The sequence below is a fragment of the Streptomyces sp. NPDC020845 genome, assembly GCF_044334165.1.
GTDB lineage: Bacteria > Actinomycetota > Actinomycetes > Streptomycetales > Streptomycetaceae > Streptomyces.
Genome location: NZ_JBIRSJ010000004.1, coordinates 1 through 57,671, shown reverse-complemented (window position 1 = coordinate 57,671; position 57,671 = coordinate 1). Strand labels below are relative to the sequence as shown.

The window sequence follows — 57,671 nt, the reverse complement described above, 5'->3', positions numbered from 1 at the left end:
ACCAGGAGGACTCTACGGTCGCAGGCCTCCATCAAGGCTCGCTTGACCGCCACTGTCTCCTGGGACTGGTGGTAGCAGTGACCGCGGGTGATGGCGGTCGTGGAGGCGAACAGGACGTCAGCGTGCAGGGTGCTGACCGCGTCGACGGTCCGGATGCCGAGGAAGGCGTCGTAGGCCGGGTAGTACAAGCCGCCCAGTGAGATCAGATCGATTCCGGCGCTGCCGGCCAGAAGCTGGGTGACGGGCACGAAGTTGGTGATGACTGTCAGCGGTGCCCGCTGAGGGAGCAGTCCGACGAGGGCAAGGGCGGACGTGCTGTCGTCGATGACGATGGACTGACCCGGTTTGACGAAGGTCAGCGCGGCACGCGCGAGCATGTTCTTCTGTGCCACCATGGCTTGGGTGCGATGCCGGACGTCACCGTGGAATGCCGTCGATGGCTGTGCGGTTGCCCCGCCACGCACCTTTCTGAGCCATCCCTTGGCCTGTAGGTAGTCCAGGTCGCGACGGATGGTCATCGGGGTGACGCCGAACTCGTCGGCGAGTTGCTCGATGCGGACGAAGCCTTCGTCGACAACGCGTGTCTTGATCCGCTCCCGCCTGTCGCTCGGCCCCCGTCCGCCTTCGTCGGCGGCCGGGTGTTCGTTTGCCTCCATGAGACCCCCTGTTCGATCGATGTGAAGAGAACATCCGCGCGCGCACCGGACTCCACCTGCCGGGTGCCGGACTTCCACCTGGAGAGAAGCTGTGACAGCCAGGCATGCCCTGTGTTCCCCCCTGGGAAGTGAGGTATGCCGCTGTTCAGCCACGCAAGGTAATCGAACACTTCAGGTGATCGAATTCCCAGCAACTCATGTTCGTTTCCGGCCGCCTGTTGACTCTTCCGATGACGGTCACGTTACTTGTGCGCTACGTCTTTGTGCGTTGTGAGATAGCTACCGGTTCGCGGCCCCGGATCAAGGAGTGGAACATGAGGAGAACGGCCAATGGTGCTCTCATCGGCGTCATCGCCCTGAGTGTCCTCACCGCATGCGCCGAGGAACCGACCAAGGCCGTCCAGGGGAAGGGCGCGACGGGCAAGGTCGCGTTCCTGATGCCCGACCTCGCCTCCACCCGCTACGAACAGTACGACGCTCCGCTGTTCAAGAAGCGCATGGCCGAGCTGTGCTCGGGCTGCAAGGTGATCTACCAGAATGCCAACAGCGACGCCTCGCTTCAGCAGCAGCAGGCGAACTCCGCGATGACTCAGGGCGCGAAGGTGATAGTCCTCGACCCGGTCGACTCGACCGCGGCGGCGACGATCGTGCAGACGGCGCAGTCCCAGGGTGTCAAGGTGGTCGCCTACGACCGACCTGTTGTCGCGAAGCCGGCAGACTTCTACGTCTCGTTCGACAACGAGGCGATCGGGGCGTCGATCGGGCAGTCGCTGATCGATCACCTGAAGGCGACGAAGGCCAAGGGCGGCTTGCTCGAGGTCAACGGGTCTCCCACCGACGCCGCCGCCGGGCTGATCAAGAAGGGCATCCACAAGGCCGTCGACGACAGCGGGTTCGATCTGCTCGCCGAGTACGACGCGCCGAAGTGGTCGCCGGAGAAGGCACAGCAGTGGGTGAGCGGCCAGATCGCACAGTACAAGGGCCGGATCGCCGGCGTGGTGGCGGCCAACGACGGCACCGGCGGAGGCACGATCGCCGCGTTCAAGGCGGCGGATGAACAGGTCCCGCCGGTCACGGGCAATGACGCCGAACTGGCGGCGGTGCAGCGCATCATCGCGGGGGACCAATACAACACCATCTCCAAGCCGATCAAGACCGTCGCCGAGGCCGCCGCGAACGTCGCCTACGAGCTGATGCAGGGGAAGAAGCCCAAGGCCGACGCCACGCTGTTCGACACGCCTTCCCAGCTGTTCCAGCCGACCGTCGTGACGCAGGAGAACCTCAAGAAGGTCATCTTCGGCCCCGACGGAGTGCTCAAGACCAAGGACGTCTGCACCAAGCAGTACGCCGCCGACTGCCGCCGACTGGGCATCAAGTAGCGGTCCTCGCCTTGGAGGAGAGCGGGCCATGAGTACGGGCACAGCGGTTCCCCGCGAGAACACGGACACCGCGTTGTCACTGCGGGGCATATGCAAGCACTTCGGCGCGGTCGCCGCGCTCACCGACATCGACCTCGATGTCGCGGCCGGCGAGGTGGTGGCCATCGTCGGGGACAACGGGGCCGGCAAGTCCACGCTCGTGAAAGTCCTTTCCGGAGTCTACGCGGCCGACGCGGGGAAGATCTTCTTTCACGGCGACGAGGTCTCCCTGGGCTCGCCCGCCGAGGCCCACGCCATGGGAATAGCCACGGTCTTCCAGGACCTGGCGCTGTGCGAGAACCTCGACGTCAAGGCGAACCTGTTCCTGGGCCAGGAACTCCGGCCGTGGATGCTGGACGAGGTCGCCATGGAGAAGCGCTCGTGGGAACTGCTGCACGAGCTGTCGGCGAAGATCCCGACACTCGACGTACCGGTGGCCGCTCTCTCGGGCGGCCAGCGGCAGACGGTCGCCATCGCGCGGTCACTGCTCAGCAGCCCCAAGGTCGTCCTGCTCGACGAACCCACGGCGGCCCTGGGCGTCGCGCAAACGGCCGAGGTGCTGAACCTGGTCGAGCGGCTCAAGGACAACGGACTCGGCGTGGTGATGATCAGCCACAACATGGAGGACGTCCGGGCGGTCGCCGACCGTGTCGCCGTCCTCAGGCTTGGCCGCAACAACGGCGTGTTCGACGCCAGGGACGTCTCGTCCGAGGAAATCATCGCCGCGATCACCGGCGCGGCCGACAACGTGGTGTCACGGCGGGCCGCCCGCCACACGCTCGCCCAGCGGGAAGAGAAGGAACAGCCGTGAGACTCAAGGACAATCGGGTGGCGCCGCCCGCCGATCTGCGAGACGAGCGTCTCGCGACCCCACAGGACGTCGCCGACCATGTTCGGGCGGGAGTGCGCCGGGTCCGGGACGGAGACCTGGGTGCGCTGCCCGTCATCGCGGGCATCGTGGTGATCTGGACCATCTTCCAGGTGCTTAACCCCACGTTCCTGTCCAGCACCAACCTGGTGAACCTGTCCTTCGACATGGTTCCGATCGGCGTCATCGCGCTGGGGATCGTGTGCGTCCTGCTGGTCGGCCAGATCGACCTCTCCGTGGGATCGGTCAGCGGCCTGTCGGGGGCGATCACCGCCGTCGTGATGGTCCGGTTCGAGCAGCCGACCTGGCTGGCCGTCCTCGCGGCCCTGGCCGCCAGCTGCCTGATCGGGTGGCTCTACGGCCAGGGGTTCAACCGCGTCGGGGTGCCCAGCTTCGTGGTCACCCTGGCCGGTCTGCTGGCCTTCCTCGGGGTGCAACTGCTGGTGCTGCAGGGCGAGAACGCGATCAACCTCCCCTTCGACTCCACCCTCGTCAAGTTCGCGCAGCTGTGGTTCGTCCCCGACTGGCTGGCCTACGCGCTGGCAGTGGCGGCGGGGGCGGGGTACTCCGCCGCCGGCTGGGTGCGCGCCCGTACGCGGCGCCGCGCGGGACTCTCGGCGCAGTCGCCGCAGTGGCTCATCGCGAAGTCGCTGCTGCTGCTTGCCGCACTGCTGTTCATGGTCTCCTACCTGTGCCGCACCCGTGGCGTCGCCTGGATGTTCGTCCTCTTCGTCGCCCTGGTGCTGGCGCTGCACTATGTGCTCACCCGGACCAAGTACGGGCGGTCCGTCTACGCGGTCGGCGGCAACGCTGAGGCCGCCCGCAGGGCGGGGATCAATGTGCGGGGCGTGTACACGTCGGTGTTCGTCATATGTTCCAGCCTGGCCGCGCTCGGCGGAGTCCTGGCCGCGTCGCGGCTCGCCGCGGCGAACCAGAGCGCCGGCGGCGGAGACGTCAATCTCAACGCCATCGCCGCAGCGGTGATCGGCGGCACGAGCCTGTTCGGCGGCCGCGGCTCGGCCTTCGCCGCCCTGCTCGGCACCCTCGTCATCCAGTCGATCTCCAGCGGTCTCACCCTGCTCAACCTCGACTCGTCCTACCGGTTCGTGATCACCGGCCTGGTCCTGTTCCTGGCCGTAGGCCTGGATGCCGTAGCCCGCCGGTCGCGGCAGGCACACGGCCGGGGGTAGAACGCCGCACCATTCTGACCGACGGCTGCTGCCGCCGCCCGAGTGCCGCCACTCGTACAGGTCCCAACCGGTTCCGGGCAGGCCGCCGTCAGCTGATATCCGCATGGGTCGGTCGTCGTCATAGGCGCAGATGTCGTAGAGGGACCTCGCTTCGACGTGCCCGCCCATGTCGGCCACGTAGCGGATGACAGCGACACGGTCGCCGTAGCACGCCCCGGTCCCCGCGCAGGGCCCGTCGTTTTGGCATCAAAGGACCCGTAGGTGGTCACCGGTCGGTGGATCCAGCCCCAAAGCTTGAACACAAATTACACACATCCTCTCTACATACCGGGCCCCGATGGTCTAGATTGACCGTGCTTCAGCTGTTCGGGCACGAGGCGACCCGTAATGATCTAGACGACCACTAATGATCTGCAGGTCCGGCGCTACGGAATCAATTCCTGGAGCCCGAGGGGGGGCCTTGGGTGCGGGGAGCACCCGAGGTTTCGACGGGTTCCTGCGCACGTTGTTCAAGTAGCTCTGAAACAGCTGGGATGTCATGCGCGGAGGGCGGGGGCCTCCCGCGGGGAGGAACAGCGCGGCGCGGGGGGTGGGGGCCTCCCGTGGGAAGGACCGGCGCGGCGGGGGCGGGGGCCCCGAGGGGAGGGACAGTGCGGGGGGGCGGGGGCCTCCCGGGGGGATGAACAGTGTTAGGCGACCACGTCGAACCACTGGGGACCTGGGGGGTTCTGTGCGGCAAGGGGGATTAGTCAGCCCGTTTTCGTCGGAGCGCGGGCGTCTGGCGAACGGGGCAATCAGCCGGCCCGCGAATGACTGGGAGCAGCGGTACCGCCGTACCGTGATCACCAGCGATACCGTGGCCACCGCCATCGTGGTGGCGGCGATCGGCAACTTCTTCGGCGCCCGGGACGCGGCCAACTGGCACGAGAAGTGGGGGATTCTCGCATTCGGCACCGAGTTGCTGGTGCTGGGGGCGCTTGCGGTGAGCCGGTCGTGGGCCCCGGCCGTGCTCGGCCAGGGCGCCGAGGAATTCCGCCGGCTCGGACGCTCACTGTTCACGGCGACCGTCGTACTGGCGCTCGGCGGGATCGCCCTCACCTCGCGCAACATCAAGCTCTGGATCTTCGTAGCGATCCCCGCGATCGCGCTCATCACCATGACCGCGCGGTATCTCCTGCGCCTCTGGCTGCACAAACAGCGGAAGGAGGGGCGGTGCCTGCGACCGGTGCTCGCTGCCGGGAGCCCGGCCACCGTGCGCGACCTGATCACCCGAACCCGCAAGTTCCCGCACCTCGGCTGGCGGGTGGACGCGGTGTGCACGACGGACGGTCTCGGGCTCGACGGTGGCCAACTGGACGGAGTGCCGGTCGTCGGCCGACTGACGGACGTCGCGGGCCACGTCCGCCGCGACGGCTACCGTGTCGTCGCGGTCACACCGGACCCGCACTGGTCACCGGACCGGTTGCAGCGGCTGGCTTGGAACCTCGAAGGCAGCGACGCCGAAATGGTCGTGGCCCCCGTGCTGATGGAGGTGGCCGGCCCGCGGCTGCACGTCGACGCGGTGCTCGGGATCCCACTGCTGCGGGTCAGCATGCCGGCCTTCACCGGGGGCCGCCGGGCGGTCAAAGGGGTCGTCGACCGGATGGGCGCAGCGATCCTGCTGATCCTGTTCGCGCCGCTGATGGTGTTCGTCGGGCTGCTCGTGCTGGTGGACAGTCGGGGTGGGGCGTTCTACCGCCAGCGCAGGGTCGGCAAGGACGGCCGCGAGTTCACCATTCTCAAGTTCCGCACCATGGTCGCCGGGGCTGACGGGGCACGTGCCGCGCTGGCCGACCGCAACGAGGGCGCCGGCCTGCTGTTCAAGCTCCGCCGGGATCCGCGGGTGACCCGGGTGGGAGCAGTGCTGCGCCGGTACTCGATCGACGAGCTCCCGCAGCTTTTCAACGTGCTCACCGGATCGATGTCGCTCGTCGGTCCGCGGCCTCCGTTACCGGAGGAGTCCGCCGCGTACGACCCGGACATCCGGCGGCGGCTGCTGGTCAAGCCCGGGCTCACCGGCCTGTGGCAGATCAGCGGACGCAGCGACCTGTCGTGGGAGGAGGCGGTCCGGCTGGACCTGCGGTACGTGGAGGACTGGTCGCTCGCCCTGGACACAGTGATCTTGTGGAAGACGCTGCGTGCGGTGCTCTACGGGCAGGGGGCCTACTGATGCGCGGAGGGCTGCGACGGGGCGGTCTCGCCGGTGCACGGACCGCAGGCCAAAAGGGCCTGCCTGGGGGGAGGAACGGGTCATGAGAGTCAGCGTTTTCGGGCTCGGCTACGTGGGCTGCGTGTCGGCCGCGTGCCTGGCCGGCATGGGTCACGAGGTCATCGGGGTGGACGTGAACCAGGTGAAGGTCGACCTGGTCAACGACGGCAAGGCCCCGGTGGTCGAGGAGCGGATCGGCGAGCTCATCGCCGAGGTCGTGCGGACCGGGGCGTTACGCGCCACCGGCGACGTCCGCGAGGCGATCATGGGCAGCGAGGTGTCGCTGGTCTGCGTGGGCACGCCGTCGGAGCCCAACGGCAGCCTGTGCACCACGTACTTGGAACGGGTCACCGAGCAGATCGGCGCCGCGCTGACGGATCGCAGTGGGCGCAATGGGCGGCACACCGTCGTGTTCCGCAGCACCATGCTCCCGGGCACCTGCCTGAACCTGCTGGTGCCGATTCTGGAGAAGTACGTCGGCGGCACGGCCGGGGTGGACATCGGGGTCGCGGTCAACCCGGAGTTCCTACGCGAGGGCACGAGCGTGCGGGACTTCTTCGACCCGCCCAAAACCGTCATCGGCGAGCTCGACCCGGCAAGCGGCGATGCGGTGATGGCGCTGTACGACGGCCTGCCCGGCGAGGTGTTCCGGGTGCCGGTCCCGACGGCCGAGGCGATCAAGTACGCGGACAACGCGTTCCACGGCCTCAAGATCGGCTTCGCGAACGAGCTGGGCGCGGTGTGCCAGGCGCTCGGGGTGGACTCGCACCAGGTGATGGACGTGTTCCTGGCCGACCGCAAGCTGAACATCAGCCCCGCCTACCTGCGGCCCGGTTTCGCCTTCGGTGGCTCCTGCCTGCCCAAGGACCTGCGCAGCCTGGTCCACGCGGCGCAGCGGGCCGACGTCTCGGTGCCCATCCTCGCCCATGTGCTGCCCTCCAACTCCGACCATCTGCAGCGCGCGGTGGAGCTGGTCGAGCGCACCGGCAAGCGCCGGGTGGGCCTGTTCGGGCTGTCCTTCAAACCCGGCACCGACGACCTCCGCGAGAGCCCGCTCGTCGAGCTGGCGGAGAGGCTCTTCGGCAAGGGTTACGACCTGCGGATCCACGACGCCAACGTGAGCCTCTCCCGGCTGATCGGCGCGAACCGCGAGTACATCGAGAACCGGCTGCCGCACCTCGCGCAGCTGCTCGCGGATTCCGTCGACGAGGTGCTCGAGCACGCCGAGGTGTGCCTGGTCGGGACCAGAGATCCGGCCGTGCTGTCGGCCCTGCCGCATGGCGACGGCCCGGTGATCGTCGACCTCATCCGCCTTCCCGACGCCGAGGCGCGCCGGGCCGAACCGGGGTACATGGGCCTTGCTTGGTGACACATCGTTCGGTGACACGGTCAGCGGCGACCGGCCGGCCCGGCGCGCGCTGATCCTGGTGGAGAACCTGTCGGTGCCGTTCGACCGGCGGGTGTGGCAGGAGTGCACGACGCTGCGCGACGCGGGCTGGAAGGTGCACGTCATCTGTCCCCAGGGGAGTAAACGGGACACGGAGCCGGAGGCGGAGATCGACGGGGTGCGGATCCACCGCTACCCGTTGCGCGCGGCCACCGGAGGGCCGGCCGGCTATCTGCGGGAGTACGGCTCGGCGTTGTGGCATACGGCCCGGCTGGCCCGCAAGGTCGGCCCGGTCGACGTGGTCCACGCCTGCAACCCGCCCGATCTGCTGTTCCTGCCGGCACTGTGGCTGAAGCGGCGCGGCGCGCGGTTCGTCTTCGACCAGCACGACCTGGTACCCGAGCTGTACCTCTCCCGGTTCGACCGCGGCGAGGATCTGCTCTACCGCGCCGTGTGCGCGCTGGAACGGCGGACCTACCGGGCCGCGGACGTCGTGCTCGCCACGAACGAGAGCTACCGGGACGTCGCGATGCGCCGTGGCGGCCGGAGGCCGGAGGACGTCTTCGTGGTGCGCAGCGCGCCCGCGATCGACCGGTTCCAACCGGTGCCACCCGAACCGGAGTTGAAGCGCGGCAAGCCTCATCTGCTGTGTTATCTCGGCGTCATGGGCCCTCAGGACGGCGTCGACTACGCCTTGCGGGCCCTCGCGAAGCTGCGCGACGAGCTCGGGCGGACCGACTGGCATGCGGTGTTCGTCGGCGCCGGCGACGCCTTCGACGCGATGGTGGAGCTGTCCCGGCGGCTCGGGCTCTCGGAGCAGGTGCAGTTCACCGGGCGCATTCCGGACGCCGACCTGGTGCGCTACCTGTCCACCGCGGACGTGTGCCTCTCCCCCGACCCGCGCAATCCGCTCAACGACGTGTCGACCATGAACAAGGTCCTGGAGTACATGGCGATGGGCCGGCCGATCGTCTCGTTCGACCTCCGGGAGGCGCGGGTCTCCGCCGGTGACGCCGCCGTCTACGCATCCGCCAACGACGAGGCCGAGTTCGCGGGGCTCATCGCGCTGCTGCTGGACGATCCGGAGAGGCGGGCCCGGATGGGCAAGATCGGCCAGGAGCGGATCGGCGGGCCGCTCTCCTGGCGGAACTCGCAAGTGTCGCTGCTCGCCGCCTACGCCGCTGCCTGCCGTGACCACACTCCGGTGTCGGCGGGCGCCCCGGCCCGGGCAGGGAAGAGGCCGCGCCGTTGAGCGATGACACGATACGCCTGGTCACGATCGGGCGGATTATCCGTCGGCGCTGGCGGCTTCTCACCATCCTCGCCGTAGTGGGTGCGCTCGTCGGCTACGGCACCTCTTTGCTGTTTCCGCCGCGCTACACCACGTCGGCATCGGTACTGCTGCCGGGGGCGTGGCAGGAGCGCGAGCTGCTGACTCAGGTGGAGATCGCGACCAGTTCGGTGGTGGTCGACCGCGCGGCCGCCACGCTCGGCTGGACCGGGGTCAGCGGCAGCGAGCTGCGGGATCGGGTGAGCGCCAAGGCCGCCGACGGGAACATCATCAAGATCTCGGGCACGGCCGACACCCCGGAGCGCGCACAGAAACTCTCCGACCAGGTGGCCCAGCAGTTCGTCACATTCGCCGCGCGGATCGCAGGCGACAACACCGACCCCGAAGCGGCGACGCGGCCCGAGGCACTGCGGCAGATGGTGGTGCGGACCAGCCGCCGCATCACCGAGCTGGCCGATGCGGCCGATCCGGGTCAGACCGTGGAGGGCGTGCAGACCCGCACCGAGCTCGCGAAGCTGCGCACCGCGCTGCAGGAGGCCATCAACAAGCTGGACCAGGCCGACCCGGCGGCTGCCAACAAGGCCAACAAGGCCAACATGGTCGTCATGGGGCCGGCGGCCCGGCCGGCCGGCGAGGCACCGCCGACAAGGACGCAGCTCATCGCCGCCGGGGCGCTGCTGTTCTTCCTGCTCGCGGTCATCGGCCATCTCACCGCCGCACGGATGAGTCGCCGACTGCGCACCGAACCGGAGATCGCCGCGGCGCTGGGCTCGGCGCTGCTGGGTACCGTCGACGTACCTGGTGAACGACGCGCGCACCGGTCGGAAGGCCATGGCCCGCGGGCCCGGATCCGCCGGCTGCTGGGCGTCGACGTCCGGTGGGACATACCGACCCCGCGGACGTCCGGCGACGAGGCCAGCAGACAGATCCGCTACCGGCGGGTGTGCGCCCGCCTCCGGGACCAACTGCCGGCCCACCGGCGGCTGCTCGTTGTCGTCCCGGACGGCGACGAGGTCGCCCGCCGGGCAGCCGGGCAGCTCGTCGCCGAGGCCGAGAGCGGTCCTTCCCCGTCCTCTTCGAGCAGGGGATACCCCATCCCGTCCTCTTCGAGCAGGGGATATCCCATGCTGCGGGTGGTGGGGGTTTCGGTGTCCCAGCCGATGGTGCCGGACCGCGACAACGAGTCCGGTGCCCTGGTCGTGCTCAGCGCGGGCAGCTGGACCGCAGGGGAGCTCGCCGGCATCGCCGAGGCGTGTGCGGACGCCAAGCACGAGGTCGTTGGCATCGTCCTCGCCGGCACGGTCCGGGCCCGTCCGACGCGGACTGCCGCCCGTCCTCGGGATGCCGCCACGCCGGCACTCGCGGCCCGCGACCACGCGACGGAAGGTTCAGGGTGACGACGAGTACGACATCGGAGTCGTCGGCCGCCGCTCCGCTGCTTGACCTGCAGTCGCTGGTGGTTGCGGTGCGCAGGCGGCGCCGCCTCTGGGGCTCCCTGGCGCTGCTGGGGCTGCTCGTCGGCGCGGCGGTGGCGGTCCTGCTGCCGCCGCCGCCGAGCGCGGTGACCAAGGTGCTGGTCGCGCACAAGGAGGACCAGCCGAACGACCCCGGAACGCTGATCCGCACCGACGTCGCGCTGCTGCAAACCACGCGGATCGCCGGTAAGGCCCTGAAGTCCCTCGGGTCCCCGGAAAAACCAGAGGACTTCATGCAGGACTACGGGGGTATCGGTTTGACCAACAACCTGCTGCAGATCAATGTGACAGGTGACAGCGACGCGAAAGCGGTGGCCCGCGCCAAGGCGCTGGCCGATGCGTTCGTCGCGGACCATGTGAAGCGGATACAGGAAGCCGCGAACGCCGAAGCCAAGACCCTGCTCGACCAGCGTGACCGAATGCGGGACGAACTCGCCCAGGTCAACAAGGCGATCGAAGAGGGATCGCCGGAGAGCGGGCCGAAGGCGTCGGCGAACATGGAGTCGCTCTTCGCCCGCCGGGCCGAACTCACCTCGCGCATCACCGATTTCGGCCAGCGCGCCGCGGAGGCCCGCATCGGCACGCCCCAGCTCATCGCCGGCACACAGATCGTGGACGCCCCGCGCGCGGTGCGGCACTCCCTGCCCAAGGCCGCTGCCACCAACGCGGCGATCGGGCTCGTCCTCGGGCTCGCCCTCGGGCTCGCGGTGGCCGCCGTCGGCGCGGTGGTGGCGGACCGCCCCGTGCTGCGCCGGGAGATCGCGGCGAACCTCGGCGCCTCGGTCATCGCGGAGCTCCCCCGCCGGTCGGGCAGGCTGTGGCAGCGCCGACGGATCCGGGCGGCACGGACAAGGCTCACCACGTCCTTGACCCGCACCGTGCGCGGCTCCGCGGAACCGGTGTCGCTGCTGGAACTGGGCTGTGCGCGCAGCACGAGCGTGATCGCCCTGGACCTCGCCCGGGCACTGGCGGCGGAGGGGCCAGTGGTCATCATCGACGGACTGCCCGGCCCGCAGCTCGCCAAGCGCACCACGAAGCCAGGAGATCCAACCGTGGTCAGCGGCGAGCGTGCCGCGGCCGTGTCGCATGAGGAGCGCCGGCTCGGCGTCGGCTCGGTGGCGCCGGGCACCGCGTGGACCGACCTCCAGTACCTCGGCGCCCGGACCGTGCTCGTCGTGCGTGCCGGGCACGGCAGCGCCGCATGGCTGCACACCGTGGCGCGACACCTCGCGGACCAGGGCATTCCGGTGATCGGTGTGGTGCTGATCGACCCCGATCCGCGTGACCGGTCCGACGGCACGCTGTGGGACGGGCCGCACACCGCGCTGCGCGGCCAGAGCGAGCGGCCGGCCCGGCAGAACGGGACGGGCCGGTGGCGGACGGAGCGGCAGCCGATGTGGGCCGCACGGGTCCCGGACAGCGACCAGGAGGCACGGTAGGACATGTGTGGCATCGCAGGCACTTACCGATGGCCGGACGGGAAGGTCGTGACCGACCGGCTCACCGATACCCTCGCCCACCGCGGTCCGGACGGGGCGGGCCGGTACAGCCACGCCGCCGGCGTTGGCGAAGTGCACCTCGGGCACCGCCGGCTGGCCATCATCGACCTGTCCGGGACCGGCGCCCAGCCGATGGTCTCGGGCGGCCTCGTCCTGACGTACAACGGCGAGCTGTACAACGCGCCCGAGCTGCGTGCCGAGCTGGCAGCCGCCGGGGTGCGCTTCCGCGGTACCTCCGACACCGAGGTGCTGCTGGAGGCCTGGCGGCGCTGGGGCACGGACTGTCTGCCCCGGCTGCGCGGCATGTTCGCGTTCGGGATCTTCGACGAGCGAACCGGTGAGCTGGTACTCGCCCGCGACCAGCTCGGCATCAAGCCGCTGTTCCTGCTCCGGCGCGGCGAGGGTCTGGTGTTCGCCTCCGAGCTCAAGGCACTCGCCGCCGTGACCGGCGGGTCGCTGCAGGTGGACCATGCGGCGCTGGTGGCCTCGCTGCTGTACTACTGGGTGCCGGACTCACGGTGCGCGTTCCGCGAAGCGGAGAAGCTGCCGCCGGGGAGCTGGCTTCGGATACGGCCCGACGGCCGGGTGGAGCGCGGCCGGTACTGGCATCTGAAGGACGTCGCCGCCGAGGCCCGGGAGCGGGCCCGGGACGGCGAGCAGCCGGACCTGGCCGCCATCGTCGAGGAGTCGACGCGGCGCCACCTGCTCTCCGACGTACCCGTGGCGACCTTCCTCTCCGGCGGTCTCGACTCCAGCTACCTGACCGCGCTGGCGGCCCGCGACCGACCCGGGATCTCCGCTTACACGATCGGGTTCCGCGCCGAGGACGCCAGGTTCGAGGCGATGCCGGACGACCTGCGCTACGCCCGGCGGGTGGCCGAGCGGTTCGGCGTCGACCTGCATGAGATCGAGATCGCCCCGAACGTGCTCGATCTGCTGCCGCAGATGACGTACCACCTGGACGAGCCGATCGGCGACCCCGCCGCGATCAACACGTTCCTGATCTGCTCGGCCGCCCGGGAGGCCGGGGTCAAGGTGATGCTCTCGGGGATGGGTGCCGACGAGTTGTTCGCCGGTTACCGCAAGCACCTGGCCAACCTGATCGCGCTGCGCTACCAGCGCGTCCCGCGGCCCCTGCGGCGCGGGGTGTTCAGGGCCGTGGACCGGCTGCCGGTGGCCACGGCCCGCCGGGGGTACCGGTCGGTGCGCTTCGCGAAGCGGTTTCTCTCCTTCGCCGAGCTGCCGGAGGAGACCGCGTTCCGGCGCAGCTACACCATGTACGACCAGGACGAGCTGCTCGCCCTTCTCGATCCGGACCTGGCCGGGACGGTCGAGGACGTGCTCACCGAGCACGCGGACATCTACCAGGACAACGACCTCGACGACTTCGTCAACCGCATGTGCCTGGGCGACGCCCGGATGTTCCTGCCGGGCCTGAACCTCACGTACACGGACCGCTCCAGCATGGCCGCCTCGACCGAGGTGCGGGTGCCGTACGTGGACGTCGAGGTGGTCAAGGCGGCGTTCGCCGTGCCAGGCGATCGCAAGATCGTCGGACGGCAGGGCAAGGCCGTCCTCAAGGAGGCGGCCGTCTCGATCCTGCCCCGGGAGATCGTCTACCGGCCCAAGGGCCTGTTCAGCGCCCCGCTGCGGGCCTGGATGAGCCGGGATCTGGCACCGCTGGTGCGCGAGGTGGTGCACGACGGCGTGCTCGTACGGGACGGGTTCCTGCGCCGTGACGCGCTGGCCCGCATGGTCGCCGAGGACGCCACCGGGCAGCGGGACTTCTCCAAGCATCTGTGGCATGTGCTGACCCTCGAGTACTGGTACCGCGACGCGACCTCTGGGTCCGGCCAGAGCACTCGGTTAACGGCTTAGGAATTCAGAGGAGTTCGGGTGAAACAGGTTGTGCAGAACTACAAGAGCGGCGAGCTGGCGGTGCTCGACGTGCCGGTGCCGGGGTGCAAGCCGGGCGGTGTGCTGGTCCGCAGCGCCTACTCGCTGATCTCCACCGGGACCGAGCTCATGAAGGTGTCCGAGGCCGGTATGTCGATGCTGGGCAAGGCCCGCTCCCGGCCGGACCAGGTGGCCAAGGTCATGCAGAGCGTGGCCACCAACGGGGTGCCCGCCACCTACCGCAAGGTGATGGGCAAGCTGGACTCCTACACGCCGCTCGGCTACTCGCTGTGCGGGGTCGTCGAGCAGGTCGGCGCCGGGATCGACGATGTCAAGGTCGGCGACCTCGTGGCCTGCGCGGGCAACGAGCACGCGCTGCACGCCGAGCTGAACTGGGTGCCGAAGAACCTGTACACCCCGGTGCCGGACGGCCTCGCGCCGCGGCACGCGGCCTTCGGCACCGTCGGGTCGATCGCGATGCAGGGCGTCCGCCGCGGCGAGCCGCAGCTCGGCGACACGGCACTGGTCATCGGCCTCGGGCTGATCGGGCAGCTGGTGGTGCAGCTGCTGGCCGCCTCGGGAGTCCGCGTCATCGGGGTCGACCCCGACCCGGTGCGCTGCGAACTCGCCGAGCGCCTGTCCGCCGCGGCCTGCGGCGATCCCGCCTCCGCGGCCGTGGAAGCTGCCGTCGCCGAACTCACCGGCGGTCACGGCGTGGACCAGGTGTACCTGGCCGCCGGCGGCGGCAGCAACCAGCCCGTCGAGCTGGCCGCCCGGCTGTGCCGGGACCGCGGCCGGGTCGTCGACATCGGCAAGTGCAGCCTGGACCTGCCGTGGAACGCGTACTACGAGAAGGAGCTCGACGTCCGGTTCTCCCGCAGTTACGGCCCCGGGCGCTACGACCCGGAGTACGAGCTCGATGGGCGGGACTACCCGATCGGCTATGTGCGCTGGACCGAGCGCCGCAACCTGGCTTGCTTCCTCGATCTCCTCGCCCGCGGCCGCGTCGACGTGGAGCCCTTGGTCTCCCACATCGCCGCCTTCGATGACGCTGTCGAGACGTACCAGCGCCTGAAGGACGGCGATCTGAAGGCCGTGGCTGTGCTGTTCCGGTACCCCGGCCACCCCAGCCGAGCCGCGGAAGCGGAGACCCCGGCGGTGGCCGTGCCCGCGGTGAGGAGACCCAGCGGCGGAGTGTGCACCCCGACCGGGTCCGCCGCGGCGCCGGTGCGGCTGGCGTTCGTCGGCGCGGGAAACTACGCGACGTCGATGCTGCTGCCGCACCTGGCACGGCGCGACGGCGTCGAGTTGTCCACGGTCGTCACCACGACGGCGCTGTCCGCGGCCAACGCGCAGCGGAAGTTCGGCTTCGCCGAGGCGACCACCGATCTCGACGCCGTGCTCGGCGACAAGTCCATCGACGCGGTGTTCGTGGTCACCCGGCACAGCTCGCACGCCGAACTGACCCGCAAGGCGCTGCTTGCCGGCAAGGCGGTGTTCGTGGAGAAGCCCCTGGCCCTCACCGAGGACGAGCTGGCCGGAGTGCTCGCGGCGGTGGAGGAGTCCGGCAACGACCGGCTGCAGGTGGGCTTCAACCGCCGCTTCGCGCCGCTGCTGCGGGAGGCCAGGAAGCGGTTCGGCGCCCGGACCGGCCCGGCGAGCCTGCGCTACCTGGTCAACGCGGGCCGGCTGCAGCATGGCAGCTGGTACCTCCGACAAGGGACCGAGGGCTCGCGGTTCGCCGGCGAGGGCGGGCACTTCATCGACACGGCGAGCTGGCTGCTCGAGGCCGACCCGGTCTCGGTGTACGCGGTCGCCACGTCCGGCAACGAGGGCAGCGGTGACATTCAGGTTGTGCTGCGCTACCCGGACGGGTCCACCGCCACCATCAGCTACGTCACCACCGGCGCGGCCGGTTTCCCCAAGGAGACGCTGGACCTGATCGCGGACGGCAAGGTGCTGCGGCTCGACGACTTCGTCCGTGCCTCGGTGTTTGCAGACAGGGGGGCCGGCCGCAAGCGGTGGGTCAGTTCGCGGCTGCCCAAGGCCCGGGACAAGGGCCAGTCCGCCGAACTGGCCGCGTTCATCAAGGCCGTGCGCACCGGCGGGCCGATGCCGGTGCCGCTGGAGTCGCTGGTCGCCACCACGGCGGCCACCCTCGCCGTGCAGACCGGCCTGGCCGGCGGCGCGCCGGTGACGTTGGCGAGGGCGCGATGACTGTGAGCTCGGGGAGTCCGGGCTGGTACCTGCGGCGGCTGTCCCGGATGGGGCCGCGGGAGGTCGGCGGCCGGGTGGGCGACGCGCTGCGCAGGCGGCGGTGGCGGTCGGCGCGGCCGGACTGCCCGAGCGTGACCGGCGCCCGGTTCACCGCGGTACTGCCCGCGGGGACGATCGCCGCGGTGCCACCGGATGCCGCGAAACGCCTCATCGCCGAGGCGGACCGGCTGATGGCCGGGCACGCCGAGTATTTCGGGGTGGTCCGCGACGACCTGGCCGACCCGGACTGGTGGTACGACCCGAAGACCGGGCGCCGGGCTCCGTGGGGCTACGCCTTCGACGTGCCGTACCGGAACGAGGACGCGGTCGGGGACATCAAGCAGATCTGGGAGCTGTCCCGGCATCAGTACCTCACCCAGCTCGCCGCCGCCTACGCGATCACCGGGGACGAGCGGTACGCCGAGCGCGTGGCCGAGCACCTGCGGTCGTGGTGGGCGGGCAACGCGCCGCTGCGCGGAGTGCACTGGACCAGCGGCATCGAGCTGGGGATCCGGCTGCTGTCCTGGGTGTGGATCCGCCGGCTGCTCGACGGCTGGCCGGGCGCGGCCGGGCTGTTCGAGGGCAACCCGGTGGCGCTGAACCAGATCTGGCACCACCAGCGCTGGCTGGCCGCCTTCCCCAGCCGGGGGTCCTCGGCGAACAACCACGTCATCGCCGAGACCGCCGGGCAGTCCGCCGCGGCCTGCGCGTTCGGGTGGTTCCCCTCCTCGGCGCGTTGGCGAGCCGACGCGCTGCGGTCGCTGGAGCGGCAGCTGCGGAGCAACACCTTCGACTCCGGCCTCAACCGCGAGCTGGCCACCGAGTATCACGGACTGGTGCTGGAGCTCGGTCTGGCCGCGGTGGCCGAGGCGGATGCCGCGGGCGTGCCGGTCCCCGCGTCGATCCGGCTGGTGCTGCTGCGGATGACCGACGCGCTCGCGGCGATCGTGGACAACCGGCTGCGGCCGCCGCGCCAGGGGGACGCGGACGACGGGCACGGTCTGGTCGTGGACGGCGCGGGCACCGACCGCTGGGCCTCGCTGCTGGCCACCGGGGACGCCGTGTTCGGCCGGCTCGCCTGGTGGCCGACGGTGACCGGCACCGATGTGCGTACCCCGCTGCTGGCCGCGCTCATCCGGCCGTACTCGAAAGATGGAACCGCACCGGCCGTGTCACGCCCGCCAAGCCGGCCGGCCCATTTCGCCGACGCAGGCATGACCATCCTGCGCGGTCCGGCGGAGATCTGGTGCCGCTGCGACGGTGGTCCGCACGGGTTCCTGTCCATCGCCGCGCATGCTCACGCGGACGCGCTGTCCGTGGAGGTCCGGCACGACGGGGTCGATGTGCTCGCCGACCCGGGGACGTTCTGCTACCACGGGCAGCCCGAGTGGCGGCAGTACTTCCGGTCGACCCTCGGCCACAACACCCTGCAACTGGACGGCGGTGACCAGTCCGTCTCCGGCGGCCCGTTCCTGTGGACCCGGCATGCCCGCAGCCGCGTCCTGGTCGCGGACACATCCGGCGCCCCCGATGAGGGGACGGCCCGCTGGTGCGCCGAGCACGACGGCTACCAGCGCTCCGTGCACCGCCGCCGGGTGGAGCTGACGGCCGCGGCCAAGGAGCTGAGGGTGGTTGACGAGGTGCGCGGCCCGCGCCGGGCCGTGCGCCTGGCGCTCCACCTCGGCCCGGCGATCACCGCGGACCTGGTGGGGAACCGGGCAGTGCTCACCTGGACCCGGGACGGCGAGGACCGCTCCGCGGCGCTCGACCTGCCCGGGCAGCTGTGCTGGCGCGCGCATCGCGGCGAGAGTGACCCGCCGCTGGGCTGGTACTCCGCCGGCTTCGGGCGCAAGGAACCCACCACAACGCTGATCGGCACCGGCTTCGCCGACGGCACTGCGCTGTTGGGGGAGTTCATCACCGTACTCAGGTTCCGCGGCTAGGGAGGACGCTTGGGGATCAAGTGGCGGCACTGGGCGTTGCCGACGGCACCGCTGGCGCTGGCCCTGCTGGTGGCGACCGGCTGTGAGAGCACGCCGGGCGCTCGGCCAAGGCCGCCCGCTGCGCCGTCCACGTCCGTGGCCCGGGTGTGCGCCAAGCCCGCGGCCGGGCCGGCGAAGGCGCCGGCGGGCGCGGTGACGGTCGACCCCGCGGTGGCCGGTGACCTGGCTGCTAAGACCAAGAGCAGCCCCCCGAACACCACGTTCTGGCTTCGACCGGGCAAACACAGGCTCGACCCGGACCGCTACGCCCAGGTCATCCCCAAGGAGGGGGACAGCTACCTCGGCGCGCCGGGCGCGGTGCTCGACGGCCGGAAGACCAACCAGTACGCGTTCGGCGGCACCGCCCGCAACGTCACCATCCGCTACCTGACCGTGCAGGATTTCGTCGCGCCGCATAACGAGGGCGTGGTCAACCATGACTCGGCCGACGGGTGGGTGATCGAGTACGCGACGATCCAGAACAACTCCGGCGCCGGGCTGATGGCCGGTGCCCGCCAGCGGGTCCGCGCCAGCTGCCTGCGCGGCAACGGTCAGTACGGCATGAACGCGTACAAGGCCATCGGCCGTATCAGCGGTCTGGTGGTCGAGGGCAACGAGATCGTGGGCAACAACAGGGACGACTGGGAGCGGCGGCGGCCGGGCTGCGGCTGCACCGGAGGTGTCAAGTTCTGGGCCGTCAACGGCGCCGACGTACGAGGCAACTGGGTGCACGACAACCGCGGAGCCGGGTTGTGGGCGGACACCAACAACAACGACTTCCGCATCGAGAACAACGTGCTCGAGGCCAACGACGGTGCCGCGCTGATCTACGAGACCAGCTACAACGCGGTCATCCGGAAGAACACGATCCGGCGGAACAACTGGGTCGAGGGCCGCAGGTACGCCGACCGAGGCGACAACTTCCCGTATCCGACCATCTACCTGTCCGAGTCCGGCGGCGAACCACGGATCCGAGCCCGTACGGACAAGATCGAGATCTACCGGAACGTGCTGGAGAACAACTGGTCCGGGATCACCCTGTGGGAAAACGCCGACCGGTTCTGCAACAGCCCGGCCAACACCTCGTCCGGTGACTGCACGTTGCTGGTGAAGAAGACCGACCGCTGCGCACAGCCGGCGATCGCCACCGCACCGCTCTACGCCGACTGCCGGTGGAAGACCCAGCGGGTGGACATCCACGGCAACCGCTTCGTGCTGGACGAATCCGTCGTCGACTGCACGGTGAGGTGCGACCGGATGGCGGTGCTGGCCAACTACGGCACCTATCCGGACTGGTCGCCGTACCAGGGCGAGCGGGTCGCCGAGGCGATCACCCGCAAGCAGCACAACCGCTGGCACGACAACGTCTACCTCGGACCATGGAAATTCGTCGCCCACGACCCGAGCCGGATACTCGACTCCTGGCAGTGGCAGAGCACGCCGTACCAGCAGGACGCGGGCAGCACCTTCCGCGCACGGGACGGTGGTTGAGATGAGCACCGACCACACGTCCCACTCATCGAGGATCGTCGGGACGGTCTGGGGGCTGCTGATCCTCAACACGCTCGGCTCCGCCGGGGCGAAGACCATCATCCCGCTGCCCCGCTCCCTCATCCAGTTGGTCACCATGGGCGCGCTGGTCACCGCGTTCGCGCTGGCGCTCGCACTCAATCTCCGGCTGCGCATCCGAGCCAGCGCCTTCTTGTTCCTGCTCACCCTGCTGCTGGTGCCGAGCGTGATCTCCAGTGCGCACCTGGAGTCCGGGTTCGGCGCGCTGTTCCGGTGCGCCCGGCTGGCGCTCTTCGTCGGCACGCTGTGGCTGCTCAGCCGCTGGTGGGACGGCGGCCTGATGTTCGTACGGCACCACATCCGGATGTACTTCGCGGTGCTCGGGTCGGTGGCCGCCGGCCTGGTCATCTCGCCGGGCGCGGCCATGCCCGACCTCTACGGCGGGCGGCTGGTCGGCGCGTTGTGGCCGCTCACGCCGCCGCAGATCGGACAGTACGCCGCGGTGATCATCGGGCTCACCGTGCTGCTCGTACTGGGCCGCCGGACCGACAGGGCCGGCGCGGCGGTGGTCATCGTGCCGTCACTCGTCCTGCTCGCGTTGACGCATACCCGGACGGCCACGCTCGGCCTGTTCATCGGGCTGGCGTTGGCGATCGGCTCGCTCGTCCTGACCAGCGCCGCCGCCCGCCGGTTCTTCACCCGGGCGGTGCTGTGCGCCGCGGTGGCCGCGGTGGCGCTCGGCTCCGCGCTGCAGGCGTGGTTCCTGCGCGGACAGAGCAAGGAGAACTTCTCCAGCCTCACCGGTCGGGCCAAGGTCTGGGACGCCCTGCTGGCAGCGCCCCGGACGACCGCGGAGCAGGTGTTCGGCGTGGGCCTGGGCGACAAGTCGTTCGGCGGGCTGCCGATCGACAACAGCTGGCTGGCCGTCTACAACGAGCAGGGTCTGATCGGCGTCGCCCTCGTGGCGGCGATCATCATCGTGCTGGGTGGCGTCGCGTTGCTGCGGCCACCGTCGCTGCAGAGGGCCTGCGCGATCTTCCTGATCAGCTACTGCGCGATCGCGTCGTACACCGAGGCCGGGCTGGGCGACGCCTCGCCGTATCTGCTGCATCTGGCCGTGGCCGCCTCGCTGCTGGCGGCACCTGCCGCGGCCACGCCCGTCCCGACGCCCGAAGTTCCTCGACGACGCATCCCGCGATGGGCCCGGAGATCGGAGGTTCCTTGAGCATGCACGGCATTCACGTCCTCGTAGTGCACAACCGCTACGCCTCGGCGCAGCCGAGCGGGGAGAACAAGGTCGTCGACCAGGAGGTGGAGCTGCTGCGCGCGGCCGGCCACCGGGTCGAGGTGTTCGAGCGGCGCAGCGACGAGATCGCCGCCCGTTCCCTGCTGGGCAAGGCAGCGGTGCCACTGCTGGTGCCGTGGAACCCGGCGGTCCGCGCGGAGCTCGCCGGCCTGCTGCGCACCGAGCGGCCGGACGTGGTGCACGTCCACAACGTCTTCCCGCTCCTGTCGCCAGCGGTGCTGGCCGCCTGCGCCGACGCCGGCGTGCCCGCCGTCGCCACGCTGCACAACTACACCCAGGTCTGCCCGCCCGGCACGCTGCAGCGGGACGGCCGGCCGTGCGCCGAGTGCGTCGGGTCCGCGCCGCTGCCCGCCGTCCGGCACGGCTGCTACCGGGGCTCCCGGCTGGCGACGGTGCCGCTCGCGGTCAGCCTGTCGGTCAACCGGCGGCGATGGTGGTCCGGCGTGGAACGGTTCTTCTGCATCTCCGCGGCGCAGCGCGACGTCCTGGTGCGGGCCGGCATGCCACCCGAGCGGCTGGCGGTGAAGCACAACTTCGTGCCCGAACCGGGCGCCCGCCGAGCGGGCGCCGGCGAGCATCTGCTGTATCTCGGCCGGCTCGCGGAGGCCAAGGGCGTACGGCTGCTCATGGCCGCGTGGGACGAGATCGCCACGAGCGGTGGTGTGGGTGTGCCGCTCGTGGTCGCCGGCGCGGGGCCGCTGGAGCGAGAGGTGACCGCCTGGGCGGCGGGCCGGGACGACGTGCGGTACGTCGGCCTGTACGACACGGCGGAGTGCCGGCAGGCCATCGCGCGATCGGTCGCCGTAGTGGCTCCCTCGACGTGGCTGGAGGCGTTCGGCCTGGTGGTCGTGGAGGCGATGGCGGCGGGGGTCCCGGCCGTCGCCGCCGGTCACGGCGCCTTCGTCGAACTCGTCGAGGACGGGGTGACCGGGCTGCTGCACCGGCCGGGCGAGCCCGCCTCGCTCGCGTCCTGCCTGCGCCGGATCACGGCCGAGCCGGCGCGCAACCGGGAGATGGGCCAGGCGGCCCGGCGCCGTTACGAGCAGGACTTCAGCCCGGCCGTCGGGCTGGAGCGCCTGGTGGAGGGGTACCGCACCGCGATCGCGGGTCGGACGGAATCAATGGGGGGCAATAGATGACACGATGCCGACTCTGCGGCTCGGAAGCGATGGCGAGCGTCGTCGACCTCGGGGCGACGCCACCGTGTGAGAGCTTCCTCGCCGCGGACCAACTGGACCAACCGGAGCCCGCGTACCCGCTGCACCTGCGGGTCTGCACCGACTGCTGGCTCGCGCAGATCCCGCCGCTGATCACGCCGGAGGAGACGTTCAAGGAGTACGCGTACTTCTCCTCCTTCTCGACCTCCTGGGTGGAGCATGCGCGTACGTTCGTCGCCGACGCCGTACAGCGGCTGGCTCTCGGCCCCGACGCATTCGTGGTCGAGGTCGCGAGCAACGACGGGTACCTGCTGAGGCACGTGGTGGACCGCGGGATCCGCTGTCTGGGCATCGAGCCGTCGGTGAACGTCGGCACCACGGCGCGGGACGCGGGGGTGCCCACGCTCACGGAGTTCCTGTCCCCGGACACCGGCTCGGCCGTCCGCGCCGAACACGGCCCGGCGGACCTGGTCGTGGCCAACAACGTGTATGCGCACATCCCCGACGTGGTCGGGTTCACCCGGGGGCTGCGCGCCCTGGTCGCCGACGACGGCTGGGTCTCCATCGAGGTGCAGCACCTGCTGACCCTGATCGAGGAGAACCAGTACGACACGATCTACCACGAGCACTTCCAGTACTACACGGTCGCGTCCGCGATCCGGGCCCTCGCGAGCGGCGGACTCGCTCTCGTGGACGTCGAGTTGCTGCCCACGCACGGCGGCTCCATCCGGCTGTGGGCCCGGCCGGCCGAGGTGGCCGGCGAGCCGACCGATGGGGTCTCCCCCGCTCGAGCGGAGCCGAGAGCTTGGGGAAGGGTGGCCGACGTGCTGGCCCGGGAGAAGGCCGCCGGGCTGCGGGAGCTGTCCGGGTACGCCGAGTTCTCCGCTCGGGTGGCCAAGGTGCGCCGGGACCTGCTGCGGTTCCTCATCGAGGCGGCCGAGCGCGGTGAGACGGTGGTCGGCTACGGCGCCCCGGGCAAGGGCAACACCCTGCTCAACCACTGCGGCATCCGGCCCGACCTGCTCCCGTACACGGTCGACCGCAACCCCTACAAGCACGGCAGGTTCACCCCGGGCACCCGCATCCCGATCCTGCCGCCCGAGCAGATAGCCGCCGACAGACCCGACTACGTCCTCGTCCTCCCGTGGAACCTGCGGGCCGAGCTGGTCGAGCAGCTGTCCTTCGTGCACGACTGGGGCGGTCGGCTGGTCTTTCCCATCCCGGAACTGAGCATTGTCGAGGTCAAGTCATGAAGGTCGTTCTGTTCTGCGGCGGTTACGGGATGCGTATGCGGAGCGGTGCCGCAGACGACGTGCCCAAGCCGATGGCGATGGTCGGGCCGCGACCGCTGATCTGGCACGTCATGCGCTACTACGCGCACTTCGGGCACACGGAGTTCATCCTGTGCCTCGGCTACGGGGCCCACCACATCAAGAACTTCTTCCTCAACTACGAGGAGACGACGTCCAACGACTTCGTGCTGCGGGGCGGGCGGACCGAGCTGCTGTCCACCGACATAGCCGACTGGACGATCACGTTCGTGCAGACCGGGACCGAGTCACCGATCGGGGAGCGGCTGCGCCGGGTTCGGCACCACCTGGACGGCGACGAGATGTTCCTCGCCAACTACGCCGACGTGCTCACCGACGCCCCGCTGCCTGAGATGATCGACCGGTTCGCCCGGCGCGACGCCGGTGCGTCGATGATGGTGGTGCCGCCGCAGTCCTCGTTCCACTGCGTGGACCTGGGCGAGGACGGCCTGGTGGGGGGCATCACCCCGGTGAGCGAACTGCCGCTGTGGGAGAACGGCGGCTACTTCGTACTCCGCCAGGAGGTCTTCGACCACATCCCGGAGAACGGGGACCTGGTCGCTGACGGATGCGCCCAACTGGCCAAGCGCGGCCGACTGGTGGCGCACCAGCACCGCGGCTTCTGGAAGCCGACCGACACCGTGAAGGAGCGGGCGGCACTCGACGCCGCCTACGCCCGGGGCGACCGCCCGTGGGCCGTGTGGGAGCGGGACATCGCCGGAGCGAGAGCGTGATCCGGCTCGGCGCCGGGCGCCTGGACCGGATCGTCGCGGTGGGCGCGCACTGCGACGACATCGCCATCGGCGCCGGCGGCACACTGCTGACGCTGTGCCTCGCACGGCCGGGTATCCGCGTCGACGCGCTGGTGCTCTCCGGCGGTGGCAGCGAGCGGGAGCAGGAGGAGCGAGCCGCGCTCGCCGCCTTCTGCCCGGGTGCCGACCTGCGGCTGACCGTGCACAAGCTGCCGGACGGCCGGCTGCCCGCGCACTGGGAGGAGGCCAAGGCCGCGGTCGAGGAGCTGCGCGTGCGGACCGAGCCGGATCTCGTGCTCGCCCCGCGCACCGATGACGCGCACCAGGATCACCGCGGCCTGGCAAAGCTGGTATCCACCGCGTTCCGCGACCACCTCGTGCTCGGCTACGAGATCGTCAAGTGGGACGGCGATCTCGGCCGTCCGGCGGCGTACCAGCCGCTGCCGCCGGAGATCGCCGAGCGGAAGGTGCGGCTGCTGCAGGAGCACTACCCCTCGCAGCGGCACCGGCCCTGGTACGACCGGGAGGCCTTCCTCGGTCTTGCGCGGATCCGCGGCATCGAATGCCACGCGCGCTACGCCGAGGCGTTCGCCGTCACCAAACTCACTCTCGACCTGGGGGAATGAACCTTGCGCGTACTGCTGACCGGACACCAGGGCTACCTGGGCACCGTGATGGCCCCGGTACTCAACGCCGCCGGGCACGAGGTCGTCGGCCTTGACGCCGGCCTGTTCGCCGACTGTGTGCTGGGCCCGACTCCCGCGGACCCGGCGGGGCATCGGGTGGACCTGCGCGACGTCACGGCGGAACACGTGGCCGGGGTGGACGCCGTGATCCACCTGGCCGCGCTGTCCAACGATCCACTGGGAGCGCTGGCGCCGGATCTCACCTACGACATCAACCACCACGCGTCCGTGCGGCTGGCCCGGCTGGCCCGCGACGCCGGAGTGCGGCGCTTCCTGTACGCGTCGACCTGCTCGGTCTACGGCGCCGCCGGCGGCGACGACCTGGTGGCCGAGGACGCCCCGCTGCGCCCGGTGACGCCGTACGCGGAGTCCAAGGTGCGGGTGGAGGACGACCTGCACGCGCTGTCCGACGGCGACTTCAGCCCGGTGTTCATGCGCAACGCCACCGCCTTCGGCTACTCACCCCGGCTGCGCGCCGACATCGTGCTGAACAACCTGGTGGGCCACGCGCTCCTGTCCGGCGAGGTGCTGGTGCTCTCCGACGGCACCCCCTGGCGCCCGCTGGTGCACGCCGCCGACATCGCCCGGGCCTTCGCGGCCGCGCTGGTCGCGCCGCGGGAAGCGGTGCACGACCGGGCGTTCAACATCGGCAGCGAGATCAACAACGTCACGGTCGCCGAGATCGCCGAGCAGGTCGCCGAGGCGGTGTCCGGTTCCAAGGTGGTGATCACCGGGGAGACCGGTGCCGATCCTCGGTCGTACCGGGTGGACTTCTCCCGGTTCCGCGCCGCGGTGCCCGGCTTCGACTGCGAGTGGACGGTGAAGCAGGGCGCGCTCGAACTCGCCGACGCCTACCGGAAACACGGGCTGACCCGGGAGGACTTCGAGCGACGCTTCACCCGGCTGGCCGTGCTGCGCGCGGCGTCCGACGCGGGCGCCGTCGACGACACCCTGCGGTGGCGCCGATGACCACGGCCGGCGAACAGATGCACGCGCTGGTGGAGCGGTTGTACCCGCTGTGCCGGAGCATCACCGGCGACGGTGTGCGCGCCACCCTGAGGATCGTCGGCGAGTACGTCCCGCTGCGGGTGCACGAGGTGCCGACCGGGACTCAGGTGCTCGACTGGACGGTGCCGCAGGAGTGGAACATCCGGGACGCGTACATCGCCGACACCGCCGGCCACCGGGTCGTCGACTTCGCCGCGTCCAGCCTGCACGTGCTCGGCTACAGCGTGCCGGTGTCGGCGACCATGCCGCTGGCCGAGCTCCGCGCCCATCTGCACACCCTGCCGGACCACCCGTCCTGGGTGCCGTACCGCACCAGCTACTACAAGCCCGAGTGGGGGTTCTGCCTGGCCCAGGACACCTTGGACGCGCTCCCGGACGACGACTACGAGGTGTGTGTCGACTCCACTCTCGCCGACGGCCACCTCACCTACGCCGAGCACGTGGTCCCCGGCCAGATCGCCGACGAGGTGATCGTCTCCTGCCACGTATGCCACCCGTCGCTGGCCAACGACAACCTGGCGGGCATCGCGGTGGCGACGTTCCTGGCCCGGGCGCTGGCCGAGCAAACCCCGTACTACACCTACCGGTTCATCTTCGCGCCCGGCACCATCGGGGCGATCACCTGGCTGGCCCGCAACGCGGAGCGGATCGACCGGGTCAAGCACGGGCTGGTGCTGGCCTGCGCCGGCGACCCGGGCCAACTGACGTACAAGCAGAGCAGGCGCGGCGACGCGGAGATCGACCGGGTGATGCGGCATGTGCTGCTCGCATCCGAACGCCGGCACCGTGTCACCGAGTTCACTCCGTACGGCTACGACGAGCGGCAGTTCTGCTCGCCCGGGTTCGATCTCGGGGTGGGCTCGCTCAGCCGGACCCCGTACGCCGGCTACCCCGAATACCACACCTCGGCGGACAACCCGGACTTCGTCTCCCCGGAGGCGATGGCGGACACGCTCGCCCTCTGCCGCGAGGCATTCGCCGTCCTTGACCGCAACCGGCGGTACGTCAACCTCAGCCCCTACGGCGAGCCGCAGCTGGGCCGGCGTGGGTTGTACGACTCGCTCGGCGGCCGCAGCGACGCGAAGCAGGCCCAGATGGCCATGCTCTGGGTGCTCAGCCTCTCCGACGGCGAGCACAGCCTGCTGGACGTCGCCGAGCGGTCCGGGCTGCCGTTCGACACCGTCGCCGCCGCGGCCGGCGCCCTGCACGGCGCCGGGCTGATCAAGGCATGACGCCGATGACCACCGAGCGGGAGAAGGCGACGGCATCGGCGGCCCCGACCGCCAAGCGGGCCATGGTCGGCCGGCTGTCCTGGGGACTGGCCGACCAGGCGGCCTCCAGCCTGAGCAACTTCGCGGTGGGGGTCTACGTGGCACGCTCGCTGGGGCCTGCCGCGTTCGGCGTGTTCAGCCTGGCCTGGGTGACCTACGGCGTGGTGCTCAACGTCTCCCGCGGGCTGGCCACCGACCCGCTCGTGGTGCGCTTCAGCGGCGTGTCGGACACGTCCTGGCGCGGGGCGGTGGCCCGGTCGTCGGGTACCGCGCTCGGGGTCGGGACCGCCCTCGGCGCGGCCTGTCTGGTGGTCGGGCTCGCCCTCGGCGGCAGCGTGGGGACCGCGTTCGCCGTCCTCGGCGTCGTGCTGCCGGCGCTGCTGCTGCAGGACGCCTGGCGGTTCGCGCTCTTCGCCGCCGGCGCCGGGCGGAAGGCGTTCGTCAACGACCTCGTGTGGGGCGTCGCGCTCGTCCCGGCCATGGTGATGGCCGCCCGCGTGGGCAGCGTGGCTGCTTATGTGCTCGCCTGGGGCGCGTCCGCCGCGGTGGCCGCCGCGTACGGCTGCCTCCAGTCCGGCATCAGGCCCCGGATCGCCGGGGCGCGCGGGTGGCTTCGTGAGCAGCGCGATCTCGGCTACCGGTACCTGGTCGAGAACGTCAGCCTCAGCGGCGCGAGCCAGCTGCGGGCGTACGGGCTCGGCGCGATCGTCGGGCTCGGCGCGGTGGGTGCGGTGCGGGGCGCCGAGCTCCTGATGGGCCCGTTCCTCGCCGTACTGATGGGGCTGTCCCTGGTCACCGTCCCGGAGGCGGCACGGGTGCTGCGACAGGCCCCGCACCGCCTCGGCACGTTCTGTCTCCTGCTGGGCGGCGGGCAGGCCGCCGCCGCGCTGCTCTGGGGCGGGGCGCTGCTACTGATGCCGGACCGGCTCGGCGAGCTCGTACTCGGCGGCGTCTGGCACTCCGCCTCGCAGCTCATCGTGGCAATCACCCTCGGCGTCGCGGGCGCGGGCCTGGGCACCGGCGCGGCGGCCGGGCTGCGCGCGCTCGGCGCGGCCCGGCGCAGCCTGCGCTGCCAGCTGTTCGCCTCCGCCTGCTACGTCGGCGGCGGGCTCGGCGGCGCGGTCGTCGCCGGCACGGTCGGCTCGGCCTGGGGCGTCGCCGCCGCGACATTGAGCAGCTCGGCCGTGTGGTGGCTGCAACTGCGGTCCGCCCTGCGCGAGCACCACCGCACCCCCGTCCCCGAAGTGAGGACCTCATGACCGACCGACCCAGGCTGAGCATCGGCCTGCCCGTGTACAACGGTGAGGAGTACCTCGCCGAGTCGCTCGACGCCCTGCTCGGCCAGACCTACGAGGACTTCGAGCTGGTCATCTCCGACAACGCCTCGACCGACGCGACCCAGGACATCTGCCGCCGGTACGCAGCGCAGGACTCCCGCATCCGCTACCTCCGGCTGCCCCGGAACATCGGCGCCACGCCGAACCACAACCGTGTGTTCGCCGAATGCCGCGGCGAGTTGTTCAAGTGGGCCTCGCACGACGACCTGTACGCCCGCGACCTGCTGCGGCGCTGCGTGGAGGCGCTGGACGAGCGGCCGGACGTGATCCTCGCGCACACCGGCCAGGCGGTCATCGACGGCGCCGGTCAGGTGAAGGTCCCGTACGAGTACGGGCTCGCCACCGACTCCCCGCACCCGCCGGAGCGCTTCCGCAGTCTGTTGTTCGAGCCGGGTGGCGACGACTTCTACGGGGTGATGCGGGCCGACGCGCTGCGCCGGGTGAAGCCGCTCGACAGCTACCACCACGCGGACCGCACCTTCGTCGCCGAGATCACCCTGCACGGCCCCTTCCACCAGGTGCCGGAGCTGCTGTACTTCCGCCGCGACCACCCCACCCGCGCCGAGCGGGCGAACCCTTCCAAGCGCTCCCGGTGCGTCAACCTGGACCCGCGCCGGGCGGGCCCGCTGCACCCGACGCCCCGGCTGCTCGCCGAGTATGTCTGGGGCTTCGTCGCGGCGATCCGGCGGGCGCCGTTGTCCCCGGCCGACCGGCGCGCGTGCTACCGCCATCTGACCGCCTGGATGAGCAGCCGGGCCCGGCCGGGCGCCGGCGAACGGGTCGAGGACCGCGCCCCGGTCGACCCGGGCCTGCTCACTGTCTCCGTCGACGCCCTCGTCGCCGGACGTGAAGGGAGGCAGGCATGACGTCCGCGGACGAAACCCCGGTGCGCGTCGGGGTGTTCGGCCTGCTCGGCTCCGGCAACCTCGGCAACGACGGATCGCTGGAGGCCGTGCTCGGGTACCTCCGCGCCGAGCACCCGGGGGCGGTCGTGGACGCGCTGTGCGGCGGACCCGAGGCCGTGACGGCCCGGTTCGGGATCCCCGCCACGCGGCTGCACTGGAACCGCGCGGAGTACCGGACCGCGTCGCGTGCGGGCGCGATCGCGGCGAAGGGACTGGGCAAACTCGTCGACGTCTTCCGTACCGCCGCCTGGGTGCGCCGGCACGACGTGGTGATCGTCCCGGGCATGGGCGTCCTGGAGGCCACGCTGCCGCTGCGGCCGTGGGGCTTCCCGTACTCGCTGTTCCTGCTCTGCGCGAGTGGCCGGCTGCTGCGCACCCGGGTCGCGCTGGTCAGCGTCGGCGCCGCCGAGATCCGCAACCGGCCGACCCGGGCCCTGGTGCGCTGGTCGGCGCGGCTGGCCGCGTACCGGTCGTACCGGGACGCCCAGTCCCGCGACGCGATGCGGGCCATGGGCGTGGACACCGCGCGCGACGAGGTCTACCCGGACCTCGCGTTCTCCCTGCCGACGCCACCGGAATTGGGTATCCCCTGCTCGGAGCTTGTCGGAGAGCTTGGGGAAGCGCCCACAGGCTCGCCGGGTCCCGTCTGCCTCGGCGTCATGGACTTCCACGGCGGCAACGACGACCGCGCCCGGGCCGAGGAGATATACCGGCGCTACCTCGACGGGACGATCCGGTTCGTCCGCGCGCTGGTCGAGGAGGGCAGGCCGGTCCGGCTGCTCACCGGCGACCAGTGCGATTTGTCGGTGGTCACCGCGATCCTCGACGCGGTCGACTCACCGCTGGTCACCGCGGCCGAACCGGCCTCACTGGCCGACCTGATGAAGGAGATGGCGGCTGCCGACACTGTAGTGGCGGTCCGCTACCACAACCTGATCTGCGCGCTGAAGACCGGCACGCCGGTGCTCGCCCTCAGCTATGCGGCGAAGAGCGACGCGCTCATGGCGCAGATGGGCCTCGCCGCGTACTGCCACCCGGCACGCGATGTCGACGCGGACCGGCTGCTCGAGCAGTTCCGGGACCTGGAGAAGCATGCGGCGGAGCTACGGCAGACCCTCACCGAGCGAAACCGGGCCGCCGCGCGGCAACTCGCCCACCAGTTCGCCGCGTTGACCACGACCCTGTTCCCGGCAACCGACCACACCCACGCCCACGCTCGGCAGGAGTCTCCATGAAAGCGACCGAAGTCCCGGCGATCGCCGGCGCGTACCTGTTCGAGCCGGTGCCGTACGCCGACGAGCGCGGCTTCTTCTGCCGCACCTTCGACGCCGACGTGTTCCGCTCGGTGGGCCTCGACCCGGACGCCTTCGTTCAGGACAGCCTGTCCCGCTCGGTCCGGGGCGTGCTGCGCGGCCTGCACCTGCGCTCCGGGGCCGGCGAGGCCAAGCTGGTGCGGTGCTCGTACGGGAGGATCTTCGACGTCGTCGTGGACCTGCGGACGGACTCGCCGACCTACCGCAACCGGGCCTTCTTCGAGCTGTCCGACGAGACGCAGACGACCCTGTACATCCCGGCGGGGTGCGCGCACGGCTTCCAGGCTCTGACCGAAACCGCCGACGTCTCGTACCGGATCGACCGCCCGCACGATCCGGCCCAGGACGTGACGATCGCCTTCGACGACCCGGAGCTCGCCATTCCCTGGCCGCTGCCGGTCACATCGATGTCCCAGCGGGACCGGGAGGCGCCGAGCCTCGCCGAGGCCCTGAAGTAAAAAGAGAGTTGAGGTTGGCGTGGCCACCGAAAAAACCAAAGACACCGAGGAGTTCCTCCTGCCCCGGTCGCGGCTGGCGAACGAGCGGCTGCACGCCATGATCCCCGGGGGCGCGCACACCTACGCCAAGGGCGACGACCAGTACCCCGAAAATCTGGCCCCGGTCATCAGCCACGGCCGCGGTGCCCACGTATGGGACATCGACGGCAACCGCTACGTCGAGTACGGCTCCGGCCTGCGGTCGGTGAGCCTCGGCCACGCCCACCCACGCGTGATCGAGGCGGTGCGGCGGGAACTCGACCGCGGCAGCAACTTCGTCCGGCCGTCCATCGTGGAGGTCGAAGCCGCGGAACGCTTCCTGGCCACGGTGCCGACCGCCGAGATGGTGAAGTTCGCGAAGAACGGCTCCGACGCCACCACCGCCGCGGTGCGCCTCGCCCGCGCCGCCACCGGGCGCCCGCGGGTGGCCATCTGCGCCGACCATCCGTTCTTCTCCGTTGACGACTGGTTCATCGGCACCACGCCGATGTCCGCCGGTGTTCCGGCGGCGACCAACGAGCTCACCGTGGCGTTCCCCTACGGGGACCTGGCCGCCACGGAGGAGCTGCTCAGCAGGTACCAGGGCGAGGTCGCCTGCCTGATCCTCGAACCCGCCACCCACACCGAGCCTTCCCCAAGCTCTCAACTTCGTTCGAGCAGAGGAGACCCCACTCCCCAGTACCTCGCCGGCCTGCGCGAGCTGGCCGACCGGCACGGCTGCGTACTGATCTTCGATGAGATGATCACCGGCTTCCGCTGGTCCGAGGCGGGTGCCCAGGGCCTGTACGGCGTCGTCCCCGACCTCTCCACCTTCGGCAAGGCGCTGGGCAACGGATTCGCCGTCTCCGCGCTGGCCGGGCGCCGCGATCTGATGGAGCTGGGCGGGCTGCGTCACTCCGGCGACCGGGTGTTCCTGCTGTCCACCACGCACGGTGCGGAAACACACTCCCTGGCCGCCGCGATGGCCGTGCTCACCACCTACGTCGAAGAAGGCGTCACCGCGCGGCTGCACACCCTCGGCGAGCGGTTGGCCGCCGGTGTCCGCGACGCCGCGGCCGGCATGGGCGTCGGCGACCACATCGTCGTCCGGGGCCGGGCCAGCAACCTGGTCTTCGCCACCCTCGACGAGAACGGGCAGCCGTCGCAGCAGTACCGCACCCTGTTCCTGCGCCGACTCCTCGCGGGCGGGGTGCTGGCCCCGTCGTTCGTGGTGAGCAGCGCGCTCGACGACGCCGACATCGATCACACCGTCGACGTGGTGGCCCAGGCATGTGCGGTGTACCGGAAGGCACTGGACGCCGCTGACCCCACCCCCTGGCTGGGCGGACGACCGGTGAAGCCCGTATTCCGCCGCTTGGCGTGATACGTGATATGACGTGACGTCAGCGACGCTTCCGCCGACCGGCGTCGGCCATCCGATCGGCCGTCCGATCGAGGCGCCAGTCAGCCATCCGGTCGACCAGCCATGCGGTCGCCGGTATCACCGCCAGCGCGGTGCACCAGCCGCCGAGGACGTCGGTCGGGTAGTGCGCGCCCAGGGCGACCTGCGCCCAGCCCATGGCGGCGCCGGCAACCAGCGCCGCGGCGAGCACGAGTAATGTGCCGGCCGTCCTGCCGAGGCCGAGCCGGCCGGTCGCGAGCAGCGCCACCACGAGGGCGAGCGCGGTGAGGAAGGCGGTGTGCCCGCTCGGGTAGGACAGGTTCCCGTCGTGGATGGTGCGTCCCACCAGGGACTTGAGCAGCGTCGCCGTCCCCACGGTCATGCCGACGCCGACAACGATGAGCACCGCCGCGCGAGGACGCCGAAGCAGCAGGCAGCCCATCACGGTGGCCACGATCAGCGTCGCCGCTCCCACGGGCTCCCCCAAGAAGTCCGTGGCCAGAGCGACGTGCCGCCACGGCGGCCCGACACCGTACACCGCCGTCCCGATCCGCGCGTCCACCGTGCCGGGCTTGCTGTCGCCGGCATACAGAACCCCGAGCACGACGACCACCAGCCCGGCGAGGGCCGCAATCAGCCCAAGCCACCCGCGCAGCGACGGCGGCAGCACCGCGGGCGCCGACCGGCCGGTCACACGCCCACCGCGTCCGGTCGCACACCGTCGCAGACCATCCGGCAGATGCGATGCACCCCTCCCCCTCCCGTCGGGGCCGACGCCATGTCACCCGCCGCCACCGCGATGCCGCACCCCGAGGACCACCCTAACCAACAATGCAGCGCGGCAAACGGCCGTCGGAAATCGACGTGTCAACACTTATGTCAGACCGAGAAGCAGAAGAGCTCGCCGGACCAGCTGGCGAAGACGTGGTCGTCGGTGGGGACCGCCGACCAGGATCCGGAGCCACCGCTGACGGGGTGGTGCCAGACCTGTTGGCCGGTGCCGGCGTCGAAGCCGTAGAGCCCCTTCTCTCCCGCGAGGAGGAAGAGGTCGCGTACGGCGCCCAGGAACTGCAGCTCGCCGAGGCCGGAGCCTGCCGTCCAGCGCTTCGCCCCGGGCGGCCAGACCGACGCGCCCGGGAGGGCGTGTCCCGTCGTCGTGCGGCTACTGGCACTGCGGGCTACCGAAGTCACTGGACCAGCTACTGAAATCGCAGGAGGAGCCGGTGAAGCCGTCTCCTACGTCGGTCCGACATCACCCCGCCTGACGTATTTGGTGATCATCGAGCTGAAGCCGACGTCGTTGCCGCCGATACCGAGCTCGCCCCCTCATACGCAGAGGCACCCGTTCAGGCCGTACTCTCGGTGCACCGCGGGAGGGGAGAAGCACCGTGAAGATAGTGATACCCGGAGGCACCGGTCAGGTGGGCGGCATACTCGACCGCACGCTGACCGCCGCGGGCCACGAGGTCGTGGTGCTCACCAGACGGCCGACGCATGACAGTGAACTCCGGTGGGACGGCAGAACTCTCGGCCCCTGGGCGGAGACGATCGACGGCAGCGATGTCGTGATCAACCTGGCCGGCCGCAGCGTCAGCTGCCGCTACACCGAGCAGAACCTCCGGGCCATGATGGACTCGCGCGTGGACTCCGCGCGCGTCGTGGGCGAGGCGATCGCGGCTGCCCGACGGCCTCCCCGGGTCTGGCTCCAGATGAGCACCGCCACCATCTACGCCCACCGCTTCGACGCACCTCAGGACGAGGCGACCGGAGTGATCGGCGGCGGCGAACCCGATGTCCCCCGCTACTGGGATTTCAGCGTCGAGATCGCGAAGAACTGGGAGCGGGAGCAGCAACGGGCCCAGACGCCGCGCACCCGCAAGGTGGCCCTGCGCTCGGCGATGGTGATGAGCCCCGACCGCGGTGGCGTATTCGACTACCTGCTGTGGCTGGCGCGGCTCGGCCTCGGCGGGCCGGTCGCGGGCGGCGACCAGTACATGTCCTGGATACACGACCATGACTTTGTCCGCGCGACGACGTTCCTCATCGATCGGGACGACATCACCGGACCGGTCAATCTCGCGGCTCCCACTCCCCTGCCACAGCGGGCGTTCATGCACGCGCTACGAAAGGCGTGGGGTGCACCGGTGGGCCTGCCGGCCACGAAATGGATGGCCGAGATCGGCGCCTTCGTCCTGCGATCCGACACCGAACTCCTGCTCAAGAGCCGCCGCGTCGTGCCGGGCCGGCTACTTGAAACCGGATTCACGTTCGACCACACCCATTGGCCACAGGCCGCGGATGAACTCGTGCGGCGGATACGCCATGAGCGGCACCGCACCTGAGAGGTCCGGGTTTGAGGCACCGTGCGGGTCGTTCCGACACGATCATGGGCTCAGTTGTCCCGGGTCCGACGAAGCCATGCGTTCTCACGCACGGTGGGTTCACCGGCCCGGGACAGTACTCTTCGTGGCTGTCAGTCCAGTGGTTCGATCCAGAGGTTCCTGAAGCGGACCTTGTTGCCGTGGTCCTGGAGCCGGATTGCGCCCGCCGCCGCCGATTCGGCGTCGCCGGCGGCGGTCGGGCCGTCCACTGCCACGTTGTCGTGGACCTTCCTGCCGTTCCACACCACGGTGATCCTGGCGTCATCGGTCTTCCGACCCGCGGCGTCGAAACGGGCCGCACGGAACACGATGTCGTACGTCTGCCAGCTTTCCGGCGGAGTGGCGGCGTTCAGGTCGGCGGCCTTTTTGTTGTAAATGGACGCGGCCTCGTTCGAGGCGAGTTTCTCCACTCCGAAGGAGTCCAGGATCTGGATCTCGTACCGCTCCTGGAGATAGATGCCGCTGTTCCCGCGGTCTTGCCCGGTGACATCGTCCGGCAGCTTCGGCACCCGGAATTCGGCGTGCAGCCTGAAGTCGCCGAAAGCCTGTTTGGTGCGGATGTCGCCGCAGCACACCTCGATGGAGTCCTCGGCGGCGTGCGGCCATTCGACGCTGCGTCCATCGGTGTGCTGCCAGGCGGTGGAGACGCTGCCGCCGGAGAACAGCTCGATCCGGCTGCCGGGTCTGCGCACCTCGATCATGTCGAGGTTGACGTGGCCGGTGTCCTCGGGCCGATAGGCATAGGCGATGGTGTTGCGGCCCTTTCGCAGGGAGAGCCGCTCGGTCTTGGTGGACCAGCGGTTCCAGGCGCCGGTGAAGGGGAGGCTGGTCTGCTGCGCCTGCCCGCCGTTGACGGTGATTCCCAGGGTCTTGGTGCCGGTGAAGGGGTGGGGGCCGTTGGCGTAGCGCAGTCCCACGTCGTAGCTGCCCTTCGCGGGTGCGTCGACCTCGAAGGTGGCCATGGCACCCGGGGTGCCGAAGCCGTCGACGAAGCCGCCGCCGGTGTAGCCGGCGTGCTCGGTGTCGATGTCGGCTCCGCCGGCCAGGCGTGCCGATTCCGCGTCGTACGAGGTGATGGGCTGCTCGGGGCCGGGGCGTGCGTTCAGGGTGTACCAGGCCTCGGTGGACCAGAGTTGCTCACCGGTGTCCGAGGCGAAGGGGCGCGGTGAGCGTATGTGCACCACCCGGTCGGTCTTGAGGCCGGGGATGGTGAGCCGGACCGTGCGACGGTCGGCGGACAGTCGGGGGGCTGCGACGGGGAGGGCCTCTTCGTCGACCTTGGGGCCGCCGTACGCCGGGGTGGGGACGTAGCGCCACTGCTCGACGGAGTAGGCGCCGTTCGTCAGCTTGGCGGCGGTCTCGGCCGACAGGGGCTTGGTATAGGTGAGCTCGAAGCCGTCGCGGGTGGCGCGCATGGTCTTGATGTCGAAGGCGGTCGTGCCGTTCGGCGTGAGTTTTTGCAGGCCGAAGCGGAGTTTGCCTTCTTGGCCCCAGTTTCCGTCGGCGCCGAGACCGCCGGCGTAGATCGCGCCGTCCGGTCCGGTGCTGATTCGGGTGATGCCGGCCTCCAGGCCCTGGGTATGCCGGAACACCGCGCCCTGGTATTCGCCGTCTATCTTCTCCAGGTCGGCGCGCTGGATTCCGCCGTAGGTGACGTCGCCGAAGAGCATTTGCCCGGCGAACGGTCCCTTCTTCAACAGCATGGGCGTGCTGGGCGAGTTGGCTATCTCGTTCTGCGGCAGCCAGAGCGCAGGCTTGGTGACTGCGCGGTCATCGAACGGGCCGTCCGGGTTGGTGTAGTGGTTGAAGAAGCGGTCCTGCTTGACGTGGAGCAGCTTGGAGGCGGGCAGCCAGCCGCCCTGATTGTCGGTGACGAAGAGATCGCCCTGGGGGCCCCGTCCGATCCCGTTCGGTGTACGGAGGCCACCGGCCAGGTAACTCACCTTTCCGGTCTTCTTGTTCACCTTGATGGTGGTGCCGCGGTTCGCGGCGGGCTGCGGATCTGTGGTCGCACCGCCGTAGTTGATGGCCACGGAGAGGTTCAGATAGAAGTTCCCCTTCTCGTAGAGCAGTCCAAAGGCGAACTCGTGGAAGTTCGCTCCGTAGGGCCAGTCGGCGACCTTGCGGATCTCGCCCGCGGTGTTGTCGCCCTCGATGTCGGACAACTCGGTGAGCTGGTGCTTCTCCGAGACGTAGAGCTTTCCGTCGACGTACTTGATCCCCATCGGCTCCTTCAGGCCGCCGGCGATCTTCTTGTACGTGACCTTCTCCGGGCCGGTGTCACCCGTGACGTGGTCGAGGACGTACACCTCTCCCTCCGACTTGGTACTGCCGCCCCACGTCGTCACGGCGAGCTTGCCGCCCGGCAGCCAGTCCATCGCGGAGACCTGCGGCTCGAAGCCCTCGGGACGCAGATCGGTCAGGGTGTAGCCGGGGTTGACCGAGGTCAACGGGAGGCCGTCGCCGGGGGTGTCATAGTTGCCCTCGCACTCCTTGCGGCCGGGGGCGGTGACACGGACGACGCCGGCGTCGGTGCTGAGCACGGAGTTCGGGACGAGGGAGAAGTCGTCGGCGCCCGGCGGCTTCCACTGGAGGGTGACCTGCTGGTCGCCCCCGCGGTCGAAGTGGTCGATACGCAGGGCGTGGTAGCCGGGTGCAAGGGCGATCTCGCCGTCCTTGGGCTCGGCACCGTGCAGTCCGTCGTGGTCGACGACCTTCTTGTCGCCGATGAGCAGCCGGGAGCCGTCGTCGCTGATCAGGCGGAACGTGTACGTGCCGTCGGTGGGGACGTTGATGTTGCCGATGATCTGCGACACGAAGTTGTCGGTGAAGCCGAAGCCCTCGGTGGAGGACCAGTCGACGTTGGGGATCAGCTTGTCGACGTTGGGGGTCTGGGCCGGCTTGAGGTCGCAGAGCTTGCTCAGCGGGGACTGGATGTCGAAGACGCGGAGGGTGACGCCAGGTTCCTGGGGCGGCAGGTCCCCGAAGGGCTTTCCGTCCGCTTCGGCGGCCGGTGTCGCGAGACCGCCGGTGAGAAGGGCCGCGAGGAGCAGGCCGGCGGATCTTCGTGGCCTACGGCGATGGCTACGGGGGCTCAGGTACTTGCGTGGCGTCACTCTTCCTCCTGCTGGGCGCTAGGCGGAGCGACCGTCGGCGGACCGCGGTCATGGAGTGGAGCTCGTCCACGTACGGGTGGTGCGGCGGCATTCCGCCGTGATGCACGCAGACGTCCGTACGAAATCGACGCCCAGCGTACGAACAACACCCCGAACCGTCCATACTTTGTCCTCAACAAGTCGAAAGTCCCCGAGCGATCAGAGCTGTTCGTCGGGGAGGACAGACGCGGCGTTGACGACGGCGTGCACGACTCCGGCGACGAGCTGCCGGTTGAGGGGGGCGGCGTCGAAGCGGCGGTGCATGGGCCAGCCCTCGATCAGGGCATCGAGGGCTCGGGCCACTCCGGGAGTGAAGTGCAGGGCGAGACTTTCCCGGCTGCGTGCGAGCCAGGAGCGGGTGGTTGTGGCTACCGCGGCGTTGTGGTTGGCGTAGGCGTACATCTCGAAGATGAGCGTCATGTCGCGGTCAGTGGCGTAGGCCGGCCCGCAGATCAGCTCGACCACGGCTGCCTCCGCCTCGGCGGTCGACGCTCGTTGTCAGCTCCGTGGTCGTGGAGTTCCTTGACCCTGCTGGTGACGAACACCTCGTAGTCCATCGAGAGGCCGAAGGCGATGCAGAACATCAGCACGGTCATCGTCATCTCCATCGGCTGCGCGGTGAAGCCCAGCGATGAGGAGAGGTTGCCGTCCTGGAAGATCCAGGTCATGACGCCGAGGGTGGCTGCCAGGCTGATCAGGTTGAGGGCCAGTGCGCGCAGCGGCTGCACGATGCTGCCGGTGAACAGGAAGAGCAGCAGGAAGGTGGCGAGGACGATCAGGGCCACGGCCAGGGGGAGCTTGTCGGCGATGGATTCCTTGGCGTCGACGAGTACCGCGTCATTCCCCCCGACCAGGCGGTGGGTCCCAGGGGGCGGGGTGACCGAGCGCACCTGCTTGACCAGGCTCTCGGCCGCTTCCGACTTCGGTGTCAGGCTGCTCACCACGCTGATCCGCTGTGCGTCGGGCCGGCCGAGGGCGGAGTTGGCCGGGCCGGTCGCCGCGGACTGTCCCTTGGTGTAGGTTCCCGTGCTGGTCTCGACACGCTCGACGCCCTCGAGCGCGGACAGTTGGCCCGCGTACGACGCCAACGGGGCCTTGTCCACGGACTGGCCGATGGCGATGTGGAGGGCCGAGTCCTCACTGCCGCCGAACTTCTCTCGCAGACGCCGGGTTGACCTGGCCGAGGCGCTGGGTCTGACGGCCTCCGGGGTGCCCCGGGGGCCGGCGCCGCTGGAGCGGATCGGGCTCGTGACGCGCGAGACGGACGCCCGTGACGGCCGGGTGGCCTACGCCACGCTGACCGACACCGGCCGCGCGCGTCTGACGGACATGCTCGCCACGGCGGAGCAGATCGCCGCCGAGATCTTCGCCGCGCCCCCGTGGAGCAAGGAGGACATCGGCCGGCTGTCCGCGCTGCTGACGCACCTGGGCGGCACCGGCCTGCCCGGCCACACACGCGCCCCATAACCCCCGGCATGCCTCCCGACGGATGTCTCATCCGCACCCTGGAGAACACCCATATGAAACCAACCCCCGCCCCCGCACCCGCCCCTCGCCCCGGCCGCCACCACGGCCCACGCCCCGACAGCCATCCGTACGGAGTGTCTGCGCAAGGTCTATCCGCGCGGGCAGGGCGGCCTTGTCGCCGTGGACGGCCTGGACCTGACGGTCCCACCAGGGAGAGTTCTTCGGCCTGCTCGGCACCAACGGCGCCGGCAAGTCCACCACCATCGGCACGCTCACCACCCTGGTCGCGCCCAGCGCCGGAAAGGCGTGGGTCGCCGGGTACGAGGTGAGTGCCGACCCGGTCGGCGTGAAGTCCCGCATCGGTGTGGTCTCCCAGGCCAACACCCTGGACCGCGCGCTCACCGTCGCGGACAACCTCGCCTTCCGCGGCGGCTACTTCGGCATGCCCGCCCCCGCCGCCCGCCGCCGCGCGCTCGAACTGCTGGAGCGCTTCGGCCTCGCCGACAAGGCCGGTGCCAAAGCCCACCAGCTCTCCGGCGGCCAGGCCCGCCGCGTCATGATCGGCCGGGCCCTGATGCACCTGCCGGAGGTGCTCTTCCTCGATGGATGGGCGTGTGGTCCCCGGCCACACCGACCGGTTGAACCCGCGCTCCACAGCGCGGATCTGCAACAGTCAGCTCTCCGACAGCATCGCCTGCCGCGCCGCCCGCCTGGAACTGGTCAAGGCGGAGGCGGCCCAGTGACCGACTTCGGCAACCAGGGGCCGCTCCCCATGAGTTTCGGATCAAGCCGCGCACGGAGGCTTTAGTGGCCACGGGCATGTCCAGATGACCGACGCCCAGGCCTCACCCACCGAACCGTTGTACTCGCAGGCATACGCGGAGATCCTGCCCTTCGCACGCTGAACCCTTGCCGACTCATCGCATTTGCGGCACGCGGTCTGCTGATCTCCACCGAAATGCCCCCATGGAACAGATCCGGGTTGCGGGCGCGACGACGAGCAGTAGGCGAGTACCCCCACATCACCGCTGCCCGCGGGGTGGGCGGTTTGGACGGCGGCGATCGCTGTCGGTGAAGCTGTGAGGCTGACGAAAGCGAGCCCGACTGCTGCCGCGCCCGCAGCGAACGGGGTACGCCACGTGAAGGGCCGGAGGCGCACGCTCAGCAATTTACGCGAACTCATGACGCTCCTTCGGTAAAGTCGTCGCGGCAGGTGAAATCAGTCCGCCGCTCAGGCCGTTCCTGTCTGGATTACCGGGCGACCTCAGATGTAGCAGCCCAATCCTTGTTCGCGTTCGGAGGACTGGCACCGAACAAACAACTCCTGAAAAATATGAGCATTGCGCGGACCTGAAGGGTGTCTCTATTGCCGTAGGGCGGTTGACCTGAGACTTTGTCCATCGCCCAAGTATGGACACCAGGGTGAGCCATGACGCCTCGGCGGTGACCCGGGCCGACGACCTCATGTCATCGCCGGTCCTCATGAGGCTCGTCGGGCTGTGGAGGAGACTACGGTCCGTAGCCGCCAGCGGGTGAGCACTGCCCGGTCCGCCGCATCGTGACCGTGACGCGCGGGGACTCCGAGGGCACAGCACAATTCCGCTCCGCACCCAGCCGGCATTCACTGCAACATTCACCATTGCAACTCATTAATGAGAACACCCAACTTTTCCCAAGTAATGGCAAAGATTCTGACCAAAACCCGGGCGGCCCCGCTCGGCGGCGACGTCGAGAATGCCACGTCGCTTCATGTTCTACATACATTCAACTCTCCATCCCCATGAGCGGCATGATCAATCCCATAGGGTCCTTGAGGCATTTGAAGGAAGGGACCCATGGAAGAACTCCGCGCAATCCGGGCTCGCGGTATCACGAAGAGCTTCGGTGATGTCGTCGCCCTGGACGGCATCGATCTCGATGTGACGCAGGGGCAGATCCACGGCCTGGTCGGACCGAACGGCGCCGGAAAGACGACGTTGCTCGGCCTTCTGCTGGGGCTCGCGGTGGCCGACGGCGGTCGCCTGGAGGTCCTGGGTACACCGGTCGAGCGGACACTCGCCGCTCCCGACGGTGTGGCCGGCTTCGTGGACGGCCCCGCTCTCTACCCCTCGCTCACCCCGCGGCAGAACCTCGCCGCGCTGGCCGCGCTCCGCGGCCACGACGCGCGCACGGCGGGGATCGACGACGTACTCGCCGAGGTCGGTCTCACCGACGTCGCCGACGACCGTACCCGCGGCTTCTCCCTCGGCATGCGCCAGCGGCTCGGGCTCGCCGCCGCCCTGCTGACCAAGCCCCGGCTGCTCGTGCTCGACGAACCGTCCAACGGCCTCGACCCGGCGGGCAAGAAGCATGTGCACGGTGTCCTCAACCGGCTCGCGGCCGACGGAATCGCCGTCGTGCTCTCCAGCCACAACATGGACGACCTCGAGGCGCTGTGCTCCGAGGTGACCATCCTCGCCGCCGGACGCGTCGTCTTCTCCGGCCCGCTGAGCGAGCTGGCCACCGAGAACCGTGAACTCGACTACCGGCTGGTCACCTCCGACCAGCAGGCCGCGCGCCGGCTGGCGGACGACGCGCCGGGGATCCAGGTCGTCGACGACCCCGGGATACGGCAGGAAGCCGAACTGCTCGTCGTACGCGCCTTGGTGCCCGCCCTCGACCAACTCGTGGTGCGGCTCGTGGAGAAGGGCGTCGCGCCGCGCGAGCTCACTCCCGTGGTGTCGCCGCTCGAAGCCGCGTTTCTGACCCTCACCGAGCAGCAGGAGGCGGGCAGATGACCGCGACCCTCTCCCAGAGCCGGGAACAGGAACACGACCACGAGCAGATGACCGGGGGCCGTCGCGTCCCCGTCACCCGGGCCTGTCGCTTCGAGCTCGTCAAGCTCGTCTCCCAGTGGCGAATCCGCCTGCTGGTCCTCGCCTGCTGGATCGGTCCCGCCCTCTTCGTCGCCGGGGTGAGCCAGCAGAGCACGCTTCCCGTCGACACCCTCTTCGGGCGCTGGATGCTCGCCTCCGGGTGGGCCGGGCCGCTGGTGGTGCTCGGTTTCGCGGGGACCTGGGCGCTCCCGCTGCTGACCTCGGTCGTGGCCGGTGACGTGTTCGCCTCCGAGGACCGGCTCGGCACCTGGCGCCATCTGCTCGTGGCGGTCCGCTCGCCCCGGCGGATCTTCGTGGCGAAGGCGGTGGCCAGTCTCACCGTCCTGCTGCTGCTCGTGGCCGGGCTCGCGGTCTCCAGCACCGTCGGCGGCCTGCTCGTGGTCGGCAACCAGCCGCTGGTCGGTCTCGACGGCCATCTCCTGGCACCGTCGGACGCCGCCGTTCAGGTCCTGCTCTCCTGGGTCTGCGTCCTCGCTCCGACCCTGGCGCTCGCCGCACTCGGCCACCTCGGGTCGGTCACGCTGGGACGGTCCCCGATGGGGCTGTTGGTGCCCGTGCTCGTCTCGCTCGCGATGGCGGTCGCCCAGATGCTGCCGCTTCCGGTGGCCGTGCGCGTCGCCCTGCCGAGCTACGCCTTCATCTCCTGGAACGGCCTGTTCACCAGCCCCCGGCAACTCGGGCCGCTGCTGATCGGCATCGTTATCAGCCTCGTGTGGGCCGTGGTCGCGACGGCGCTGGCGTATGTGCTCTTCGTACGGCGCGACTTCACCAACCTGACCCACGACGGTTCGGGCCGCCGCGCGATCACCGTCGGAGTCCTGCCGCTCGTCGGGGTGGCCGCCGCGTCGTTCGCGGTCGTCGCCGCGACGACCTCGGCGACGGGCTCCGGGATCGAGCAGGACAAGGTGCAGCGCTCGCTCGCCACGGCGTTCGCGCACCTGTACCGCATGCAGACCGACCAGCTCAACCGGCCCGCCGTCACCGAGGCCCAGTTGAAGGCCACGGCGTCGTGCAACAAGGGAAGCACCAGGGTCGCGGCGGAAGGCCCGGGCAACGACTGGCGCTGCGTCGTGACCTGGCATCTTCCCGGCGTCGAGGCCACAGGACAGGCCATCTACCAACTCGACGTCACTCCGGACGGGCGGTTCATGGCCGATGGCGATGGACCGAAGGAAGTGAACGGCTACTTCCTGGTGCGGACCCCCGACGGGGACGCGCCGAACCCGCTGTGGCAGTTCGACGGCAACGTCGAACTGCTCGACACCACCCCGAAGGGATAACGCTCAATGCAGGTAACTCGCCGCCGCAAGCTCGTCCAGGAAGCTCGGATCAACCTCATCCGTAGACGCATCGGCCGCCGGATACCGCTGTTGACGGCGGGCACCACCGCTGTCGCCCTCGTGGCCGCCGGCACGGCGCTCGCGCAGACCCACCAGTTCGGCACGGACCAGGTCGGCCAGGTCACCGAGAATGGCCAGGTCGTCTCCAGCAACCAGTACATCGCCCCGTACGGCGACCGTCTTGTCATCAACCAGGGCAAGATCATGTCGTCCTCGGTGAGCCCGGACGGCACGCACATGGCCGCCTCGGTCACCGACGGTGGCGCGGCCCTGGCCATCGTGGACCTGAAGAACTGGAAGACGCAGCAGCTCGTCAGCAATGCCGCGTCGTCCAACCCCCGCATCAGCAGCAACAACGTGGGCCAGGAAGGCCCGACGTACTCGCCCGACGGCAAGCAGCTGTGGCTGGGCCAGCCGGACGGCTACACCGTGTTCACCGTGAACGCGGACGGCAGCGTCTCCAGTCCGAGGACCGTCAGCATCCCGGCGCAGGGGTCCAAGCACGCCCTGGTGGGCGCGGCGGCGTTCTCGGCCGACGGCAAGATCGTGTACTCCGCGGTCAACGGCCAGAACCGGGTCGTCGCCATCGACGCCGCGACCGGGACCATCCAGCAGAGCTGGAACGTGGGCAACGCCCCGCGCGGCATGGTCGTCGTCGGCAACAAGCTCTACGTGAGCAACGAGGGCGGTCGTCCCGCCAAGCCCGGCGAGCCCACGATCAACTCGTACGGCACGCAGGTACTCGCCGACCAGAAGACCGCTGCCACCACCAGCGGCACGGTCAGCGTCATCGACCTGGCGAACCAGGACGCCGCGGTCTCCAGCATCGAGGTCGGTCTGCACCCGACCGCCGTGTACACCAAGAACGGCGTGGTGTTCGTCACCAACACCGCCGACAACAACGTGTCGGTCATCGACACGGCGAAGGACAAGGTCGTCCAGACCATCTCCACCCAGCCGTGGGCCAAGGCTCGGGTGGGCTACGAGCCCGACGCGGTGACCCTCACCGACGACGGTCACCTGCTGGTGACCCTCGGCCGCGCCAACGCCGTCGCCGTCTACAAGTACACCTCCGCGCAGGAGCCGGTCAGCTACGTCGGCCTGCTGCCCACGGACTACTTCCCCTCGGAGATCACCACCTCCGGCAACGAGGTGTACGTCTCCAACACCCGTGGCATCGACGCCCGCCGTAAGGCCACCGGCGGTCGCGGCACCCACGACACGACGTCGAGCGTGCAGAAGTTCACGCTGCCCGACGACAGCGTGATCAAGTCCTACACCGGCAAGGTCTTCAAGCAGAACGGCTGGAACGGCGAGTCGCTCAAGAAGTCCGACGGCTCCCCGGCCAAGCCGGTGCCGGTCCCGGTCAAGCTCGGCGACCCCTCGACGATCAAGCACGTCTTCCTGCTCGTCAAGGAGAACCGGACCTACGACCAGGTCTTCGGTGACGTGCCGCAGGGCAACGGCGACCCGTCGCTGGCCGAGTTCGGTGAGAACGTCACGCCGAACCAGCACGCCCTGGTCAAGCAGTTCGGCCTGTACGACAACACGTACGACATCGGCACCAACTCCGCCGAGGGTCACAACTGGCTGATGCAGGCCGACGACCCGGAGTACACCGAGTCATCGGCCGGTGAGTACGCCCGCAGCTACGACACCGAGGACGACGCCCTCGGCCACCAGAAGACCGGCTTCATCTGGACCGGCGCGCAGGCGGCCCACAAGTCCGTCCGGAACTTCGGTGAGTTCCAGCAGTTCCTGACCAAGCCGGCGGGCGCCAGCTGGCAGAACCTGTACTGCGACAGCAAGAACATGGCGGCGACCGGTCAGGACACCGCCTACCCGCTGAACTCGACCTCGCCGATCCCGTCGCTCAACGACGTGTCGGTGCACGGCTTCCCGAAGTTCGACACCAGCGTCCCGGACGTCTACCGGGCACAGATCTGGAAGAGGGACTTCGAGAAGAACGGACCGGCGAACCTGAACATGTTCTGGCTCTCCAGCGACCACACCGGTGGCCCGGTGAGCGCCGCCTCCCAGGTCGCGGACAACGACCTCGCCGTGGGCCAGATCGTCGACGAGATCTCGCACAGCAAGTACTGGAAGGACTCGGCGATCTTCGTCGTCGAGGACGACTCCCAGGCGGGTCTCGACCACGTCGACGGCCACCGTGCCCCGGTCCAGATCATCAGCCCCTGGGCCAAGCATGGCACGGTGGACAGCCACTACTACTCGCAGATCAACATGATGCGGACCATCGAGCAGATCCTCGGGATCCAGCCGATGAACCAGAAGGACACCGCGGCCACCCCGATGGCCTCGGCGTTCACCCAGCGACCGGACTTCACGCCGTTCAAGACGCTGCCCAACCGGACCTCGCTGACCGACGGTGTGAAGACCCCGCCCTCCTGTGGTCTGGACACCCCCGCGGCGCAGAGCCTGAAGGCGGCGGCCGTGCCGTCGGCCTCGGTGCCGGCGGACATGAAGGATGTCGCCGCCCAGTGGGGCCAGTGGAAGTCGAAGCAGCGGCTGACCGGTCCCAACGCCGTTCCGGACTACGCTCCCCCCGCCCAGATGAACCATCTCACGTGGTACGAGACCCACAACTGGGCGAAGCCGTACCCGGGAGAGAAGAAGATCTACGCTCCGCAGGACGTGCCGGGCGCCGCCATCCCTTCGGCGGAGAACGACGGCTGACGCAGGCTCACCTGCCGGGGTGGCCCCTGGTCGGTATCATCGCCGGTCAGGGGCCCACCTGCGAAGCGCGAGGTCAGACTGCTTGGGCGGACTGGGGTGGGCACAGCCCACCACCCGGCTTGCCGAACCAGCGGGAGAGGTGATCGTCCAGGTCCTGCTGATCGTCGCCGATCCAGGCGACGTGGCCGTCGGGGCGTAGCAGAACGCAGGGAACATCCAGTGCCGCAGTGGGGTCCGCGAGGTAATCGACCCGGTCTGACCAGCCGCCGACGGTCAGGCGTTCGGTGCGGTCCAGCAGCAGGCCGCGGCCGCGATGCAGCAGACCGTAGAGGTGGCCGTGTCTCACGTCGATGTCGGGCAGGCGGCGGCCGAGCAGGTCGGGGCCTGCGCCGAAGTCGTAGCGGATGCCGATCGCGGTGATCTTCTCGATGAGATAGCGGTTCACCTCGTCGAAGTCCATCAGTTCGGTGAGCAGCCTGCGCACGGCCTGCGGGCCCGGTTCGGTGGAGTGCAGTTCCATCTGGGCCCGGGTGTTGTCCAGCACGTCCGCGGCGACCGGATGGCGTTCGGCCTGGTAGGTGTCCAGCAGTGTTTCCGGCGCCCAGCCGCGGATCTGTGCGGCCAGTTTCCAGCCGAGGTTGAATGCGTCCTGAACGCCCAGGTTGAGGCCCTGTCCGCCGGTGGGTGGATGGATGTGTGCCGCATCGCCGGCCAGCAGCACCCGCCCGACCCGATAGCGTTCGGCCAGCCGGGTGGCATCCCCGAAGCGGGACAACCAGCGCGGGGAGTGCACGCCGAAATCGGTTCCGGCGACGGCGCGCAGCTGTTGTTTGAAATCCTCGAGGGTGGGTGGTTCCGCGCGATCGCTGACTCCCGCGGCGGGGACTACGACGCTGTATGCCCCTTCGCCGAAGGGCCTGAGCCAGAATCGCTTATTGGTCTCGCCGATTTCGGTCACCTTGGCGGCGATCTCCTCCTGCGGCACACCCACTTCCATCTCGCCCATCAGCGTTTCGGTCCGCGAGGGCTCACCGGGGAAGCCGACGCCGAGCAGTTTGCGCACCGTACTGCGCCCGCCGTCACAGCCGACGAGATAGCGCGTACGCAGCTGTTCGCCGTCGTCCAGCTCGACGGTCACACCCTCGTCGTCCTGCTCGAGATCGGCCACCGCACAATCGCGCCGGACCTGCGCACCCAGTTGGGTCGCATGTTCTTCAAGCAGGCGAACGATGACCGGTTGCGGGATGCCCAGCAGATAGGCGTGCGCGGAATCCAGGCCCTGGGGCGCGGGTTTGTTGATGGCGGCGAAGAATCCGGCGGCCGGACGCTGTCTTCCGTGTGCGCGAACGCGGTCCAGCAGTCCGCGCATTGCCATCAGCTCAAGACTGCGAATATGCAGACCGACGATGCGGACGAACGACACGGGCTCGGTTTCCTTCTCCAGAACGAGTACCCGCACATCGTGCAGCCGCAGTTCGGCGGCCAGCATCGCGCCAGTCGGCCCGCACCCGGCAATGATCACGTCGAACATGAGGGGCGCGCGATCGGCGCCGGAGGCCGACGACCGGAGCCCGGGGACGTCGCTCACGGTGAAGTCGCGCTCGACCGTATCGTTCGAGGACGGCTCGGTGGTGAACTGCGGAGAGTCCATAGGTGTTGCCTTTCGGGAGTGCCTTGTTGTGGAGGCGCTCCCGGCGACACCTACGTCAATCGCCGGCCGTGGCGGGAAGGGGGAGCACCCACGTCGATACTGCGTTCATGGGTCTCACCTCCTCGGGCGGTGTCACGGTCCGCTGTAAGCTACAAGCCCGAGCATCACCCCGTCCAATCCTTTCCCAGCCACGTGATCACGACTCCGAACGAGCCCGTGCGGTTGCAGGGGGAATCGGCGTGGCGGCCCGGCTGGTCCCGGGGAAGGGCTACCGCTGTGCGGCAGCCTGGCGCAGATGGCGACTCACATCGCCGACCAGGTTGATACGGACCCGTCGCGCTACGAATCGCCACTGCCCATCACGGCGCTCGAAGCGGTCGTGGTACCGACCGCCGGCGATGGGTTGCAGCGGCAGGTCGGGCAGCGCCTGCATCACGGTGACGTACGAACGCGAGACCGCCGTGTTCGCCTGTTCGTCGACCTCGATGGCCACATTGGTGGTGACATGCTGGGTTCGCGGCGTGCCGTCGGCGTAGACGATCAGAGTGTCCTGGAACATCTTCTCGATCGCATCGCGCCCGCTCACCGGCTCGCCACTGCCTGTGAAGGTGGCGTCAGCGAGAAGGTTGCCGAGCCCTGCGAAATCGCCGTCGTCCACGAGCTCGGCGTATCGTGCGATCAGGTTCTCGATGGCCCGGTAGCTCGATGCCGGATCGGCGGGCATGCGGGTGGATGTGGCCATGGTCTCCTCCAAGCGAGACGGGCGATCTTCAGCGCGCTGCCCCGCGACAACAAGGCGCGGCATGAGCGCGAAGGCATCGAAGGCCGGGCACACCAGTCCGTACGGGACCTTTTCGCCCCTTCCTGCCGCGCAGCACCCATAAGTTGCTCGTCGCGCTGTTCGCTACACCCGTCTCCTGGAGAACCGTTGTCCCAGATACCTGCCAGCGACGTCGATCTCTACACCGAATCGGCGCGCGCCGACCGTACCAAATCCATGCCGAGCTCCGGGCTCTCGGGCCTGTGGTGCACCTGTCCCGCTACGACCTCTACGCGTTGCCCCGCTACGACGAGGTGCGCGCGGCACTGATGGATTGGCAGACGTTTTCGTCAGCGCGTACCCCTTCGTAACCGGCGGTTGATCCCCGGCGTCGGCGGCTTCCGTGCCGAGCAGGACGGACAGCGTCTCCCGCACGATCCGCGAGCCCGCTGGGCATGCGCTCCCCGTACCGTTCGACCAGACTCGCGGTCAGCAGGTCTTGCAGGGAGTAGCGCCTCTCCCGGACGTACTCGGCGGCGGGTTCCTGGCCCGTGACCGCCTCGGCCAGCAGCACGCTGTGCACGGTAGCGAGCGAGGGATGGTCCTGTTCGAAGGCTACGGTCGCGGCGAAGTCGGCCGCCCAGTCCTCACCGAGCCGCCGGTCGGCCAGATGCTCGCGGTGGAGCTGCTCACGGAAGTTGAGGATCCCCAGCAACAGCCGCTTCTTACTGGGGAAGTAGTGCAGAACGCCCTGCCGGGTGAGGCCGGCTCGCTCGGCCACCGCGTCGATGGAGGTGCCCTTGAACCCGCGGGCGGTCAGGACCTCCAGCGCCGCCTCCAGGATCTGCTCACGCCGCCCCGACACCACGTCGCGCCCTTCCGGCGTAGGAGAGGTGCCCGCACACGATACGTACGAGTGTCGGAGCAGGTCGAGAGGGCGTACCGGGATTACTCTCAACGCTCCATCACGGCGAGGGCGGCAGGGTGGCTTCCGGAGGGCCGCCGCATCGCGGACGTCGGCCGAGTTCACGATCTCGGCGAACAGGCGTACCTCCCTGGTGAGCGGCCCGCCCTCGTGGATGGCGTTGCGGCCGCGGATGCCACCCGCGCCGGCGACCCGGGTCGGCCCGAGGCCGGCCGCACTGCCGCATGGCAGGACCAGGCCCAGGGTCGCCGTAGGTGGCGAACACCTGCCGGCGGCGGGCGAAGACCTGCTGGTCGCCGCCGGCCATGACGAACAGGGTGCCCTGTCCGGCGGCCCGGCCGCCGCCGGGCCGACACCGTGGCGCAGGGCGCCCGTCCAGCAGGGTTTGAGTGCCGACCACGTTGGTGAGCACGAACTCGCTCGCGCCGCGATCGAGCGGTCCACATGCGGCGCGTCCAGGACGGAGACACCGGATGCACGAACCGGCGCCTCCAAACGTCGGCAGGTGCCGGGGTGGACGGTGGTCCCCCCGCCCCGGCGTGGTCCCGGCGAGGACACCGTCCGGCCCGGTGGCCACCTGCTCGACATCGGCGTCATCGACCGCACACAGGCACACCAGTTCACTCAAAGCTGCCAGTCCGGCGGGCGATCCGGTCGCCCGGTGCCGCCGCCCACGAACGGGGCGAGTGTGGCGCACCTGCGGGCCCACAAGGGCGCCTCGTGTCCCGCGCCGAGAATGCGGCGGGCCACGGGCGCGTCCTGGCTATCAGGCCCGATGAAGCCCTCGTTGCGACTGTTGCTGCTGGGCCTGTTCGTCCGACCAGTCCTCGTCGAGGTCGTCGGAAGCACCCAGGCCAGGGGCCTCGGCGGATTCGTCCCAGATCTGCCAGCAGGCGTGGATGCCGGAGAGCCGGTCCTCGAGGGGACGATCGCAAAGCCCCAGGCCAACCACGTACGGCAGTAAGGCGTACCGTCGCCTTACGGCGTGTAGACGGCGTCGCTGCCGTACAGTTCCCTGGTGAACGCGGAGACATCGGCGCTGCGATTGGCGCCGTCGAGGTTGTACGTCAGATAGACGCCATACCCCTCGCTGACGGTGCGGCGGGCGAGGTCGGCGGCCGCGCTCTGCGAGGTCCGGCCGATCTCGACAGCCGCCGGCGACAGCTTCGACTTGGGCAGTGCCACGCGGGGAACCTGCCAGGTGCCGTAGTACGGGTTCCAGGCGTAGTCGAACTTGGACGAGACGTCGACGCCGCCGTAGGAGAGGCGCGACGCGGCCGGGCCGATGTTGTAGAGGCTGATGATCTTGTCCGGCATGTTCGCGCGCAGCGCCGTCACCAGGTGCACGAACGAGCTGTCGTTGGGCTGGCCTGTGCCGTTGTTGCCGTATTCGGCGTACTCGTCGTCGAAGTCGATCCCGTCGAGGCCGTACTTGGCCACGGCGTCCGACAGTTTTTTCGCGAACGTCGAAGCCGCTTGCTGGGAAGGGAAGTTGGCGAAGCCCGCGCCCTGATGGTTGCCGAGCACCGAGAGGACGACCTTGATGCCCTTCCGCTGCAACGGCCGTATCTCCGTGGCGGCGTTGTCGAGGACGCGCTGCACGTTCTCGTTGAAGTGCAGATACGCCGCCTTCGTACCCGTGTCGTAGTTGATGTTCGCCGCGAAGACCACGGCCACGTCGAAGACGTTGCCGCCGCCGTTGGCGAGGGTGTACTTGCCGACGTTCAGCATGCTGTTGTTGTTCACCTCGACGTACGCCACCGAGGTCGGCCCCTGTTTCGCGGGAGCGGGAGCGGGGGACGCTGCCGCGCCGGTCGCGGCGGTCGCGGCGGTCCCGCCGAAGGCGAGGGCCGCGACCGCCGAGAGCGCGAACGCGGCCGTCCGCATTCTGCTCCGTACCAGAGTTAACATCGTTGACCGGTCTCCCCTCGCATGGGTCGGCGCCCGATCTGTTCGAAAGCGCCGAGTGAGCCCTCCAAGTCTTTCGCTCCCGTAACCGAATCCCGAGAATCGCGCGCGAACTCTTCACGACTCCCACGCACGTCACGCCGCGCCCCGGCAGCTGGGCAATGAAGTGTGTGCGTCCAGGTCCACGGTCGACATTGCGAGTGCCGATACATCATCCACGCAGGTCGCAACCTTGATCACTGATCTTCGGCTGCGCTCGACGCTCGCCCCGGCGTCGTCACCTGCACAGGGCACCGGGGCATCATGATCCGTCGTGCTGCTGCGTCTGCCCGATCCTGCGCCGGCACCACAACCTGCTCAAGCGCCGCCATGCCGTGACCCGCGTCCCGGAAGCGTCGCGGACGCCCGGCCACCATCCGGTCGGTCCGAACCCTGGGCCAAGCCACTCCGCTCCGCGCTCCCGGATGTGGCGCCATGCATCCGTGAGCCGCCAGCTGCGCGGCTCCTCTGCCGGGCGCCTTCGACTGCGGGTGACTTCAGCAGCAGCTGTTCGGAGCCGTCGAGGAAGCCGTCCTCACGCGCTGGGATCGCCTTGCGCCGGGCGATGGTGTCCTGGGCCGGGTGGCTGGTCACCCGGTGCGCCGCGGTCCGATAGGTGCCCTTGCTGTGGCGGTGGACAGAGCGGTCGAAAGCATCGGCATCGAGGATGTCGCCTTCCTCAATGGCCTCGGCGCGAGCGCTCATCAACTCGGCGATGAAATCGCTGACGTAGGCCAACTCCAGTTCCGTCCAGTCCAGCTCCATGCCGCGCACGCTGGGATCGAGCCCGTCCTTACCGAGCCGTTCGAGGTAATAGGCCAGATAGGCGCGCTCGGCGTCGTAGAGGATGGCGAAGGATTCCGGGTCAGCGGCCAGGCGGTCCATGACGCGCCTGAGCGGAGCCGGGCCGCTTCCCTCGTAGTAGAAGATGGTGTGGGCCTCCCGTGGACGCGCGTAGGCAGCCAGCCGGCTACCGCCCTCCGAGTAGGACGCCTCCTCGGTGAGCATGGCAGGGCGGCCGTCGGGTGCGACCGCCGCCCATCAGCCGTGTGTCCACGCCAGTCTTGCAGGAGCGGCGGCGCAGACTTACCACCGCCGAACATGCGTCTCGCCAAGTTGACCTCGTTGAGGGGGCCCGATGAGTGCAGCGGGGATGAGCCGAGCCGAGGCAGTTGCCCTTGTGCAGAGGATCATGGATGCGGACTACGCCTCGGAAGAAGAGGCGGACAATTGGCTGGACATGCTCGACAGGGCCCTGGCATGTCCAGCGGACACGTCAGTGGCCTGATCTTCTGGCCACCGGAACGGGAGCTCTCCGCCGACGAGGTAGTCGATCACGCCCTGGCATATCGGCCGATCGCCCTGTGACAGCGTCTCCGTGCCGTGAATTCGCGGCCCGGCAGGCACTCGAACGCAGCCACCTCGTCGAGCGCCCCGAGCTCAGCGCCGCCTGAGCCACCTCAACCGATCCACAGGATCTGACAATTACTCGGGTCTTCACCGCAATAGCCCGAGTACGCCAGCGAAACCCGACCGATCGGCGGTCATCCGCACCTTCCCCGCGGTCCACCGTGGCCACGTCCAGGAACCCGGGTTGTGACCCGGTCGGATGCTGCTGTTGGATCACGTGTGTGGAGCTTCAACAACCGATCGCGGACAGCCCGTACGGGTATCCCGGCTGGCGCAGTGTCCCCTACGTGGGTGAGCGCCGGGGGGCGGGGCCGGGTGAGGATGCGCTGGGCCGTTTTGGCGCCCGCCTGACCGCCCGGGTGCTCGATATCGGCGTCCTGGCCGTCGCCGTGTTCCTGGCGAGCGTGCTTACCGACTTCGCCGGGGACGTCTTGCCGGCGCTCTTCGTCATGGTCGTGGTCGGCGGGTACGAGCCAGTGCTGACCGCGGTGTACGGGGCCACGCTGGGCAAGCGGCTGTGCGGGCTGCGGGTCGTCCGGCGGGGCGACGGCGGCGGGCTGGGCTTCGGCCGGGCGCTGTGGCGCTGGGTCTGCGTGCTGGTCGGGTGCGCCGTGCCGGTTCTGGGGGTCGTCAATCTACTGCGGTGCGCCTGGGACCGGCCGTACCGCCAGTGCCTCCACGACAAGGCCGCGGACACCGTCGTCCGCCGCGCACAGCGCTGAAACCCGCGTCGAAAGCACTGATCTTGCGCTCGATATCGTGTTCGGCATGGGGTTGTGGAAGAAGAACACGTCCGCCGCGCAGCAGCCGGTGTGGGGGTGGCAGGAGTGGGACCGGCAGGGGTGGCAGCCGCCAAGTGCCATCGAGCAGCGGCTGCTGGAGGCGAAGTCACGCGGTGACTGGGCCGGATATCTCGAGGCGGCGGTCCACACGGACCTGTTCTTCGCCGATCAGCGGGCGCGCGCCGACTCCCGCCCCGGCACGGTCCGCTTCACCCCACAGTGGAACCCCCATCTGCGGGCCGAATGCCTGGCTCTCTTCACGGAGGGAATCCTTCCACCGCCCGACCCGGAGCTGATCTTCCAGTCCATGACGCTGGAGTGGTACGCGAGCGTCTGGGACGAGAAGGAAGCGCCGTGGATCGCCATCAACCCCGGCACCCCCTGCGAAGCCTTCCTCCCCGCAGCCACCCCGGAGGCCAGGGCCGTCTGGCGACGGCACACCCACGACGGCGACGGCTGCTGCCACGCCCACCCCCACGGCCGGCTCCGCGGCCTGTCCGTTGGCGGGCCGCTCCAGGGCCCGGTCGCGTTCGGCCTGGCCTGCGCGGCACTGCTCTTCGTCAAGAACGGCGAGCTGTGGAACTCCATGGCCCACCACGGCAACGGCTACAACGACGAGAAGAGCAGGCTCAAGAAGTGGTGGGGGGTGACCTGCCCGGAGGAATGGGCCGACACCCAACAGCGCCTGCTCGACGCCGACATGGTCAGCCCGGTGTGGGAGTTCGCGCTGAGCGTGCGCCGTTCCCTCGCCCAGGACTTCGCCGGCTCAGTCGAAGTGGACCACTGGCGGCAGGTCGCCGAGCGCGTACTGCGCCACAACGCCGCCCAGGCCGCCGAGCCCCGGATCACCTCCGACGGAGTCACCCCGGCACGCCTCCGCAGCACCGCCGAAGTCGAGCCCCAGGTCGCCGGAGTACAACGACTCATCGGACGGATCGCCCGCTACGAGGCCCGGTTCCGCGCCGACGGGCTGCTGGCCGACAACGCCTTCGTCCGTTCCGTGGAAGCATGGGACTACGGGCGGGCCTCCGGCATGGCCCGCTGGGGCCTGGCCACCCGCTACTGCACGCTCCAGGAGGCCGAGCAGGCCGTGGTCGCCGCCGGCCGCGCCTCCCGCCACAACTACCGCTCTTGGCAGGCGTTCTCCGCCGCCTACATCCTCGGGCGCTGTCTGCACTTCGACGAGGAGGAGTTCGGCAGCTGGTACGAGGACATGCTCACCGCACACCGTGTCCTCACCACCGACCCGGCCAGCCCCTGGCTCACCATCCCCTGGAACTGACGACCGGGCAATCACACACGCAGTGCGCGGCGGCCGTGCAACTCGGCGGGGACAAGGCCGGTCGATGCCCCGTTCGCAGCAGTTGCACGGCGAAGTCGAGCCTCCGGTGGGACGCCTTCGCGCCGCTGGCGACGTCGATGCGGATATCGACACCACTGTCCCCCAAGCCGATCACCACGACACCAGCCGCCGGCACTGGCCCACCTGGCCGCGACCACCACGCGACCGCCACGCCGAAGCACACGGAAAAGGCCGCCCCCGCATCTCTGCGGAAACGGCCTTTGACCCGCGAAAACGCTGGTCGGGACGGCAGGATTTGAACCTGCGACCCTTTGACCCCACCCCTCAGAGCTTGGTCCACGCCTCCGTCAGCACCCCGCGCAGCACCTGCTCGATCTCGTCGAACACCGGCTGGTCGGCGATCAGCGGCGGCGCGAGCTGGACGACCGGGTCACCGCGGTCGTCGGCCCGGCAGTACAGGCCGTTCTCGAACAGCGCCTTGGAGAGGAAGCCGTAGAGGACCCGCTCGGTCTCCTCCTCGTTGAAGGACTCCTTGGTGGCCTTGTCCTTCACCAGCTCGATGCCGTAGAAGAAACCGTTCCCCCGGACATCGCCGACGATCGGCAGATCGTGCAGCCGCTCCAGGGTGGACCGGAACGCGCCCTCGTTGTCCAGCACATGCTGGTTGAGGCCCTCCCGCTCAAAGATGTCGAGGTTGGCGACGCCGACCGCCGCCGAGACCGGGTGGCCGCCGAAGGTGTAGCCGTGCAGGAAGGTGTTGTCGCCGCGGTAGAAGGGCTCGGCGAGCCGGTCGGAGACGATGCACGCGCCGATCGGGGAGTAGCCCGAGGTCATGCCCTTGGCGCAGGTGATCATGTCCGGGACATAGCCGAACTTGTCACAGGCGAAGATCGTGCCCAGCCGTCCGAAGGCGCAGATGACCTCGTCCGAGACCAGCAGGACGTCGTACTGGTCGCAGATCTCGCGGACCCGCTGGAAGTACCCGGGCGGCGGCGGGAAGCAGCCGCCCGCGTTCTGCACCGGCTCCAGGAACACCGCGGCCACCGTGTCCGGGCCCTCGAAGAGGATCTGCTGCTCGATCTGGTCGGCGCACCAGCGGCCGAACGCCTCGGGGTCGTCACCGTGGATCGGCGCCCGGTAGATGTTGGTGTTGGGCACCTTGTGCGCACCGGGCACCAGCGGCTCGAACGGGGCCTTCAGCCCCGGCAGTCCGGTGATGGACAGGGCGCCCTGAGGGGTGCCGTGGTAGGCGACCGCCCGGGATATCACCTTGTACTTGGTGGGCTTGCCGGTGAGCTTGAAGTACTGCTTGGCCAGCTTCCAGGCGGTCTCGACCGCCTCACCGCCGCCGGTGGTGAAGAAGACCTTGTTGAGGTCGCCGGGGGCGTGGCCGGCGAGCCGCTCGGCGAGCTCGACGGCCTTGGGGTGGGCGTAGCTCCACACCGGGAAGAAGGCGAGCTCCTGGGCCTGCTTGTACGCGGTCTCCGCGAGCTCGACGCGGCCGTGGCCCGCGTTGACCACGAACAGCCCGGCGAGGCCGTCGATGTACCGCTTGCCCTTGTCGTCGTAGATGTACGTGCCCTCACCGCGCACGATCGTGGGCACGGGGGCGTTCTCGTACGACGACATGCGGGTGAAGTGCATCCACAGGTGGTCGTACGCCGTCTTGGAGAGGTCGGCGCTCATTGCTATCTCGTTCCCCAGGTATAGGTCTGCTTCCGGAGCTTGAGGTAGACGAAGCTCTCGGTGGAGCGCACACCGGGCAGCGTGCGGATCCGCTTGTTGATCGTGTCGAGGAGGTGATCGTCGTCCTCGCAGACGATCTCGATGAGGAGATCGAATGAGCCTGCGGTGACGACTACGTACTCGACCTCGTCCATGACGGTCAGCGCGTCCGCGACCGGGTCGAGGTCACCATCCACGTTGATGCCGACCATCGCCTGGCGCCGGAACCCCACAGTGAGAGGATCGGTGACGGCGACGATCTGCATCACGCCCTGGTCGAGCAGCTTCTGCACGCGCTGCCGCACGGCTGCCTCGGACAGCCCCACGGCCTTTCCGATGGCGGCATACGGCCTGCGACCGTCCTCCTGGAGCTGCTCGATGATCGCCAGGGATACGGAGTCGATCGACGGCGTGCCGTTCTTGTCAGGTGTGGCCACGCACCTCACTGTGCACGAGGGTTGACTGTCCCGCAACCCTCGATCAATGAATTTCGTCGTCCAGGCGCCGCCAGATCACTGATTCCGTTGTTCTGCTGCGGCGGGCATATTGAAAGCGTCGTCCCGCGGACTACTGTGGGTGTCTCACCCATCGGACACCTGACAGGGAGGGGTGGCACGTGACCACCGAACTGCGTCGTCTGCGCAACTACATCGA

The 57,671-nt window shown here is 69.6% G+C and carries 45 protein-coding genes and 2 pseudogenes (1 of these 47 running past the window's edge); 33 read left to right on the top strand and 14 right to left on the bottom strand.

The window, feature by feature from the left end; genetic code table 11:
- Nucleotides 1-656: the 5' portion of a DeoR/GlpR family DNA-binding transcription regulator gene (locus tag ACH4U7_RS10405; protein ID WP_398527553.1), read on the bottom strand. Its footprint begins 151 nt before the window's first position; the window shows 656 of its 807 coding nt (coding positions 1-656); the start codon lies at nt 654-656; its stop codon lies off the left edge, out of view.
- 314 nt (nt 657-970) lie between these two features.
- On the opposite strand from ACH4U7_RS10405, the gene ACH4U7_RS10400 reads away from it, so the two are divergent.
- The 24 genes from ACH4U7_RS10400 to ACH4U7_RS10285 all read left to right on the top strand — a co-directional run bounded on the left by ACH4U7_RS10400 (nt 971) and on the right by ACH4U7_RS10285 (nt 32,580).
- The gene (locus tag ACH4U7_RS10400; protein WP_398527552.1) at nt 971-2,035 is read left to right on the top strand and encodes a sugar ABC transporter substrate-binding protein; all 1,065 of its coding nucleotides are present in this window, start codon (nt 971-973) and stop codon (nt 2,033-2,035) included.
- A 28-nt stretch (nt 2,036-2,063) separates the two neighbouring features.
- Complete coding sequence (locus ACH4U7_RS10395) at nt 2,064-2,885, top strand: ATP-binding cassette domain-containing protein (RefSeq protein ID WP_398527551.1); 822 nt, start codon at nt 2,064-2,066, stop codon at nt 2,883-2,885.
- Nucleotides 2,886-2,902: 17 nt separating this feature from the next.
- Nucleotides 2,903-4,132 carry a sugar ABC transporter permease gene (locus ACH4U7_RS10390; RefSeq protein ID WP_398527980.1) on the top strand — a complete coding sequence of 410 codons (1,230 nt, stop codon included), beginning with the start codon at nt 2,903-2,905 and terminating at the stop codon, nt 4,130-4,132.
- A gap of 730 nt (nt 4,133-4,862) precedes the next feature.
- Nucleotides 4,863-6,341 carry a sugar transferase gene (locus ACH4U7_RS10385; RefSeq protein WP_398527550.1) on the top strand — a complete coding sequence of 493 codons (1,479 nt, stop codon included), beginning with the start codon at nt 4,863-4,865 and terminating at the stop codon, nt 6,339-6,341.
- Between the two features lie 82 nt (nt 6,342-6,423).
- A complete protein-coding gene (locus tag ACH4U7_RS10380; RefSeq protein ID WP_398527549.1) occupies nt 6,424-7,749 on the top strand; it encodes a nucleotide sugar dehydrogenase in 1,326 nt (441 codons plus the stop codon).
- Nucleotides 7,739-9,019, top strand: coding sequence for a glycosyltransferase family 4 protein (locus ACH4U7_RS10375; protein ID WP_398527548.1), 1,281 nt, complete (start codon nt 7,739-7,741; stop codon nt 9,017-9,019). The genes ACH4U7_RS10380 and ACH4U7_RS10375 overlap by 11 nt, the downstream gene beginning before the upstream one ends.
- Nucleotides 9,016-10,455, top strand: coding sequence for a Wzz/FepE/Etk N-terminal domain-containing protein (locus ACH4U7_RS10370; RefSeq protein WP_398527547.1), 1,440 nt, complete (start codon nt 9,016-9,018; stop codon nt 10,453-10,455). The genes ACH4U7_RS10375 and ACH4U7_RS10370 overlap by 4 nt, the downstream gene beginning before the upstream one ends.
- Nucleotides 10,452-11,972 carry a Wzz/FepE/Etk N-terminal domain-containing protein gene (locus tag ACH4U7_RS10365; RefSeq protein ID WP_398527546.1) on the top strand — a complete coding sequence of 507 codons (1,521 nt, stop codon included), beginning with the start codon at nt 10,452-10,454 and terminating at the stop codon, nt 11,970-11,972. The genes ACH4U7_RS10370 and ACH4U7_RS10365 overlap by 4 nt, the downstream gene beginning before the upstream one ends.
- Nucleotides 11,973-11,975: 3 nt before the next feature.
- The gene (gene asnB, locus ACH4U7_RS10360) at nt 11,976-13,910 is read left to right on the top strand and encodes an asparagine synthase (glutamine-hydrolyzing) (RefSeq protein ID WP_398527545.1); all 1,935 of its coding nucleotides are present in this window, start codon (nt 11,976-11,978) and stop codon (nt 13,908-13,910) included.
- Between the two features lie 18 nt (nt 13,911-13,928).
- Entirely contained in the window at nt 13,929-16,145 is a 2,217-nt protein-coding gene (locus ACH4U7_RS10355) for a bi-domain-containing oxidoreductase (RefSeq protein WP_398527544.1), read from the top strand.
- Nucleotides 16,142-18,127: an alginate lyase family protein gene (locus ACH4U7_RS10350; RefSeq protein ID WP_398527543.1), complete on the top strand. Its 1,986-nt coding sequence runs from the start codon at nt 16,142-16,144 to the stop codon at nt 18,125-18,127. Before ACH4U7_RS10355 ends, ACH4U7_RS10350 begins: the two co-directional genes overlap by 4 nt.
- A gap of 9 nt (nt 18,128-18,136) precedes the next feature.
- A complete protein-coding gene (locus ACH4U7_RS10345) occupies nt 18,137-19,657 on the top strand; it encodes a right-handed parallel beta-helix repeat-containing protein (RefSeq protein ID WP_398527542.1) in 1,521 nt (506 codons plus the stop codon).
- Nucleotide 19,658: 1 nt separating this feature from the next.
- Nucleotides 19,659-20,900, top strand: a complete 1,242-nt coding sequence (locus ACH4U7_RS10340; RefSeq protein WP_398527541.1) for an O-antigen ligase domain-containing protein — start codon at nt 19,659-19,661, stop codon at nt 20,898-20,900.
- 11 nt (nt 20,901-20,911) lie between these two features.
- Nucleotides 20,912-22,120 carry a glycosyltransferase gene (locus tag ACH4U7_RS10335; protein ID WP_398527979.1) on the top strand — a complete coding sequence of 403 codons (1,209 nt, stop codon included), beginning with the start codon at nt 20,912-20,914 and terminating at the stop codon, nt 22,118-22,120.
- Nucleotides 22,117-23,391 carry a class I SAM-dependent methyltransferase gene (locus tag ACH4U7_RS10330; protein ID WP_398527540.1) on the top strand — a complete coding sequence of 425 codons (1,275 nt, stop codon included), beginning with the start codon at nt 22,117-22,119 and terminating at the stop codon, nt 23,389-23,391. Before ACH4U7_RS10335 ends, ACH4U7_RS10330 begins: the two co-directional genes overlap by 4 nt.
- Complete coding sequence (locus ACH4U7_RS10325) at nt 23,388-24,182, top strand: glucose-1-phosphate cytidylyltransferase (RefSeq protein WP_385626178.1); 795 nt, start codon at nt 23,388-23,390, stop codon at nt 24,180-24,182. The genes ACH4U7_RS10330 and ACH4U7_RS10325 overlap by 4 nt, the downstream gene beginning before the upstream one ends.
- Nucleotides 24,179-24,826 carry a PIG-L deacetylase family protein gene (locus ACH4U7_RS10320; RefSeq protein ID WP_398527539.1) on the top strand — a complete coding sequence of 216 codons (648 nt, stop codon included), beginning with the start codon at nt 24,179-24,181 and terminating at the stop codon, nt 24,824-24,826. Before ACH4U7_RS10325 ends, ACH4U7_RS10320 begins: the two co-directional genes overlap by 4 nt.
- A gap of 3 nt (nt 24,827-24,829) precedes the next feature.
- Nucleotides 24,830-25,855, top strand: coding sequence for an NAD-dependent epimerase/dehydratase family protein (locus ACH4U7_RS10315; protein ID WP_398527538.1), 1,026 nt, complete (start codon nt 24,830-24,832; stop codon nt 25,853-25,855).
- Nucleotides 25,843-27,126: a DUF4910 domain-containing protein gene (locus tag ACH4U7_RS10310; RefSeq protein ID WP_398527537.1), complete on the top strand. Its 1,284-nt coding sequence runs from the start codon at nt 25,843-25,845 to the stop codon at nt 27,124-27,126. The genes ACH4U7_RS10315 and ACH4U7_RS10310 overlap by 13 nt, the downstream gene beginning before the upstream one ends.
- Nucleotides 27,127-27,131: 5 nt before the next feature.
- Nucleotides 27,132-28,424, top strand: coding sequence for a hypothetical protein (locus ACH4U7_RS10305; RefSeq protein WP_398527978.1), 1,293 nt, complete (start codon nt 27,132-27,134; stop codon nt 28,422-28,424).
- Nucleotides 28,421-29,368 carry a glycosyltransferase family 2 protein gene (locus tag ACH4U7_RS10300; RefSeq protein WP_398527536.1) on the top strand — a complete coding sequence of 316 codons (948 nt, stop codon included), beginning with the start codon at nt 28,421-28,423 and terminating at the stop codon, nt 29,366-29,368. The genes ACH4U7_RS10305 and ACH4U7_RS10300 overlap by 4 nt, the downstream gene beginning before the upstream one ends.
- Nucleotides 29,365-30,642, top strand: coding sequence for a polysaccharide pyruvyl transferase family protein (locus tag ACH4U7_RS10295; RefSeq protein ID WP_398527535.1), 1,278 nt, complete (start codon nt 29,365-29,367; stop codon nt 30,640-30,642). Before ACH4U7_RS10300 ends, ACH4U7_RS10295 begins: the two co-directional genes overlap by 4 nt.
- A complete protein-coding gene (rfbC, locus tag ACH4U7_RS10290; RefSeq protein WP_398527534.1) occupies nt 30,639-31,178 on the top strand; it encodes a dTDP-4-dehydrorhamnose 3,5-epimerase in 540 nt (179 codons plus the stop codon). Before ACH4U7_RS10295 ends, rfbC begins: the two co-directional genes overlap by 4 nt.
- Nucleotides 31,179-31,197: 19 nt before the next feature.
- Nucleotides 31,198-32,580 carry a glutamate-1-semialdehyde 2,1-aminomutase gene (locus tag ACH4U7_RS10285; protein WP_398527533.1) on the top strand — a complete coding sequence of 461 codons (1,383 nt, stop codon included), beginning with the start codon at nt 31,198-31,200 and terminating at the stop codon, nt 32,578-32,580.
- A 19-nt stretch (nt 32,581-32,599) separates the two neighbouring features.
- On the opposite strand, the gene ACH4U7_RS10280 is transcribed toward ACH4U7_RS10285, so the two are convergent.
- Nucleotides 32,600-33,292 carry a phosphatase PAP2 family protein gene (locus ACH4U7_RS10280; protein WP_398527532.1) on the bottom strand — a complete coding sequence of 231 codons (693 nt, stop codon included), beginning with the start codon at nt 33,290-33,292 and terminating at the stop codon, nt 32,600-32,602.
- 185 nt (nt 33,293-33,477) lie between these two features.
- Nucleotides 33,478-33,789, bottom strand: coding sequence for a hypothetical protein (locus ACH4U7_RS10275; RefSeq protein ID WP_398527531.1), 312 nt, complete (start codon nt 33,787-33,789; stop codon nt 33,478-33,480).
- Nucleotides 33,790-33,986: 197 nt separating this feature from the next.
- Between ACH4U7_RS10275 and ACH4U7_RS10270 the strand changes: the two genes are divergently transcribed.
- Nucleotides 33,987-34,940, top strand: coding sequence for a TIGR01777 family oxidoreductase (locus ACH4U7_RS10270; RefSeq protein WP_398527530.1), 954 nt, complete (start codon nt 33,987-33,989; stop codon nt 34,938-34,940).
- 131 nt (nt 34,941-35,071) lie between these two features.
- Here ACH4U7_RS10270 and ACH4U7_RS10265 read toward each other — a convergent pair whose 3' ends face one another.
- From ACH4U7_RS10265 to ACH4U7_RS10255, 3 genes and pseudogenes are all read right to left on the bottom strand, one after another.
- Complete coding sequence (locus ACH4U7_RS10265; protein ID WP_398527529.1) at nt 35,072-38,095, bottom strand: family 16 glycoside hydrolase; 3,024 nt, start codon at nt 38,093-38,095, stop codon at nt 35,072-35,074.
- 198 nt (nt 38,096-38,293) lie between these two features.
- Nucleotides 38,294-38,599: a hypothetical protein gene (locus ACH4U7_RS10260; protein WP_398527528.1), complete on the bottom strand. Its 306-nt coding sequence runs from the start codon at nt 38,597-38,599 to the stop codon at nt 38,294-38,296.
- 26 nt (nt 38,600-38,625) lie between these two features.
- Nucleotides 38,626-39,348, bottom strand: a pseudogene (locus ACH4U7_RS10255) (MMPL family transporter); the annotation flags it as partial.
- Between ACH4U7_RS10255 and ACH4U7_RS10250 the strand changes: the two are divergent.
- The 5 genes from ACH4U7_RS10250 (at nt 39,248) to ACH4U7_RS10230 (ending at nt 46,514) form a co-directional block, all read left to right on the top strand.
- Nucleotides 39,248-39,601: a MarR family winged helix-turn-helix transcriptional regulator gene (locus ACH4U7_RS10250; protein ID WP_398527527.1), complete on the top strand. Its 354-nt coding sequence runs from the start codon at nt 39,248-39,250 to the stop codon at nt 39,599-39,601. The pseudogene ACH4U7_RS10255 and the gene ACH4U7_RS10250 sit on opposite strands and share 101 nt — an antisense overlap.
- A gap of 226 nt (nt 39,602-39,827) precedes the next feature.
- Nucleotides 39,828-40,409, top strand: a complete 582-nt coding sequence (locus ACH4U7_RS10245; protein WP_398527977.1) for an ATP-binding cassette domain-containing protein — start codon at nt 39,828-39,830, stop codon at nt 40,407-40,409.
- Nucleotides 40,410-41,436: 1,027 nt separating this feature from the next.
- Entirely contained in the window at nt 41,437-42,378 is a 942-nt protein-coding gene (locus tag ACH4U7_RS10240; protein ID WP_398527526.1) for an ABC transporter ATP-binding protein, read from the top strand.
- Nucleotides 42,375-43,757 (top strand): ABC transporter permease, encoded by a 1,383-nt coding sequence (locus ACH4U7_RS10235; RefSeq protein WP_398527525.1) that lies wholly within the window; start codon nt 42,375-42,377, stop codon nt 43,755-43,757. Before ACH4U7_RS10240 ends, ACH4U7_RS10235 begins: the two co-directional genes overlap by 4 nt.
- 6 nt (nt 43,758-43,763) lie before the next feature.
- Entirely contained in the window at nt 43,764-46,514 is a 2,751-nt protein-coding gene (locus ACH4U7_RS10230) for an alkaline phosphatase family protein (RefSeq protein WP_398527524.1), read from the top strand.
- A gap of 73 nt (nt 46,515-46,587) precedes the next feature.
- Here the strand turns inward: ACH4U7_RS10230 and rox are convergent, their stop codons facing one another.
- The 6 genes from rox to ACH4U7_RS10200 form a co-directional block, all read right to left on the bottom strand.
- Nucleotides 46,588-48,165 (bottom strand): rifampin monooxygenase, encoded by a 1,578-nt coding sequence (gene rox, locus ACH4U7_RS10225; protein WP_398527523.1) that lies wholly within the window; start codon nt 48,163-48,165, stop codon nt 46,588-46,590.
- A 268-nt stretch (nt 48,166-48,433) separates the two neighbouring features.
- The gene (locus ACH4U7_RS10220; RefSeq protein WP_398527522.1) at nt 48,434-48,907 is read right to left on the bottom strand and encodes a nuclear transport factor 2 family protein; all 474 of its coding nucleotides are present in this window, start codon (nt 48,905-48,907) and stop codon (nt 48,434-48,436) included.
- A 322-nt stretch (nt 48,908-49,229) separates the two neighbouring features.
- The gene (locus tag ACH4U7_RS10215; protein WP_398527521.1) at nt 49,230-49,790 is read right to left on the bottom strand and encodes a TetR/AcrR family transcriptional regulator; all 561 of its coding nucleotides are present in this window, start codon (nt 49,788-49,790) and stop codon (nt 49,230-49,232) included.
- Nucleotides 49,791-50,616: 826 nt separating this feature from the next.
- Complete coding sequence (locus ACH4U7_RS10210; RefSeq protein ID WP_398527520.1) at nt 50,617-50,802, bottom strand: hypothetical protein; 186 nt, start codon at nt 50,800-50,802, stop codon at nt 50,617-50,619.
- A gap of 26 nt (nt 50,803-50,828) precedes the next feature.
- Complete coding sequence (locus ACH4U7_RS10205; RefSeq protein WP_398527519.1) at nt 50,829-51,761, bottom strand: endo-beta-N-acetylglucosaminidase H; 933 nt, start codon at nt 51,759-51,761, stop codon at nt 50,829-50,831.
- Between the two features lie 354 nt (nt 51,762-52,115).
- Nucleotides 52,116-52,805, bottom strand: coding sequence for a hypothetical protein (locus ACH4U7_RS10200; protein ID WP_398527518.1), 690 nt, complete (start codon nt 52,803-52,805; stop codon nt 52,116-52,118).
- Nucleotides 52,806-52,935: 130 nt separating this feature from the next.
- Between ACH4U7_RS10200 and ACH4U7_RS10195 the strand changes: the two are divergent.
- The 3 genes and pseudogenes from ACH4U7_RS10195 (at nt 52,936) to ACH4U7_RS10185 (ending at nt 55,271) form a co-directional block, all read left to right on the top strand.
- A pseudogene (locus tag ACH4U7_RS10195) lies at nt 52,936-53,165 on the top strand (e9imm peptide).
- Between the two features lie 263 nt (nt 53,166-53,428).
- On the top strand, nt 53,429-53,929 hold the full coding sequence (locus ACH4U7_RS10190; RefSeq protein ID WP_398527517.1) for an RDD family protein: 501 nt from the start codon (nt 53,429-53,431) through the stop codon (nt 53,927-53,929).
- Between the two features lie 46 nt (nt 53,930-53,975).
- The gene (locus ACH4U7_RS10185) at nt 53,976-55,271 is read left to right on the top strand and encodes a DUF1266 domain-containing protein (RefSeq protein ID WP_398527516.1); all 1,296 of its coding nucleotides are present in this window, start codon (nt 53,976-53,978) and stop codon (nt 55,269-55,271) included.
- A 345-nt stretch (nt 55,272-55,616) separates the two neighbouring features.
- Here the strand turns inward: ACH4U7_RS10185 and ACH4U7_RS10180 are convergent, their stop codons facing one another.
- Together ACH4U7_RS10180 and ACH4U7_RS10175 are read right to left on the bottom strand one after the other, a co-directional pair.
- Nucleotides 55,617-56,978, bottom strand: coding sequence for an aspartate aminotransferase family protein (locus ACH4U7_RS10180; RefSeq protein WP_398527515.1), 1,362 nt, complete (start codon nt 56,976-56,978; stop codon nt 55,617-55,619).
- A gap of 2 nt (nt 56,979-56,980) precedes the next feature.
- Nucleotides 56,981-57,454, bottom strand: a complete 474-nt coding sequence (locus ACH4U7_RS10175; RefSeq protein ID WP_014182305.1) for an Lrp/AsnC family transcriptional regulator — start codon at nt 57,452-57,454, stop codon at nt 56,981-56,983.
- Between the last annotated feature and the right edge of the window lie 217 nt (nt 57,455-57,671).

What these genes read in the sequence shown, in the direction of transcription:
- ACH4U7_RS10400 (WP_398527552.1), top strand. Translation starts at nt 971, where the DNA reads ATGAGGAGAACGGCCAATGGTGCTCTCATCGGCGTCATCGCCCTGAGT.
- ACH4U7_RS10395 (WP_398527551.1), top strand. Translation starts at nt 2,064, where the DNA reads ATGAGTACGGGCACAGCGGTTCCCCGCGAGAACACGGACACCGCGTTG.
- ACH4U7_RS10380 (WP_398527549.1), top strand. Translation starts at nt 6,424, where the DNA reads ATGAGAGTCAGCGTTTTCGGGCTCGGCTACGTGGGCTGCGTGTCGGCC.
- asnB (WP_398527545.1), top strand. Translation starts at nt 11,976, where the DNA reads ATGTGTGGCATCGCAGGCACTTACCGATGGCCGGACGGGAAGGTCGTG.
- ACH4U7_RS10350 (WP_398527543.1), top strand. Translation starts at nt 16,142, where the DNA reads ATGACTGTGAGCTCGGGGAGTCCGGGCTGGTACCTGCGGCGGCTGTCC.
- ACH4U7_RS10340 (WP_398527541.1), top strand. Translation starts at nt 19,659, where the DNA reads ATGAGCACCGACCACACGTCCCACTCATCGAGGATCGTCGGGACGGTC.
- ACH4U7_RS10330 (WP_398527540.1), top strand. Translation starts at nt 22,117, where the DNA reads ATGACACGATGCCGACTCTGCGGCTCGGAAGCGATGGCGAGCGTCGTC.
- ACH4U7_RS10325 (WP_385626178.1), top strand. Translation starts at nt 23,388, where the DNA reads ATGAAGGTCGTTCTGTTCTGCGGCGGTTACGGGATGCGTATGCGGAGC.
- ACH4U7_RS10305 (WP_398527978.1), top strand. Translation starts at nt 27,132, where the DNA reads ATGACCACCGAGCGGGAGAAGGCGACGGCATCGGCGGCCCCGACCGCC.
- ACH4U7_RS10300 (WP_398527536.1), top strand. Translation starts at nt 28,421, where the DNA reads ATGACCGACCGACCCAGGCTGAGCATCGGCCTGCCCGTGTACAACGGT.
- ACH4U7_RS10295 (WP_398527535.1), top strand. Translation starts at nt 29,365, where the DNA reads ATGACGTCCGCGGACGAAACCCCGGTGCGCGTCGGGGTGTTCGGCCTG.
- rfbC (WP_398527534.1), top strand. Translation starts at nt 30,639, where the DNA reads ATGAAAGCGACCGAAGTCCCGGCGATCGCCGGCGCGTACCTGTTCGAG.
- ACH4U7_RS10250 (WP_398527527.1), top strand. Translation starts at nt 39,248, where the DNA reads ATGGCGATGTGGAGGGCCGAGTCCTCACTGCCGCCGAACTTCTCTCGC.
- ACH4U7_RS10240 (WP_398527526.1), top strand. Translation starts at nt 41,437, where the DNA reads ATGGAAGAACTCCGCGCAATCCGGGCTCGCGGTATCACGAAGAGCTTC.
- ACH4U7_RS10235 (WP_398527525.1), top strand. Translation starts at nt 42,375, where the DNA reads ATGACCGCGACCCTCTCCCAGAGCCGGGAACAGGAACACGACCACGAG.
- ACH4U7_RS10230 (WP_398527524.1), top strand. Translation starts at nt 43,764, where the DNA reads ATGCAGGTAACTCGCCGCCGCAAGCTCGTCCAGGAAGCTCGGATCAAC.
- rox (WP_398527523.1), bottom strand. Translation starts at nt 48,165, where the DNA reads ATGGACTCTCCGCAGTTCACCACCGAGCCGTCCTCGAACGATACGGTC.
- ACH4U7_RS10220 (WP_398527522.1), bottom strand. Translation starts at nt 48,907, where the DNA reads ATGGCCACATCCACCCGCATGCCCGCCGATCCGGCATCGAGCTACCGG.
- ACH4U7_RS10205 (WP_398527519.1), bottom strand. Translation starts at nt 51,761, where the DNA reads ATGTTAACTCTGGTACGGAGCAGAATGCGGACGGCCGCGTTCGCGCTC.
- ACH4U7_RS10200 (WP_398527518.1), bottom strand. Translation starts at nt 52,805, where the DNA reads ATGCTCACCGAGGAGGCGTCCTACTCGGAGGGCGGTAGCCGGCTGGCT.
- ACH4U7_RS10185 (WP_398527516.1), top strand. Translation starts at nt 53,976, where the DNA reads ATGGGGTTGTGGAAGAAGAACACGTCCGCCGCGCAGCAGCCGGTGTGG.
- ACH4U7_RS10180 (WP_398527515.1), bottom strand. Translation starts at nt 56,978, where the DNA reads ATGAGCGCCGACCTCTCCAAGACGGCGTACGACCACCTGTGGATGCAC.